The organism is Gordonia sp. NPDC062954 (assembly GCF_044543825.1).
GTDB lineage: Bacteria > Actinomycetota > Actinomycetes > Mycobacteriales > Mycobacteriaceae > Gordonia > Gordonia tangerina.
Genome location: NZ_JBITWL010000031.1, coordinates 1 through 57,671 on the forward strand (window position 1 = coordinate 1; position 57,671 = coordinate 57,671).

Here is a 57,671-nt window from a genome sequence, read left to right on the forward strand (position 1 = left end):
GACCGACCCAACCCCGCAGAGCATCCTCAATAACGCGCCAAGGTGGTCCCATGCTCGTGGCAATCCAGGTGGCCCCATAGCGGTGGCAAATGACATTCATTTGCACGGTCGGCGAGGAACAGGTGGAGACACTGCGTACCGAGGTGGGCAAGATCTTGGACTACGACGAGGATTCGGTGTTCATCGTGCGGCAGTGCAAGACCTGCTGGGGATCTCTCGTGACGCTCGGGCAAGGCGAGCCGCCTCGTGAGGAACTGTTCTGGGAGGCGTGGTGATGGTCGTCCGTAGGAGTCGCCATACCCGGTGCACGAAGCGGCCGAAAGGTCGAGGTGTGTGTAGTGCTCTGACCTGCGACGATGGCAATTAGGGACAGTAGTTGTCCGCAATCTAGGAGGGTGTTTCCGGAGGTGTGTGTAAACCGATCGCATCATCGCTGGTCAGGCGGGTCGTTTGGATGATAGGGTCAGTTTCACCGTCTCGCTGAAGTGCGAATTGAAACATCGTATTCTCGCCGTAGGCGGGGTTAAACTCCGCGTCAGTTTCACCGTCTCGCTGAAGTGCGAATTGAAACTCCATCATGCGACCGTAGAACCCTTCTTGCTTGAGGGTCAGTTTCACCGTCTCGCTGAAGTGCGAATTGAAACCACCACCAGTATGCTGATGGCGAGTGCGATGCCAGTCAGTTTCACCGTCTCGCTGAAGTGCGAATTGAAACGACGCAACGCGCGTCTTGGACTTGCCGTCACGCGGCTTGTCAGTTTCACCGTCTCGCTGAAGTGCGAATTGAAACAACGTCATAGACGTTCACGTTCATGTCCAACAGTCAGTTTCACCGTCTCGCTGAAGTGCGAATTGAAACCGTCGTCCGCGGGGCAAAGCTGAGACAAGACATGTCAGTTTCACCGTCTCGCTGAAGTGCGAATTGAAACACTACGCCTTCCCGGCCTGGAACAGAAGCCAGATCAGGTCAGTTTCACCGTCTCGCTGAAGTGCGAATTGAAACCCCGATGGTAGGTGAGATAGCCCACCAGACCTTCAACGTCAGTTTCACCGTCTCGCTGAAGTGCGAATTGAAACCCTCCAGCTGTCCTCGGTTGAAATCATCCACGCGCAGGTCAGTTTCACCGAGTCGCTGAAGTGCGAATTGAAACGCGGTGGGGCGGAGGGTCGAACTTAGGGGTGATACCGTCAGTTTCACCGTCTCGCTGAAGTGCGAATTGAAACCCGCGGTCGACGAGGGACTGGAAGCCGGTCGGGTTCTCGAGTCAGTTTCACCGTCTCGCTGAAGTGCGAATTGAAACCGCAACGCGCGAAGGGGAGGGCCTACTCAGTTAGAGGCAAAGTCAGTTTCACCGTCTCGCTGAAGTGCGAATTGAAACACGGCGTCTGTCGCCGAGATCTCGCATCATCGTCTGTCAGTTTCACCGTCTCGCTGAAGTGCGAATTGAAACACGTAGATGATGAACAGGCCTGTATCAACCACCAGCTTGTCAGTTTCACCGTCTCGCTGAAGTGCGAATTGAAACCCCTTAGGCACACCGTGTGCCTAGAGCGCGCAAGTGGTCAGTTTCACCGTCTCGCTGAAGTGCGAATTGAAACAGGTCACCCTCGAGGTAGGAGTTGCTGTCCCTCCAGAGTCAGTTTCACCGTCTCGCTGAAGTGCGAATTGAAACTCGACGATTTGTCGTCGGACTGAGTGGATTCGTGTCAGTTTCACCGTCTCGCTGAAGTGCGAATTGAAACATGTGACATGAGGACGGAGAGTGCGAACGCGACGTCGAGTCAGTTTCACCGTCTCGCTGAAGTGCGAATTGAAACTACTTGCGCACATACCTCATGTAGTCCATGACGATAACCGCGTCAGCTTCACCGTCTCGCTGAAGTGCGAATTGAAACCCGAAGCGTCCCTCGACGGTGTCGGTGAGGTCTGGTCAGTTTCACCGTCTCGCTGAAGTGCGAATTGAAACACAATGCCGACTGGGCCTTGCCTGCATAACCGGTTGTCGCCTTCGCGCAGAGTAATTGAAGGTCACACGTTTCGCAGAAGAGCTGACGGATCCTCTTGATCCCATCGCACCCACATCGGCCGGAAAACGGGGATAGCACCCGTGCGACGGACGTACGCGACGGGTACGATCCTCCTCCAAGGCGAGACCGCAGAAGCCATCTCGTCCGGCAGCGGATCGTTTGCTAAGTACCATCCGATACCGAACGAGAATGTCTTCGGCACCGACAGTTGCAAGATAATGACGGTATTGGGGAAGTCGGTCAGCGCACGTCTGATCTGGTAGGCCGCAGCAGCGCAGGCCAGTTGGAGGTCAACACCGCGCTCGATGTTGGGTTGGCCGTCGACCGCAGGACAAAACGCTCGTGATTGCGGCTCAACCATGGCTGCGCCCACAGCGCCCTGCGGGTTTGCGAGACCGACCGTTCGCAAGAAGTCGACTTCGAAGTGTGGCTGATCGGTGGGTTGTCGGTTGGTGAGGTGGATATCCAGGATCCCTATGCCCCCTGGCAAGGAGTTGTCGAAGCGGCGATCCTCGAGCACCAGGGCACCCGCCAGCTGCTGGACACTGAACGGGCTGTCACGTTCGACAGAAAATTCGAAGTCGCCGCTGCCTGGCTTGTCCTCGACGGCCGGGTGGTTCAGATCCAACAACGTGGATTTCGGTGGTGCTAGCCAGTCATACCCCAAGGCCAACGCCGCCGGGGCGACGATGTTGGGCGCAAACTTTGAGCCGGAGTCCGGACGGTCATCGTTTGCGGCTCTTTCGAGTTCGACCGACACACGTTCGACCTGTTTCCTCGCGTCGATCGCACCCTCGCCCCCGAGGTCGTAGCTGGCGGATGCGCTCCGGTAGTCCATCAATGAGTTGGACGCACGGCGCACCGATGCAGTGTGCCAGTCGGTTTGGCCTGCGGGTTGCAGGCGAACGTAGTACAGGGTTCCAGTGCGTCGTTCTCGCAGGGTGCGTCCGATGATCGCCAGCACTAGAACGACAAGAGTTCCTGCCGCGATGGACACGCGCATCCAGTTCGTACTCGCACGAACTTGCCATGTCGACGTATCTGGAGGCGGCGCTGGGAGCCAGTCCTCAACCACAAGACCGACGAGGGCGATCGCGACGGTGCCCAGAACAGAGATCGCCGCTGTCGACACCCACGGCACGTAGTACCGCTCGAGCCATCGATCCCGAGTACCGCCGGCCAAGGCCAGCGAAATTGTGCCGACGAGAACTGTCGCGAAACAAGCAAGCACGATCCACTCCGCCATGCGGTCCCTCCTGCTCGAGTATTGGTGTCTCGACGATGTGGGGCATTAGATCGGGCGGATGAATGTCATCTCGTCGATGACGGCGACCGCATATTTCTGCGTGATGTCAACGGTCATGTTGGCGCGGACGGCCGCCGCAACCCGGCGGTCGTCTCGTGACCAGGGCACGGTCGGCTGACCGTTCGTGGGCCACGAACGAACCGCAACGTAGGCTTTGTCGCCATCCAGTCGGACACGGACCACCTGTCCGTGCGCCTCGGGCCACCACCCCCACAGAATCGACGTCATCGGGGCTGTTTCAGGGGCCTCGGTACAGTGCAGGCCGTCGAGATCTTGCCACAGGCAGGTCGCGTCGGCGAGTTGTCGACGAGCGTCAGGCCAAGGTGTCGTCACGCGTGCGGTCCTCCTGGTCGATGAGGGTGCGCAAGGTTGCCTGCGCTTCGGACAACGGCACGAGCGCATCATCGGCGTTACCGATGTTCACACGCCCGAACCCCCGGGTTCCGCCCCGTCCGAAAGTCACGTGGCCGTCATTGATGTCCTCGACGGTCAAGCGCAGAAGCGCCTTGAACACGTCTCCATGATGCTGGTCGTCGAATCCGAGATCATCAATCCGGATCCGAAATCGTCCCGTCTCCATAACCTCGAGGCTGTGCAGAAGTCCGCTGCGAGACCAGAACCGATGGTCTCCAGCCTGATCGGACCCGCCCGGCCACGTCTGATGAGCGGCTCCGCCGGTGAATCGATCGATTGGAGAGTTGATTCGGACGCTCGGTTCCCCATCGATCGGGGAATCGAAGAAGCGCAGACGCCCACGATACGAATACCGCGCACGCGAGGCCCGCGACTGCCGGTCGGTGAAGCCGAAGGCGTGGCAGATCACGCAGTAATCGTCCTCCGTGCACGAACACCATTCGCCGTCTTTCCGGACACTGCGAAGGATGTAGCTCATCCGCGAACGCAGGACACCCTTGACGGACGAGGCGAGCATGATGGGTTTTCCGTCCACTCGAACGATGCGGGAGGGTTCGCCCCGAGGCGTACGACTTCCATCACCGACGTGGATCGGCCCGACGATCTCGCATACGAGCTCGTACAACTCTGCGGGATCATCTGTCGGGTCACTTCCCTCGTTCTGGGGGTCGAAATCGTAGGCGCCGACGACGTCGTCGACGAGAATCGGCCCACCGCTGTTGAGATAGCTCAGAAGATCGGCAGGGTTGCCCAAATCGAGCCTCCCGTGCGCCACCGCCAGCACCTTCGCTTGTCCGTGTCCAACCGTGGCACCCCGCCCGATGATCGGCCGCCAACTGCGCAGCAGTGATGTCAGGTCATCGATGTCGTCTCGGGTGGCACGATCACATCGAAACGAGATATCCCACGCCGTGCCGGCAGTCGCCAGCTCTGCACGACGAAGCGACCCCGGTGTCGGAGCACCCGTGTGCGCAGAGATCGCTGTCCGCGACCGTTCCTCCTTCTGACCCCCGTCACATGCCCTTGTGCCAAGGACGGCGATCATGCTGGAGACTGCGCGCTCATCGTCCTCCGCGTCGGGTGCGTGCCCGAAGTACCGTCGCGCCTCGCTTGCGTCTCGTTGAGCCGCCACATGCGCCCTCAGCGAACCGGCGACCGTGGTCGGAGGCAGATGCGCGCGCTTGGTGAAGTCCGTTTCCAAACAGAGTTGTAGCGTCGACTCCGGCTCGGCACCGACGGGTATCTGTTCGGCGAGAACACCACCAGACTCGACGAATTCGAGTCGGACCTTGAAGAAGTCGACCTGCCTACCCACGGCTCCATCCTTCCGGGTCGGACTCGCTGCCACCGACGCAACCGAATCCCTCGTGTCGCCGCAGTCCGATCCCACTCGCGAGGCTCTTCAGAGCCGCGGGGTCCGGTTCATCCCCCAGCACGATGCGGTAGGTCGCGCCAGCATCCACCGCGCGATCGACATGCTTTGGCAGGTTGCTCGCCGCGTGCCATCCGCCGACTTCCGTCCACCGAAACCATTTCCTGACGTCGACGATAGGCACTCCCAGCATCGACTCCAGCTCAGCCCTGTCGGGTTCCGATGTGGGAGCGCCGTGGCTGTCGACGAAGATCCCGGGGGACGACAGCCGCAGCACCAGCAGAGGCGAGTGAACTCGGATAACGCGTGGCGGGTCGAATTGTTCGTCGGGTTCGATCGTGGCCACGGCGCGTCCGCTCGTCGTCCGACGTCCCCCGATGCGCAGGGTCGTGAGTGCTGACAGGCGTCGGATGCTGACGGCGTCGCCTTCGAGCCGTCCGACAAACGATGCCACGTTCCGATGGTTGATCTCCTCCCGCATGAACAGTTCCGAGTCCTTGGCGACTCCGTCGTCAGCGATCGTGACGTGACTTCGTGCGACCGTTGATCGCCCTGCGGTGGGCTGTGGACTGGGACCGAAGGGGTTCGATGTCGGCTTTGCCCGCTCGAGCGGACTGTGGCAGGCCGCGCAGCTCGTCGCAGACGCATCCTTCGGCTTCATCGGCTTCGCATCGTCGATGAACAGCTTCGTCTTACACTGGTCGCCGGGAGCATACTTGTGGATACGAAGGGACGCGGGGGTCGGCGGCAGACCCGCGAAGCAGGGGCCGAATATGGTTGGCCCCTCGAATAATTTGATGAATTCGCCGCGATGCGTCGGGTCGACCGCTCCGCCGTGGGCCGCCAGCCACGCGGCGGCGAAGGCGCCTCTGAGAACACTGCCCGGAATGTGCGTCAGGGTTGATTGCCGGAAACCCGCTCGCGGGCCGGACCCTATGTGGGTGCGTTGGGTCAACCTGACAATCACGCGCGCCATCTCACATACCTCCCTGCCATCCGAGTAGCTTCAGGTCGTTTTCGTCGACCGGTGGATCTGGATTGACACTCACCCAGCCGAGGCCTCGACGTCTCCATCCGCCTAGTGCATGAATCGCGGCCGCCGAAGTCCGCAGCAGCGCAACGTGTGTCGGCAGGTCTGTGTCGGCAATTGGTCCGATTTGCTCGATCGTGATGGTCGCCGCCCTTGAATGGATCTCGTGGGCAAAGACGAGGTGATCCGTTTTTGCAGCATGCGTGTCCTCATCGATCGCGGTGCGGTTACGCAGTCGTGGGTCTCCCCAGTCACCCTCCGGCTCGACGGCGAGCCACGACCACGGTGAAGTGGTGCTCGCTGATCCGAAGACCCTGTCAACCAATGTCTGGTCCAGTGACAGCGTGTTCTTCGCCGCGAAGCGCATCAGGCCCTTGATGTGATCGGAAGGAATCGGCTCGTCCACGTCGATCGTCAGGTCGACCCCGTCCTCCCCGTACGCGGCACCAACCCTGAAGGGTGAATGGAATTCAAGGCGGAAAGCTACTTGCTTCACTGCGACCACCACCGTGCGATCTCAAGTTGATCCCGAATGTCGAGTGCTGCCGGCTCCATCGACTCGAGTTCGTCGATGCATGTGTGACCGGCCCATCGGGCCCGCGCCCTGGCCTCGGTGTGGCGATTGCTCCGCACCAAGTCCAAGAGTGTTGCACGCTGCGCCGGCGGGATCGAGGCGACCTCGTCGAGCAGTTCTGACCACTTGTCCAGGTCATCGATGCGGTAGGGCCGTCTCGTGGGTGGAGCTTCCTGTCCGTCGGCAGGAATGTCGAGGTAGGCGACGGACGCCTCCCGCCCTCGGACGTGCTGCTTCGCATGGCGAAGCTGTCCCTCGGCCAGGTCGAGCACGTCGCGCATCGGTGTGGAACGGTGGAAGAAGACCACCCCGGCCGACATCGATATGTCCGGCAATCCACGTCCTTTCGCGAGATCCTTGCCGACCTCTGCGGGTACCCGACTGGAAAACGACTTCAGCAGGTGTCGGGTAAACGCCCAAGCAGCGGAGGCGGGAACGGTGATCTGCACGTCATCCCCGCCGAGAATGTGAGGAACCGCCCTGATCGGCATTGCGGGAATCTCGCGGTGCATCTCGACCAGTGCCTCTGCGACGGCATCGATGGTTCCGTTGTTGATGGCCGGAGCGATCGTGTCGGGCCCGACACCGTGCCCGACAGCAGTGGTGATGAAATCTCCCACTTTGTTTCCGTCACAATAGATCAAGGCGAGATGTTCGCCGCGGGCCAGGCCCTGAAAGTCCCGCGGCAGGGTCACCGAACGCCGCGTCATACCCAAGCGATCGGCTATCGCGGATCGCAGACGCCGCTCGACGCGGGGCTCACGCTCCTTCTTCGAGGACATGTCCGCGTACCTTTTCAAACAGTCGACACACCCCTCGGTAAGTCCATCGACTTTGTCGTTGTGACTCTTGTCGGCGAATCGACCTGTGGCCGGCCATGAACGACACCGATCACATGGTTTGGCGAGGATCAGTTCGGGAACCGCCGGCGGGGCGTCGAGAAGGAGGTCCGAGGCTCCTCGCTTCATCTTCATGACGTTGTATGCGGCGACGTAGTTCTCCGCATCCGCCGATACCGCGGTGAGATATGCGGCCGGAAGCTCGCGCCGAATGATATCGACGACCGTTTGAGCGACTACTCGCTCGTCGCCGCCCGCTTCGACCTCGATCGACACGACCCCGTCGATGACGCCCGCCTCAGCGTTCAATGTTGCTCGGTGTTGCGCGAGTACAACGTCCCAAGCGTGTTCGGACGTGCATGCGGAGACCCGGTCGGAGGCCCCTCGGAAGCCTCGGAGGTCCGCTGTACGTGTCAGATAGCTCTGAATGCGAACGACGGACACATCCACGAATGTGCGCTTGCTAGGTGTGCTCGGGCCACCTCCTGCGGGCGCCGAGGGTGTACGACTGGTCGGTTCGTGTCGGCCGGTTGAGGCTGACCGGGCTTTAGGGCCCCGTGGGGCCTGTGAGTTCTTGGCCTTTTTCTTCCTTGCCATCGGACTCAGACCCCATCCTTTGGAGCGTCGAGTTGGATGCGCTGGTCCCTCACCTGAACCTGCGGGAGATCGACGAGCTTCGTCGCTGGCCGCCCCAGGCCCCGAGAACTCTGCCAGAACTCGAAGGCGGACTCGGACTCGTCGTTGACCCCGGCAGCAGCCGACGAAGACTGTGGGTATCGAACGAGGTTGTCGCCTACTGCGCCCAGCGTCAGCACGCGTTCGAGCATGGGCCACTCCGACTTCCCGGATTCCGGAATGGACGTGGCGAACTCTGTCGCAAATCCGGTCACATCGAGTTCGTCCTCAGAGTGTCCGCCCAGGTATCGATGCCGAGCGCCTTCGACGGTCAGCCCGCTGATGGTCGAGCTTACGGCTCCGAAGCCGAAAGGCTTTCCGCCGCCGATCGATGTGACGATCTCCTTGTCTGGTGATCCCAGGACGATTGCGGGTGCCAGGGCAGCGAGAAGGCCGCCGAGTTGGTCGCGGCGGATTCCGTCGAAGGAGACCGTATACCGGAACGTCGCATCTGGGTCGACCAGGTTGACTGCGTCGTCGGCTTTACCGGCTTCGATTTGAAACCGATGCGCTCCTCCACGCGGATGTTCGCCCTTGATGGGTTCAGAAGTGCGCCAATAGAACTTGCGTCCACTTATGGACCGGGATCGGACTTGATCCAGCTGAGAACCCCACGCTGATCGTGGCACCGCATCTGTTTCACTACCGATGCGGTCTGAGGTGCCGAATGAGGAGTTGTCGAGGTAGAACTGGCCTGCGGTGGGCTTGGGCGAACGTAGGGCCGCTGGTATCCACTCTCGGCGAGTGATATTGCCTTGGGCGATCGCATCGGAGAAGCAAACATGGCCACGGTAGGACTTCTGTTCGCGGACGTCGACACCACTGTCCCGAATCTCTGCCGACCCGAATAGCTGACATGAAGGGCATAGCTCGTCGGAGTCCGAACACGGTGCCAGCGAACTCGGTATGCGCTCACCTACCGTGAGGTCGCCGCGGTGCCTCCAGAGTTGGGCAGACCGGATCTCCGTCGCTTGCCGGCCAGCATTCACCTTCACCCAGACCGGCTGGCCCTCTTCGAGCCGTTGCCGGACGCGGTATCGAAAGCCGCGTAACCGCGGCGCAGCCCCGGATTTCGGCCAGTAGACCGGTGCCATGCGGCCGGCAGCGGCATTTTCCTCGCGGAGGTCGTCGGCCGAGGCGACGGACTCCAGATACTGATCCCACGTTTCAGGCGGTACTTCGACGGTTTCATCGAAGTCTCGGCCGGCCACGAAATACGCCCCTTTCGTTTCGTCACGGGCCGCCGTGTCGGTGACGAGGACGCACCACGAGTCGGGCCCGCGGGCCCCGAAAGTCACAGGAGCACCGCGATACTGCATGCGGTTGTTCTTGCGTTCCACCGTTCCCGAAGTTGGTATCGCAAACCACCTTCCGCTTGAAACCGTTCTCTGTCCAGGAGCTAGGGTATCGATCGGGAACCACGCGACAGGCGGGCGCTGAGCGAGTTTCGCCGGAAGGGTCACATCAATCTCGATTGGCACTCCATTGCGCACCTTCCTCACTACACCCAATCGCAGATCCGCAGTCGACGAACTCTGCGCCAAGTGCCGGTGAGCGGGACGGAAGTTCAGGTCGACCACGCGCATGCATCCGCGGGCGAGTACTTCGTGGATTGAACGAACAGCCCCGTGAAGCGTCGCGCCCGCGATGAAAACCCTGCCGTCACGGGTCGGGGGTTGCGGTCCGCCATCCTGTATCGCTCCGAGTAACACCGGTGTCCGCGCGGTCATTGTCACTTCGATCGTCCCGCAGACCAGGTCGCTGCTGAGGCGCTCGTGACCGGTTGGCGCACCCCTCGACACCTCAGGAGCAAGGGGTATGAATGTGTACGGGTTGACGAACGGATCTGCCATTACCACCTGCTCCAGGATCGCCGACTTGAGTAGTCTTGCCTAGCTCTACCACTACTCGCATCAGCGACACGCCCGTAGCGTGTCCTATTTCCCATAAACAGCCGACAATGATGGCGAACCGAAGGACTCTGCGCGCTGTCGAGGTACTGCGGCACTTCGCTCCGTCCGTGTCCAGCGATGTCACGTATCTATAGCGAGCCAAGAGTCATGTGGGTATGCCGACGTTTGCATACTTTTGAACTACGACAGCGGCGGTACTCAGGCGGTACTCTAGCGCGCATCGTGGAAGACCTGGCGCGTAAGAATCGCTTGGGCGGCTGCAAAACGATGTGGGTCATCATTGAGACACGGCTATCTGAGACATCCCCGTGCGGGCGCGCCCCAGGGCGAGCGGTGGGGCTTGGCTCGATGCGGGCCACGCAGGAACGGAAGGTGCTGAATGGGAGGCGGCGGATGGGCACTCACCAACCTGACTCCGCACAGTTTCGTCCTGTACGAGGGCGACGAAGTCGTGGTCAACCTGCCGCCGAGTGGGCGCCTGTGTCGGATAGGGGAGCAGCGTGCAGACCCGATATCAGTTGAGATCAATGGCAGCGCGGCGCCGTTGATCGACATCGTCTACACCGATGTAGACGACCTTCCCACACCGGAACCTGGTGTACTGCTGCTCGTATCGCGGGTCACCGCTCAAGTGCTCTCCTGGCGCGACGACGTGGTGTTCCCGCTCGATGAGGTACGCAACAATCAGGGTCAGATAGTCGGTTGCCGCGCACTCGGCCGGTTCGCCGACAAAGCATCAGGAGGCAGACGGTGATCACTCATTGGGCAGTACCCGTGGCCGGAATTGACCCGCGACAGGTCAAGCCAGCGTATTTGCATGCTGTGATCTCCGTGTGGATGGACGGGGCCGAACAGCACCACGACACCCGTAAGCCGTGGTCCATCACGCCGATGACGCGGATCGACGGTGTCGATGCCATTCATGTGGTGAGTCTGTCGGAGTCGGCCAACGTGGCAATCGGTTCCCGGGCGCTTGCTAGGACCCAGGTCCGCCTCGGTTCCCAGGTCGGGCAGTTCCTGGGAGACCCGGTTGCGTTGGAGTTCGCCACCGCACGCGATCTGGCGGCCGAACCCGTAGAGGAGGCGCACTGCATTCGCTTCTTCACGCCGACCACGCTCAAGGACGGCAACCGGTCGTCGCCGCTGCTCGAGCCGATCCGGCTCGCGCGTTCCACGGTGAGCCGTTGGAACAGTCTGTTCGCCGACCCGGCCGACCACCTCGACATCACGGATGCGCAGGGCGTTTGGGTGTCTGATCTCGACGGGCGCAACGAGGTTGTCAAGCTGCATTCGACGACCGTTTCCGGGTTCGTCGGCCGCATGCGATTCGTCTGTACCACCGAGGAGTCCGCCCGTCTCTTCAGCCGGCTCTGGGCATTTGCGGAGCATGCAGGTGTGGGGGCCTACACGGCGGCCGGCATGGGTTGCGTCTTGCGAGAACCGACCTGGCAGCCGCGGCGCTCACGCTAGGGCGCGCGTTTCCGGGTGTGCTATCTATCGAGTCGGGAAGGGTGGGAACGTGGACGGTGAGAACGGCGCGGACGAGTCGCCACGGTCTCCTATGCGACACCGATTGACAAGAGGCGGCGTCCGCGTGGTCGCGCAGCATCGTGCTCTCGTGGCCACGGTCGCATCGATACTGCTGGTCGGATCGACCGCGGTCTCAAGCCTGGTGATCGAGGATATCTTGCCAGCAAAGGATCACCACGCCCTCGACCTCTCGCACGGGACGACGTGGATACGTTTGATTGTCGCACTGGGATTTCTGCTTCTCACCGGCTGCACCGTGTACCTCTTGGCGGCTTCTCGCCGGAGTTTCGGGACGCTCTATTACTTCCGTGTGCTTGATGATCATGCTCCCGACACGCACCAGGAAGCAGTTGCAGCGGCAGAGCAGCAGTTCCAAGATGTGCGTGCGATCCCAGAACGGTATCTCTCGCCAACAATCGATGGGTCGATACCGTGGACGAGTTCGATGCGGTCCGTTCGACACTCCAGATTGCCTCGAACGAAGATGTTCCCGATACGTCGTTCACCCTCGCGCCCAATGCATATTGGCCCATTCTCTTCGCTTTGGGCTATGACTGTCCTCTCCCGGACAAGACTGAACTCCTTGAATTGCCGCGCGGCGTCAGATCAGGTTTGGATGTCGTGTCCGTAGCCGACACAGTTCGGCACTGTCTGGAGTACTCGTCGAACCCCTCGGAAAACGACCATGCCGAACTGGTTCTCGTTGATGCGCACTTCACAATCCGGAGACCAGAGCCCCTGGGGACGGCGCGACGCTACGTGCGGTCGGTCTTTGGTGTTGAACCCGACGCCGTCATCGTCGCAGGTGCCGTCGGCGGGAATGCGCACGTTTGGCTCGATCCCGCGGAGGTGCAGAGGGAGTCGGTCGTCGTGTCTGCGGGGGCAACCGCTGCGCGCTTCGGCGAAGTGACTGCACGAGCAATCCTTATCGCGGCTGATCGACATCCACATGCACTCATCGCGGTTAGCGCAATGAACCTCAAGATCGCCAGCGTGCTCGCTGGACGCTACCTGTCGTTGGCGCTGCAATCGAAAGCTCCTCGGCCAGCGAAGAACGAGACGGAAGAACAAACGGCGCGACGAGAGAAGGAAATGCGCTTACGGGAACACTGGCATGACGTGTTCGGGCGGCTGGTCCTTTTGCACACATCGCCGATAAGCGGTGACGAGTTTACTGCGCAGGCGATGCGGGTCCGGTCCACTCAGCCCCACTTTCCGGAATTGAATGTGGCGCCCCCATTCTCGGTAACCGCGCCACATCTTGTCCAGCGGCTTCGAAGCCAGTCCGTGGGCCCTGCTTCACACACATGAGTGCAACGCATGGCCAGTGAACGCGCTCTGCGCGGACACGTTGGCCCACATGCGACTACCTACTACCCGGAGTTTCGAACTTCACACGAAATCGAGTAGCCGATCCGTAACCTCTCTCAGGACGCGCTTTCGTTTGCGTCGGGTGGTCGACGGGTCGAACGATGCCAACAGTTGCCGCACATCACGATCGGCCACTCGCAGGTGCGGGGCAGGACCGTCGAGCGTCCGCGGTCGGTTGGCCACCTGGCCCGCGACATAGTCAATCACCTCGTGATATGCGATGTCATCACGCCCCTTCGCGGTAACGAACACGGGCACTCCATCGTGGCCGAAGAACATGGCCACCACCGGCATCGCTCCTCCAGCGTTCAGCGGCGTGACCAGCGGATTGAGGTTCAGGGCGGCAGCCAGCACGGTCAGCCTCCGATCGAGCTCAGCGGCGTCCTCGGGCGGAAAGATGAAGACCGCCTTGCCGAGCGCGCTCATTGCGCGGACCTTCGCGACCTCCCACAGGAGGCCGGGTGAGCGACCCACGATGAACGCGATGACCGCTGAATTGGCGACTCTCTGCTCCACCGCCGCTTGCCAGGTTGCGTCGGAATGGTACTCGCGCGCGGCACCGAGCGGCTGCAGTTTGGTGCCGGGTTGTCCGATCGCCAGCACCGGTCCGTACCGCCACAGCGTCCACGCGATGAGTTCCTCGAACCGCTCATGCGATTCCGTGGAGACGAATTCCAACGCGCTGTGCCGCGCACTACGATGCATGCGCATCTCCAGGTCGTCGTCTTGGAATGATCTCAGCAGGATCACTTCCCGCCGCTTGTCCCGGCTCAGTGTCTCGGTGACGCTGGGCGTGGATAGTCGCTTGGCAAACCTGATCGGCTTGGCTGTCAACGACATAGCGCGTACAGCGATCAAGATGAAGACGATCGATGGTATCCAGAAGAACAAACCGGAGAACGCGACGAAGCCGGTGGTACCAAGAGCAACCAAGAGCGCGACGAATGCCAGGATCATCGCTGCACCAGTAACACCGACCGATCCGGCGAGGATGGTTATGCGGCCCGGTCCAGTCTGCGACCGCGACTTGATCCACAGGGTGACGACCGCAACCAGAGCCACACCGGCTACGAAGATCCCAATCGTCGGCAACATTCGCAGGCGACCTGTTCCGAAGTAGCACAACGCGACCCAGGCGACCAGTAGCATGAGGGCTACTGCACTTCGGAATGTGCTCGTTCGCCGGGACCGCGAGACCGCGGAGCTGAGGTCGACAACATGCGCTCCGGGCACAGCGAGTCGGCGCCGACGTGTGAACCGCTCGCGCGTGCCACGGTCCCGTAGCCCGATGGCGGTCGCGTAGCCAAGTGCAATCACCAACATGGCTGTGGGGAGGGCCAATCCGAAGAGGATGCGTTCGTCGGAAAGGTCGAACGCACGCTGGTCAGAGAGATCCGCGGTCATCGGCAGAGCTCCAAGTTGTGCTGTCACCACATCCGCTGTGATCTGATCCAACTCCTCGAACAGTACGCCGTCGGCCGTGGGACCGGTGTCGTCCGTCGGTGTCCGAACGTCCACCGATAACAGGATCCGCCCCTTCGCCAGCGAAGCAATTACAGCCGCGCCGGCGGTCCGTCCTTCAAAGTGCCGCACCCGGGTTCCGATGGGAAACGCCGTCAACGTCTCGGACCCAGAGCCCTTGGTGAACCCCGCAGCCCAGTTGTTGTTGATGAGCTCGATAGTGCGAATCGTGACCTGCCGCTGTATTGCGGAACTTTGAAACTCGCGGACGTAGGCCTGGCGGATCGCCCCCTGCACCCCCTCCAACATCCCCTTGGTGACGCTGTTGTTCAGCCTGTCCTCGTCGCTGATGTTGTCGAACAGTTTCCGCGCGTCGTACGGCCCTTCGTACGAGACGGAAAACTCGGCCCCTGCTACATCCAACAGTTCCGGCGCAGTCAGCACAGCCTCAGCGAGGTTGACCGATTCCGACTGGGGCGGATCATCGGCATCCGCCGGAACTGGCCCAAACCAACCGAGCGCCAACACCAGGACGACTCCGGCGCATGCGGTGAGCATGACCCTGGGGAAAGTTCGCATGTCGAGACCTCATCTCACTCGGGTGGTAGGGGAACAGTGATGAGCCGAGAACCTTCCGCGGTCGACGCGTTCGAGAACCTCGTGCCAACAATGGACCCGCCCGGCGAATCGGGCGCCGGTATCGTCAGCCGAAGGCTGAAAGCTAGGGCTGTTGATTCGTCGATCTTTGCTACGGCGCTGAGGTCTGCCGTGCGATACACCGCGGCACCGATCGAATCGGCGGTGACGAGGACCCGATCGCCGACGATGTGCACCACTTTCGCGGGTGCGCCGAACAGCGCAGTCGCCTTGCTTTCCAGCGTCGAATCGAATAGTCGCAGCTGCCCTTCGGGCGTCGTGACGAGGAGGTCGTCGGCCACGGTGAAGGCGACAGTGGTCGTCGCACTTCGCGAAGACACCGCGTCGACGAACTCCGGATGGCTGAGGTCATCGACTTCGAGCACCGCGACACGACCGTTGGTCGTCGCGACGGCAAGTTTCGAGCCATCCGGTGAAATGCTTGCCGAGGCCGCGGACTCGTCGGCAGCTAGCCAAGGCAGTGTGAACGATCTTGCGGGTACGCCTTTGACGTCGAATTCTTCGATCAGGTTCTGGTAGACGAGGAGGAAACGCTCGCCGTCAACATTGGCAGCTATCTCGACCAAGTCTGGAACATTAATGTCCGGCACTGCGCTCACTCTGCCGGAGTCGTCGATTGCTACGACGCCACGATCCACTAGTACCGCTGCACCCGAACTTCCGACTGCCAGCTCGTTGGCCAGGAACCGGTGGCCAGCTGCCGAGGTACTGTGGCCACTGCCGATGTCGACAACGCCGCCGGCGGCCGTCAGACCAAAAGTCGCGTGTTTAGTGGGCACAACGGCGAGCACGCCGTCGACATCTCCGGAGATGGCAGCTGCTGAACTGGTCATCGAGAACAGATGGCCCTCCGGCGACAGTGCATAGAGCCGCACCGAGTCCCGGGCAATAGCGAGGCGGCGGTGCAGACCCGGGATGTAGGGTGCGGGTCCGTCAGCCAACGTCCACCGTGTTCCGTACAGGTCCGCGCCCCAGGCGTCGGCCTCGCCCCAGCAGACCGGCGTTTGTGGATTGTTCCTTGACCGATCCGTAGTGATCTGGTCGTCGGTCGCGATGAACTCCGTACCAGACATCACTCCGGTTTCGTCCTCGAAGATGCCGAAGACTCGTGATCCACAGCGCTTCACCACGCTATGCGCGCCGCTGCCAGCCTCAATTTCGCCGTTCTCGCCGCCGATCACCCTGCTGCGCCGTTCCGCGGCCGAACCGCCGGCAATATCGAATTCGATCAACCGGCTCTCTTCGTCGACCGCATCAATCAGCATCCCGTCGCTGCTGACCGCAATCGAGTCAAGTGGGGTTGTCAGAGACGTTTCAGAACGGTTGGAACCGTCAAAGCCAGACGATACCAGGGTATTCCCCGAGCTCCACCACATTGTGGAACCTCCTGCCGCCACGGTGTCCACGTCGACGGCAACACGTGTGCGGCTGCCGTCGGATACCGATGCACTGACAAGATCTCTGTCTCGGGTGATGAACAGGATTCTGTCCCCGTTCGGTGTAAACACCAAGGAGTTCGGATGTGACCGGATCGACTCATCGATGGTTTGGATACCCGTCCCGGTGTCTCGGTCGAACACATGGATCGATTCCAGCGATGCGGCCGCTGCCCGAGTCCCTGACGGAGCCAGTGCCAGAGAGAAGTAGGGACCAGGTCGAACGAACGTGCGGCGCAGCCGGTTGTCGCGGTCCCTCGCAACGGCTAATCCGTTGGCGCTCGCGTTGTCCTCGTGAAGAGCGACTGCTTCCTCGGCGAGCTCCACCGCACGCATGGTGTCGGATTCCGCTTCTGACTGTGCTATGAGCGCTATCGACTGGGCCTTGGCGGCGTCCTCCTCCGCGGCTTGCTGTGCCACGAACGCGACTCCCCAGGCCCCCGCCCCCGCGAGTGCTAACACAGCCAGAATCGCGACCGTGGCGACACCGGTCCGCTTCAGCCGGCGCCTGGTGTGGTGATCACGTTCCAGCACATCCCGGATGTGGGCATCGATGGGCGGTGTCAGCGGATGCCACGGTAGCTGCGCGGCATGCTCCGTCACCAACTTTGCGTCCGATGCCTCAGATCGTCGAAGTGTCCGTTCGATCAGACCCGGCCGATGGCCGTGGTCGGCTTGCCGTGCGGAGTCGGCTAGACGCGCATGGGCGTTCGCGACTGAGCCGAACCGACCCAGGGCTTCCATTGCGGCCGGAAGCTCGGTGAGAGGCGTGGCAGGCGCATCCCATCCGGAGGCGCCGACAAACACAACCCACTTACCCCATTCGCGTGCAAGTTGGTACTCGCGCCGGCAGTATTCGGAGTTCTCCCAGTTCGGTGTTGCGGCGACGATGATCATTCCCGCGTTCACAAATTCGCGCGAGATCACGTCCCAGTGACTCTGACCGCTGGGGAGGGTGATGCCGGCACCGTAAGTGGAACGCTCGCCCGGGTCGTCCAGCCACACCGTGTGGCCAGCTGCAACAGCGTGGGATTCGATCCACCGGGCGAGGTCAGAATCTCGGTGCGAATATGAGATTGCGATGTCGGCCATAATTGCTCACTTGTTTGCGTTGATCGGACGCGCATAGTCTGAGCGCTCGAATTCCGTCAACTCGCGGGGCGCTGGCATCGCGCAGAGTTCCTGGCCGCAGCCGCCATCGACCGACAATGGCATGATCGCACTCAACGACGTGACCGCAACAACGTTGCGCTCCTCGGTATCGGTGAATGCCACGTCGCTGATGAACGACGTCCCCTGCGCGACATCGCGATCAATCGTGTCGCCAGACTCTGTATCGACGAATACCGTTGCCTTTTGTCCGATCACCACCACGATTTTCCCCGACGGAGAGATGCGTACAGCAATTGTCTCGAGGCCGGGGCCGACGGTACCGATACGATCGCCGGTTTTCCCTGTGATGCGATAGATCTCGCCGTCGGAGGTGACCGCGATGACGGTGCGCTGTCCGTCGGTGAACGTTCCAGCTGCGAAACGGGTATCACCGGCTTCCAGTCGTTGTGTCAACCCGGGGATTGTGAGTTTGTGTTCGTCGCCCTTCTCGTCGCGCAGGTATCCGTCGGCGGTCAGGGCTCGACACCGCGAAGTGCCATCGACCTTCTGTGCGGACAGGGCGACAGGGCCTCGGCCAGCATCGAATGTTCGATTGTACAAGTTGGGCCCCAATTGTGTTGTGGACCAGCAGTACAAGTGCGTCGGATCGGCAGTCACGACGGTGGACGCGTCGTCATCGACGGCTAGCAATCCTTCGCCCATGCCTGCGATAGCCATCTGCAATGACGTCCCGTCGATGCCCGCCTCGCTGATCAATCGACCGTTCTTGTCGGACACGGTTGCAGTGCCCGCACCTTTTGATACGACCCGCGCCGCGGCAGTTCCCGATGGCGACAACGCCGAGTCGGCATCAAGCCCGCCGAAATAGGTCGGACGATCATCGGTCGCCTTGTGCGTGTCAACGTCGACCGTCCAGACGTAGTTCGGTTGAGCGATGACAGTCGCGAAGGTCGACCCTGGTCGCATCCTGATCTGATTCCGCGTCGACTCGAGAAGCGAGCTATTGGACTGTCTGGCGAAAACCGCGTCGGCCATATCGTGGAGGCGGCCGAACATCACCGGCTCGCCCCCACCGTGATTGTTGGGATCTGGCGTCCAGATACGCATGTACCCGTCGTAGCCAATGGACACCAACCGGCCCGAACCGTCGCGTGACGCCTTGGTACCGAGGTCCAGGTGCGCTACCACGCTGCGCAACACCGTCGACGAATTGGTCTGCACGAGACGCCCCTCACGGGTGCCGAACGCGAACACCGAGCCTGCCACGAGGTTGACGTGGGTGGCATTGACAGCGATGGGCGAAGGCTCATCACGTGCTTGGTCAGTCCTCACGATGTAGCTCTCGGGGTAGCCCGCTACGGCAGCGGTTTTGCCATCCGCAGACACCGATACGTCCATCCCACCGCTCACCGGGTGTTTGTTTGTCGCCACGTCGGGACCCGACAGGTACAGAACATCGTGGGCAAGCACTGCCGTGACACTGCCGTCTGGTGTTCGGGCGAACCCCCGAACCGGCAGATCGCCGGCCGCGACGGTCACCACAGGTGTCATGCCCCCATCGGAATGGTCAAGGGAACCTAAGCCGCCGGATGTCGCGACCGCGAGGTTCCGCGAATCCAGCCACCCGAGGAGCTCTCCCTGCGACTTGGGGACGGAAGTGAGCTGGCCCCCAGATACGTCGAACACCTGAATTGAATCGCCCTCGTACTGCAGTGCCACCCGTGCACCATCGGCAGACAGTGCGAACGCCACTCCCTGGTCCTGTTCGGCTGGCGGGAGTTGTCGCTGCGCCACGACCGTGCCATCGGCAGTGTTATAGACATGCACAGTGGGTGGGGTGCTGGTCAGGACAGCGACACGCGAAGCATTCTGCGCCGCACTCACTTCAACGGGAGCAGCGGGCAAACGCAGCGATCTGTGCGGCCACGTCCCGGCCTCCACAGTGTTGACGGCTGCCCGCACCCGATCGGTCACCTTGATGTCGAGTGCCTCGTTGAGGAGGACCAACGGCAGATCGGGATCTGCTGACGCGGTCCGAATCGAGAGGTCTGCGAGGCGATCTGCCTCGGCGGTCGCCTGAGCCTCCCGTGCTTCGACTCGCGAATTGTTCGCGTTGACTGCCTGACAGCTCGCAAGCCCGATCAACGCAACCAGAGCAACGGCCACTGCACTCAGGACCCCAACCGCACGACGCCGCCTCCGGCTGATCGCGGACTCGCTCGCAGCGACGAAGAGTCGAACCGACTCGACGTCGTTGGCCGCGAAGAGCCGAGGAGGATCCGCGACGATCAATTCCGCCGACTGCGTGTCTGCTTCGTCCATCAATGGCGCCGTGGCGGGGTTCTCTCGCCACTCTCGTGCTCGAATCACGATGCGATTCCACTCGGTGATCCGACGGCCGCCCACAGTCGCGATAGCCGCGATCTCGGTTGCCATGTCCGGGACTGAAGAGTTGTCGAAGATCGCGTGCGAGAGATCGCTGAGGTAATTGACAGCGTCCGTACGGCTCCGGGACACCGGAATGATCTCACCGCGGCTGCTGGCAAACTCGCGTAGCTGGTGTTCCGGCACACTACGGGTCAAGGCTTCGTCGACCATGACGATCAGGGCACGACCCGGGCGTGACTCCCCAGTGGCCGGCAGTGCTCGCAGGACGCGCACATCGAGTCCAGCGCGCTGTAGGGCGGTGACGAGACCATTGACGACATCGTCGTCGGTAACGGCCAACAGGTCGACCACTACTGGTGCGGCGGTACCGATCTCCAACGCGTCAGCCTCCCGTGGCACGCGCTCCGAGCACCCACCATCTTCACCCAGTTAAAGGACGAGCTTCGCAATTCTGACTTGCCAGCTGTTTCGTGTCCAACGGAGCGATGTCGCCATTTCAGACGAATCCAGGAGGGCGCGGACGGAGGGTGCTCAGCGGTGCGAGCCGTCTAGCTGTCAGCCGCGACATGTTCCTATCCTCGGTGCTGATCATCCCGAGCTGCTGCTGCCTGATACTGCTCGTATCGTTGCCGAGCCTCGTCGCGTGCCAGCACGTGCGAAGGATGACGACACAGCTTCGGGTTGCGGAGAGATGGCACGATCAGGATCAGCGGCCACACGAACGACATAACGAACACGCTGCTGAAGATTGCGTCGGCGCCGCCATTGACCAGCTTGAAATGAATGCCGTGGCGCTGCTGATACCAGCGCTTGGCGACGAACATTCCGGTGAGGGTGTACGCAATGATAAAGATGAACAGTGCAAAAGTCATGATATCGCCGCTTCCGTTCTGTCACGTGAAATTCGCGCGAGGTGAGTTGTGTTGGTCAATCGTACGGCGACGTACCAGGGCTGGTAATCCTACAAATTGTTTAATGTCAAGCAGTCCTTTTTTCTTTGCTTCGCGCACGTTTTCGATATTTTTGTATGGATTGCTAACTCTTGCCGTCGGGGCACGGGAGGTGTGCCGCAGAATTGCGTGAGTAGCTTGTTCAGATCCGCCGCGTGCTCACTGGGCTTCAGGTGTCGACATCCCGAGACGAGGGGGCGTCCTCTGGAGAAGCGGACACAGGGACAAGCTCTCGTTGAGGCCGGTTTTGGCAGCGCAACTTGGTTGGCCAGCGTTGACGATTACCGCAGAGACGGAAGCATGCACTGCACCCCGTGGACGCGCGGCCACGACGATCATGGACCTCAACGGCCAGATCGAACGTGCAATGAGAAGGTGGCCCGATCGATGGGGCAGGGCCACCTTTTCACAATATTGGATGACATCTAGGCAACGGCGAGTCTGCTTATGATCATCTCCCCGCCTCTCGATAGGAAGGTATCGGAATGTCTCAGTGTGAAAAGTGCTTCAAACGCCTCAACGACTGCCAAAGCTGCAAGGGAAGGGGCGGGGGATACGGTATCGCCGGACATCTCAACTGCAACAACTGCCGGAACACCGGTCTGGTGTGCAGTACCCACGGAGGGTTCTGGAAGAAGTAGGCTCGGCAGCACGAAACCCTCGACACTCGTGCCGAGTCCGGGGTGGCGCGGTTGGTAGACGCCGAGGGCGCTCGCTGCCGCGGGACTCCATGTCGGTGACGATCAAAGGTAGGTCGCTTGGCCGAATCGCGGGCCAGGCATCACGGTGGCATCACGGCCCGCACAGTCGAGGGATTGAACCGTCGACGGTCGCGAGATACTACCCGTATGCGACTCCTCGACCAGATGATCGTGCACCACCCCGACGGTGAACGCCGTATCCAATTGTTCTCCGGTGACCTCGCGCAGATCCCGGACGACGAGGGGGTCGATGCATTGATCGTGTCGGCGTTTCCCGACAGCTACGGGCCGACGCCAGGAACTCTGATCCGCGCCCTCGACCAACGTGGGCTCTCGGTCGGCAAGCTTGCCCGCGACAAGCAAATCGACCTGCGAACGACGTCCAGCTGTTGGTTGTCGCGGCCGGTCATGAGGGACGACCTCGGCTTCCGGTACGTCATCTGCTTCGAGCCGCTCTACCGGGGCATGGATGCACCCGCGCAGGTCGTCGGTGACCTCTTCCGCAGCCTTGTTCCGTTCACCACCGACGAGCCCTGGATCCGCAGTATCGCGATGCCCCTCCTTGCCGCCGGCAGTCAGCGAGAGTCCGAACCGCGGATGCTGCGAGCGATCCTGGATGCAGCGGTGCACTGGCTGGCTGCCGGCGTAAACCTCGATCCGATCAAAATCGTGCTCTACTCCGCGATGCCCGAGGAAACGCAGCACGAACTGCTCGAGCAATTCCGTTCGAAGGCAAAGTCGCTTGCGTCGGAAGTGCCTTCGCCACCGGCGAGCGGCTCTCGCGGGATCAGCGCCTTCCAGCACGACCTCTTCGTCAGCTACTCACGCGTCGACAGCGACGTCACCGATCGCTTCGTAGATCACGTGCGGACGCTTGATCCATCCATCAGGCTCTACCTCGACCGTTCAGAGCTTCAGTCGGGATCAGCCTGGCAACAGTCCATCTACAAAGCAATCGATGACTCGCGGTTCGTGGTTTGCCTCTACTCTCCCGACTACTTGTCGTCGAAGGTGTGCATCGAAGAACTGCACATAGGCTGGATGAGACATCGCGAAGAGGGAGACGTCCTGGTGCCCGCTTTCCTTCGGTCCGCCCAACTGCCCTCGTATATGCGGCTTGTGCAATACGTTGACGTTCGGGAAGCTGACATGCACAGGATTGATGACTTCGCGGCACGGGTGGTCGATCGTGTCCACCGGGCGCGCTCTGAGCCTCGCCGGCGAGACGCCGAGACCGCCGGACCTCAAACACGCGGCCCCTCGTTGTCCGTCGGAACCGCGGAATCGCTCTCCACGCTTGTCGAACGACTCACCGACCGGGGCGAGGTCCACCTCGACGTGACAATCCGGCTTCGTGATTCCTGATTCGATGCCGCTGATGCTTCCGAGAGACGGATCGGTTGGCTGCGCCCGGTCCTGAGTACCCAGGACCGGGCGCTTGCGGCTACCGCACCAACCGAGTCGCAGCGGCGACATCCGCGTCGAATCTGCCTGGCTCGATTTCGGCGATCGATCCGAGAGCCCGCACCAGTTGCGCGAGTTCGGCTTCGGCCGCTCTCCGCGATTCCTTTACGGTCGGGTATGGCCCGTGGTCGGTGGTCGCCCACTCCTTGATCCGCCGGGCGTGGACGTCGGCAGTGACCCGGATGAGATCCTGACTCAATCGTGCAGCCATGCTCGGGCTGAGCGCGGCGCGGCGGCTGATTGGTCGGTGAGCCCCAATGCTGTTCATCAACAGTCCTCTCTGCAGTTGTTCTTCAGACACACCTCACCTGCGAGGCGTCCTAGAGCTGTCCAGAGATGGAGATGAGACCCAAATAGTAGACCTGATTGACCGGGCAAGCAAGGGAACGGTTTGAAAGGCCGAGTCGATGCCGAGCTATCAGGGCTGCGTGAGCGACCGCCCGTGATTCTGATTCGGATGAATGGGTCGCGGGAGCCGAGGTTCGTCCATTTGGGTGACGGAATGCGTGGTGGCAATTGCATTGAATATAGGGATGTCGCACCCCGGGCCGATGGCTCCAGAACCGCGCACAGGCTCCGCGAACCAACCACCGGGTCCGCACGGCTACTCGTCCCTGCCTCCACGACAACAGAAGTCGCGAGCACCATGGATTCTGGGCGGAATCGCAATCGTCCTGGTCGTCGCCCTTGCCGGGATGAGCCTGGTCTGGTGGACGCAGCGATCGTCGAGCGACGAGCAGGCGTTGCTCGACGGCCAGCTCACCGGCTCGTATCCGTCGATGCCGACGTCGGTGTGGACCGTCGACGCGGACGAACTCGGCGGTGAGCAGTTCGTATCGGCGCTGCCGACGGAGGGCCGGTACGGCACGCTTGGTGCGATCAGCGATGGCGAGACGATCGTGACCCTGGTCGGCGACCAGTTCACGAGCGCCGGATCTTCGCATCGTCTCGTCGGTGTCCACGCCGAGACGGGCCAGACCTGGACTCTCGATCGAGATGTTCTTGGTTGCTCGGACAGCATCGTCGACCATGCCATCGTCTGCCGCGGCGAGACAGACATGCTTTTTGTTGACACACGCACCGGAGACGTGAGCGCGACCGTCCCACTGCCGAACTCCCGGATGGGGTACCAGGTCGCCTACAACGGCTCGGCCGCTTATGTCGCCTCTTATACACCTTCCGAGCGAACCACCACGTTCTACAAGGTGACCCCGGAAGGCGTGGAGTGGCAGCGGTCGACGTCACCGCAGCCCGAGGGGTACCCGGGCAGTGGCGACGCCTCTCAGTTCACTGCGACGGACGAACTCGTGGCGAGCGCAAGTATCAACGCCGTGGTCGTATCCGCCGACGACGGCACAGAGATTGTGAACCGCGCCGCCTTATCGAATATCGGACGGCTGCACGATGGTTCGCTGACGCTGAATACGGGAGAGGTATCCGACGGGGTGGTCGCCAATCGTGCCGTGACGGTCGTTCGACCGGACGGTACAACGCTCGATCTACCAGGAGGGACAGCGACCGTCCCCCTCGTCGCCAGCGAGGCTCAGCAGAACATGCTCTTCGTGGACGGCAACTACACGGACAACACGACCGGGCAGACGAGGTGGACCACAGACCACCCCGATGTGAGCCAGTTCGGCACGCAGGCCGTGCTCGCGGACGACCGGGAAGTGATTGTCTACGGTCGCGATTCGCTCATCGCGCTGTCCACATCCACCGGCGCCGAGTTGTGGACGACGCCCGCGCAGACGGGCTACAGATCTTCGGGCAGGGCCGTCACAGACGGTGAACGCGTCATCGTGAGTTCACCCCGCGGCGGACTGTCAGCGGTGGACCTGGCCACAGGCTCGTCGGTGTGGACACAATCAGCTACGGCACTCGGCAATGTGCCGACCGACGGCAACTCCCAGCCCGGTCCCGTGCTCACATTCGCCGCCGGAGACCGCTTGGTTACTGTCACAGATACAACCATCACCGGATTCGCGCCGACCGGCCCGCTGGCGATCGTGCCAGGTGCCGTGCGTTCGGCGTCAGGAGGCGGTGGACCAGGCAACGGTGGGGACGAGTACGTGACCCCATGTGGCTCGCCGCCGATCTTCACGCCACAGTCCTTCGGCACTTCCACCGCAGGTCTGGAGGTGACGATGAAGGTCACCGCGAAATGTCCGGGTGGAGATGTGCTCTTCGGCCCGCAGACCAGGATCACCATCACCGACGGGGGCGACGTCGTCGCGTCGGGAACGTTCGACTTCAGCGCGTCGCCGGTGGCCATTCCGCCCGGGGACGGGGGCGATGCTGGGATGACGATGCAGCTGACATACCCATCGGGCACCTTTTTCCGTCTCCCGGACACGTTGTCGGAGCAGATGAACGCGGGCGGCAACCGCATTCTGGTGGAATGCGAGAAGGGAATGTCGTCGGGCGCGCCACCACGATTGCCCGTGCCCGGCGACGATGCGACGGCGCCCGCGGTGGCCGCGGCAGGTCCAGCGCTCCCGGCCGGCACCGATGTGGCGGCGACCAGCGCCGACGCTCTCCGAATGCAGGCTGACTCTGATCGATCGTTCATCCTGGCGAACCTCAACAACCACTGGGTGGCCCAGCTCAGCTCGAAACGACCCGGGCTGGTCGCTGACGGACGGACTTGGGACAACCAGGCGATCCTCGACGAGTTTCTCGCGCTGCGGCTGCGGTTCAAAGACGTTCGGCTCCTCTACAGCAACGAGTGGAGCGTGTTCAGCTACAAGGGCTGGTGGGTGACCGTAGCGGCGGCCACGTTCCCAGGACCCGATGCGGCGAACAATTGGTGCCGCGCGCAGGGGTTCGACCGAGATCACTGTTTCGCCAAATTGGTAAGCACCACTGCCGGCCCGGACGGGTCGACCAAATACTGGGGATAGCCGGGAAGGGTGGCGCTCGGCTAAGAGGTTGTTGGCCTAGCCGAAAACCGGACGCCGCTGACCTCCACCCCCGGCTATCCTCCCACCGTGGCCAACCTCGATCTCCCCAAGCACTTTATCAGCGTCGCCCGGGGTCGTACTCGACGACGCCGGGCGGGTCCTGGCGATCAAGCGCCGCGACGACCGGTCGTGGCAGATCCCTGGTGGTGTCCTCGAATTGGACGAATCCATCGAGGCCGGCGTGGTTCGGGAGGTAGAGGAGGAGTCCGGAATCGTTGTGCGCGTTCACCGCCTGAGCGCTGTGCACAAGAACTTGACGCGCGGGGTGGTATCGCTGGTCTACCGGTGCGTGCCGGTCGGCGGTCGGGAGCAGGTCTCCGACGAGTCGACCGCGGTTGAGTGGCTGACCCTCGAGGAGGCACGCAACCGGCTGAACGAGATGTTCTGGCTGAGAGTCGAAGATGCGTTGTCGGGCGAGGTGCGTACGCGCACCCACGACGGATGCCGCCTCATCGACGACCCGATCGGGCCGGTCGACCGCGGGTGATCGACCTCAGTCCGACGCCGCCGGCGACCCCGCCAGCGGCCGCGTGGCCGGCCCTTCCAACACATTGCCGCGATGATCGAACCGCGAGCCGTGCAACGGGCAGTCCCAACTGTTTTCGGCATCGTTCCACCGCAGCACGCCGTACAGGTGGGTGCACAAGGGCGCCACCGAGGTCGTGGTGCCGTCCACGGTGCAGACGCCGCGGGGAACCACGCCGTCGTGTCCCACCTTGCCCGCACCTTCTGCGGGCGCAGGGTCGGCGGAGCGCGCTAGCGTGAGGTAGCCGCTCAGCATGTACTTGGCCACCTGCAGGTTCGTCGACACTGCAGTCGGAGCCGACGTCAGTTCCGAAGTGCGCCAAGGCTGTAAGCTCGTCGACCATCCTTGGGCGGAACCGAGGAGCCGCCCGGTGATGGCCAAAGCGGCGGCCACACCGTTGGTGAGCCCCCACTTCGCGAAGCCTGTCGCGATCTGGACGCCGTCGATCCCGGGCAAGATCGCTCCCACGTAGGGCAATTCGTCGATCGAGGTGTAGTCCTGCGCCGACCACCGAGCCACCAGCCGGGCAGTGGGGAAGGTGCGTTCGGCCCAGCGCAGCATGTCGTTGACGTGGGCCTGCTCGGACTCCACCCGGCCAACCTCGTGGCCGAATCCGCCCACCAGCAGCAACTGTTCGCCGTCGTGTCCGGGTCGGGGAGCGGTGCGCAGCGACACCGACGGGTCGTCGGCGCCGAGATACATGTCCTGAGGGATGGTCCCGTCCACGGTGAACGCGGCCGCATACGACCGTTGCGCGTGGACACGGGCGAAGTATCCGCCGCGGTCGAGGAACGGAGTGCCGGTGGCAATCACCACGGAATCCGCGTGCACCTTCCCGGCGTCGGTGTCGACGACCTGCGGCGAGCGACGATGACCGACCCCGCGCACACGGACACCTTCAAAGATCTGCCCGCCGTGCTCACGCACATCGTCGGCCAACGCGCGCGCCACCACCATCGGGTCGATCTGGGCCTGGCCGTCGAGCCGGACACCGGCCTGCACCGGGAACGGGAGTTCGGCGCAGTCGGCGGCCTCGACCGGTAGCCCTGCGGCACGGCAGGCCGCGTCCTCCTCGAGGACTTTGGCTGCGCCGGACTCGGTGGTCGCGAACGTCACCGCGGCGCGTTCCTCGAATGCGATTCCGCGCTTGCTGCAGTACTGGGTGAGCCACGCTTGGCCCTCCCGGTTGGCCTCCACGTAGTTGTCGACGGCCACCTGTCCGTGCTTGCGGGAGATCGACGACAGTCGGGTGCCCTGCAGCAGCGACAGTTTCCCGGTGGTGTTGCCGGTGGCTGCGGCCCCGAGGTGTCGGGCTTCGAGCACCGCGACCTTCCGGCCGGCGCGGGCCAGCAAGAGCGCTGTGGTGAGGCCGGTGATGCCGCCGCCCACAACGACGTGGTCGTAACTGCTGTCGGCGAGGTCGGTCGGTGGGGCAGCGCGATCAGGCGATGCCGCATCGGGGGTCTGGAACCACAGGGAGCTCATGCAGCGAACATTGCCCGACGACCCCGGTGTCAAACCTGGGACTGAGGTTTGGCGAGCATCCCCGATGGTCACCCCGCAGGTGTGATCACCAGCCTCCTGGCCAAGCCGTTCGAGTGGCTGTCGCATGCGCGCTCCGCCCGCGTCTTCCATCCCGACGGTCTCGTCTGCCAAGGTCAGGCTGAGTTGGTCGGCGACACCCCGCTGCCGCTGTGCGCAGGCCCGGTCACCGCGCGGGTGTCGAAGGGGATCGGCACGCCCGGTGCATTGCCCGACATCGTGGGGATCGCCGTGCGACTGCCCGTCACCGCCGACGCCGCGGACCGCGACCGCCGTGTATGGGATCTTCTGCTCGCCGGTCCGGCACCGCTCGGTGGCCGTGTCCCGCTGCCGCTGCTCACCACGCACTGGCCGGGCGCGACCGTGTCGAGCCTGACACCCTTCCGGCATGACGGCGCGTTGTACTGGGTGCGGGCACACATCGTCGAACCCGGCGATCTGTCGGGTTTGTCGATCGACGATCTGCGCAAAGCGGTGTATTCGGGTCGGCCGATCATCGTCGCGGTGGAAGTCGCTCGCGGCGGTGATCGCTTCGTGCCGGTGCTGCGGCTGGATCTCGATCTCCCGGCCGACCCGGCCTTCGATCTCGACCCTGTGGGCAACGTTCCGCGGAACGTCGAACTCGCACCGTCGTGGCTGGCGAGCCTTCGCAAGGACGCCTATCGCTACAGCCGGATCGGGCGTGGTGGTCGGTAGCGGGGCGGCTGCCGGATCGAGCGTTCCGCGGAACGTCATGCGGCCGCGAGATCGGCATCGGATTGGCGTGCTTTCCACGCCCACGCGGCGTACAGGACCTCGGTCGCGTAGCCGGCGTCGAGGTGACGTCCGGGACTGATCGGTAGGACTGCGTCGTCGTCGATGGCCGTATCCGGTTGCCAACCGTCGGGCTTGTGGATTGCGGGTGCACGCTCGATCGTGGACCCGTCGGGTCTGTGGAAGCTGAATTGTTGTCTGCCGCGGGCGGTGATCGCGAACTCGCCGCGGTGCAGGGCGCGATGATGGGCCGAGCACAGCAGGATCAGATTGTCGGGATTGGTGGGGCCGTCCTGCGACCAGAACTGCACGTGATGCGCGTGTAGGTGACGGGTGCGGCCGCAGCCGGGATGCTGGCAGCAACGGTCCCGTTCGAACAGCACGCGCATCACCTTTCGCGTCGGCATGCGACGTTTGCGGCCGTAGTTGAGCACAATTCCGCGTGCGCCTTTGCGCTTCTTGCCGTGCTTGACCTTCCGAACAGCTCCGCCGCAGGCGGCTTCGTCGACCTCTTTGTCTTCGAGCGCCGGTCCGTCGTCGAGGTGGGGGTCGGCATCGTCGTGGGTGTGGACCACGAGTTCGGCACCGGGCACGAACTCCGGCACGGAGATCGTGCTCTGCATGGTGTCGCCCATCGCGACGACCGCCGGTGCGATGTCGGAGGGCACGTTGCGCCACAGGTCTGCCGATCCCGGATGGCCAGGCGACTTCTTGGTGACGTCGGGAGCGTCCTCGTCGGGGGCGGGCTCGGTCGGTAGGTCGGGGTCGCCGGCGGTGCGGGTGCGTTCATATTCGGCGCGGACGACGCCGGCCAGGAATCGGGCGCCGTCGAGCGGTGAGAGCCGTAGCTTCACCGACAACGATCCGTCGAAGTTCCAACTCCACGAGCTGCTGGAATCGATGGTGCCGCGCTCGGATTCGTCTTTATGGCGATCGACGTTGCGGATAGATTGCACCAACCGTTCGACCTGCGAGGCAGTGGCCGACAATGCAACGTTCAGGAGCTCTTCCTCCCGCTCCGGTGTCGCAACGCGGGTCAGAGCCCGCACCTTCGAGTACGAGAGTCGTCCTTCGGTGAAAGCTTGGCGCAGGAGCGGAAGTTCCGGCAGCGCATGGGCGATGCGCAGATGTTCCTGCGCGGTACGGATGGACAGGCCGGTGCGCCAGGTCAGCCAGTGCGCGCACGACATGATGCCCTCGCCGCTCCAGCCGCCGCGGCGGTCGAACTCCGCGAGCAACTCGAGGAACCGCGCGGTCAATGCCGCCATCTGGCTGGCGTATCCGACAAGCCGAGTTCCGATCTCCTCGGTGGTCAGGTCATCGGTGGCCACATGGTCGAAGATGCTGGGCGGCTTACTCGTTGGCGATGGCTCGTTCGTGGACGACGGCACTGCGGTAACCGACATCATGACCCCCTGACAGACGTGAACCGGTTACTGCTCAATCTATCGACAGACTCTGACAAGTTGAGCGTTCCGCGGAACGCTGACGGTGGATGTGGAGGGTTGGCGTCTTCACGCCGAAGATGGTCTTCGAGGTCGCGCGGAAGTTCGCTGCTACGTGTCACCACGGCCAGCCGTGCCGCGCAACGTCGTAGAGCAGCCTCAACGCTTGGAGCACGGTCGGGGCCCAGCGCCAGGCATTCGGTCGCTTGTCGTGTATCGGAGTCATGTGGCTTCGCTCTCTCTGCGTGGTCGAGTTATGCGAGCTCTACCTTAAACAGACTTGGACGCAGCAACTTTCGTGCTCATTGGTGCACGATGCGGTCGTTGACGACGGATATGCCCCGGCCGCGCAGGCGGTTCCAGCGGGCGGGGCGACGGGCCAGGTCCTCACGAAAACCTCGGGCGGCACGGCCTGGCAAGCTCCGCCTGCCGGCGGAGGTGGGGCTTCCCGGTCCCCGCACTGACACCGGCCGCCACGCCCGCGGAAGGCCTCGGCCGGTTCGTCGACTTCTGGGCTGGCTTCCTCCGTCTCGCCGTCGCTGCGGACTCCACTTGGAACGACGGCAACGACCCGGTGCGCAAGCTGCTGCTGTGGCTCAAGCGGGAGACCGACGGTCTCGGGTTGAGTGAGAAGATGTGGCCGAGCCAGGCGAGCACGGACTACGGGACGCCGGTCGTCGTCGAGCCGTTCGGGGGGTAATGGATGCTCAAGTCTGCGGCACCTATGGTCGGAGGTGAAATCAACGACGCCGAAGAGAGGTCAGCCACATGTCTCGTCGCCGACCCCCATCGGGTGACCGAAAGGCAGACAGATGACCACCGATCCGAAGGTGAATCCGCATGGCGCGGGTATCGGTCTGGGCATCGCGTTGGGGGCGTCTTTCGGCCTGATCTTGGACAACCTGGCTGTCGGTGTCGCCTTGGGACTTGTGCTAGGGATCGTCTACGGGCAGTGGTACGAACAGAAGAACCGAGGTGACGGGGACGACCCCGGAAAGCCGGATGGTGAGGACAGGCCAAGAGTATGAAACTGGCCGTAACGCCGGACCTCCGGCCTACCGACAGACACAAAGGCGCCCCGCGTCGGACCAACCCCCGACTGGTCCGACGCGAGGCGCCTTGTGTTGTTGGTGAGACCGAGTGTCGTTTCAGGACCCGCTGATCGTGCAGTCCTGAACTGCAGCGCCGTACTCGTCGCCAGCGTTAACATTCAGCACGTCGCGGCCACCTGCCCCGACCGCTTCAATCAGCCCGTCTACGCGCTCCCGCCCCCGCCACCGCTGGAGTTGAACGGAAAGATCGGGCCGCGAGTGCCGTCGGGTTTGCGCGGGGAGATCGACGAGTATCCGCTCGGCTGCGAACCAAACACTCGGTGTCGCCAGTCCCGCAGTCGTGCACGCCATCCACGTGGGGGCGGCACCGGTTCTGGTTCAGGAATCGGTTCCTGGCGGACATAGTGATCCATGTGCAAACGGTAGCCACGGAGTGTGGCGGCGAGTCACAGTATGTGGTGGAACGTGCGCGAATCGTGACCGGCGTCGCGCGAAGGTCCCCTATTGGCCGTACGTGTAGCGCAGGTTGGCGTTGATCAAGGTGCCGATGCGTTGGCACAGATGGCGGAACTGGCGGTCATCGGGGCCAGGCGGGTCGACGAGCAGCGTCCACCGCAGATCGGTACCCCCGCGGCCAGGGCTCAGGTCGAACATGACCTGGGCGTCTGGCCGCTTGATCCACAGTGATGACCAGACCACCCGTGTAGGACGGGCGGATTCGACGACGACTGGTGCGATCTCATCGTCGAGCAGATGAAGCCACGGTCGGCCCGGTTGCCGATTCGGCGTCACGAGATCGTCGAAGACGACCGTCGGCGGCGCCGGCTGGTTGCGCTGGCGGGTGGCGATGGCGTCCATAGACGTACTCACCACCCCGTGGTGCAGTCAGTGCACAGCGCACCCACGCGTGCGATCGGTGTGCCATCACGCGTTCGACACCACATCGCGGTCCCATCGACTACCCTTGGGTCGAGAACGTCCCACCCGGCCGACGGCCAGTCGATCCGGTGGTAGCCCGTCAGATTGCCTTGTACTTCGTCGGCGAGGAACACGATGCAATTTGCGGCCGGTCGGTCTGTCTCCAGCGGATTGTCCGTCATGAAGTATCCGGCCCAGCCGGTCGAATCACGTTGCCGTAGCTGAAACAACACGTTGTCGGAGTCGATCACCAAGACGTCCCACTCATGGTCGGTGAAGTCCGGCAATGGCTTCTTACGGGTCCAGCAGCTCAGATCATTTTCGACGGCAGTAACCGCGCTCGCCCATCGTGAAGGGATTTCGGAAGCTCCGTCCCAGTGTTGGGTCCGCCAGGTACGGGTCCATCGGTCGGTGACGTCGAACGGATAATCAGTCATGACAGCCACCGCCGATGGAGATCTGGACTCGTCCCAGTTGTGGCAGTCTTCGTGCCAGCCCTTTTCGACGCGCCGTCGTGTGGACACGGCTGCGGTCTGTGTGGCCGAGCGCATTTGTTGCCGCGCGGCCAGTACCGTTGCGTCATGGCCGACAGCGACCAGGCGGATGTCGCGCGCCTCCACCGCTGGTGGATAGTGCGTCATATCGTGATCGTCGTCTTGCAGGCCATGGTGTTCGTTGGCGGCTGTGTCCTTGCGTTCTACTCGGCCGTGTGGGCGCTGCGTACGACGCCCGACCTACCTGTCGCCTATGCGGTGCCCGCACGCGAACGTGCCGGGGAGCTGCCCGGCCCGCCCATCATGTACTGGCTGATCTGGGCGCTTCCTCCCACTCTGATCTACGGGATCGGCGGCATCATGTTCTGGCGGTGGAAGGCGAGTCGGTGGATCGTGGGGTTCCTGTGGGCCGGCTTCACCGTGGTGTTCCCGATCATCGCGCTGCTGTGGATCGGGATGGATGTCGGTGGGTTCTCACCGAGCTGAGCGGTGTATCGCATTGCCGCTGACAATCCAGTTGCGCTGTGCCATACCGTGAAGTGGTGTTGATGTCCATCGAGGTTGCCGGAACTGCGCAGGTCCCGGCCACCGATGTCGGGTTCCTGCTGTACAAACACCCCGATCGCGTGCAGCAGTTCGCGACGTCGCAGGGTGGCGCAACGGTGTTCTTTCCGGTCGCGTCACCCGAGTTGTGCCGGGTGGTGCTGCATGTCGATGGAGTCGGCGCCAAGGTAGATCGGGCCGAGGGGATGGGACGCTATGTGAATGTGGTGCCATTCGCCGCGTCGTCGCGTCTGGTGGTGGCGCTGGGCAAGGTGTTCGGCGACGCGCTCGCGGGTCGCTGCGCCACCCGGCCGGAACTGGTGGAACATCGCTGGCCGATGACGCTGACCGTGCCGTCGGTCCCCACCGGCGGCCGTAGCAGCCCAGCGGAATTGTTCGAGCCGCTCGGCTGGACTGTTCAGACCTCGGCCCAACCCTTGGAGCCGCCGCAGTGGGGCGATTCCGGATTTGTGACGATCTCGCTGTCCGGTGCGCACACCGTCCGAGATGCGTTGCGACACCTATCGATATGCCTGCCGGTTCTGGCAGGTGCCAAGCACTACTTCGTCGATGACGCCGAGGTCGACAAGCTGCAGCGCCTCGGCGACGGCTGGCTGAACACCCACCCACGGCGCGACGACATCGCAGCCGGCTACGTCAAGCATGTTCGTTCGTTGACCGATGAGGCGGTGATGCGTCTGGCCGGGGATGCCGCAGCTGCGCAGCCTGCCGACTACGCGAACGCGATGCCCGAGCGTCGCGTGTCACTGGCGCGGCACCGACGGGAATGGGTGGTCGACACCCTCGCTCGTGCCGGTGCCAGATCGGTTCTCGACGCCGGCTGCGGGGAAGGCCGATTCCTGGCCGAACTTGTCACGGCACTGCCCGGTGCGCAGATCGCGGGCGTCGATGTCGCACCGGTGATGGTGGACCGCGCTCGTGAGCGACTGCAGCGATGGCGTGGGACTTCGGTGTGGCAATCGTCGCTGATGTACACCGACCCGCGCTGCCGCGGATTCGACGCCGTTGTGCTGATGGAGGTGATCGAACACATCGAGCTCGATCGGCTGCCGATCGCGATGTCGTCGGTCCTCGACGAGATGGCACCCCGAACGGTCGTGATCACCACTCCCAACCACGACCACAATGAGGCGTACGGGTTGGCCGGGCAGTGGCGTCACCCCGACCACCGGTTCGAGTTCACGCGCGCCGACTTCGCGCAGTGGTGCGCCGCGGTGGCCAAGGAGTACCGCTATCGCGTAACGATCGACGGGATTGGCGAGTCGGTCGAAGGGCTCGGCGCGCCCACACAGTGTGCGGTCTTCACTCGCGACGACTCCTCGCCTCAACTCAATTGGAGTGAAGGAGGCCGCCGATGACCGACATCGAGGTCCCGGATCTGTGCCTGGTGGTGCTGATCGGCGTATCCGGCGCGGGCAAAACAACATTCGCGCGCAACCATTTCCGCGACACAGAGGTGCTCTCGTCGGATACCTTCCGCGGCATGGTCGCCGACGACCCGGCTGACCAGTCGGCCACCGGCGATGCCTTCGCTGCCTTGTTCGACGTGGCCGGACGGCGTCTGCGGCGAGGACTGCTGACGGTGGTCGATGCGACATCGGTCCGCGCCGAGGACCGTCGTGCACTCGTCGAGCTGGCCAAAGAGCACGACGTATTCGCCGTCGCGATCGTGCTGGACGTGCCGGTCACCGAACTGGTGCGGCGTGTTGCCGGCCGCGCCGACGTCGACGAAGGGGTCGTGCGCCGGCAACACACACTGCTCAAACAGGCACGCAACCTGCGTAAGGAGGGCTTCCGCTTCGTCCACACGCTGACGGGAGTCGATGACATCGACGCTGCGGCGCTCGTTCGGACCCGAGTGTTCAACGACCGCACCGACGACCACGGTCCCTTCGACATCATCGGTGACGTCCACGGCTGCTGCGACGAGCTGTACGATCTGCTCGTCGATCTCGGCTGGTCGCCGCGCCGCGACGAGGACGGCACCGTGTATGGCATGGACGATCACCCGGACGGTCGGCGGGTGGCGTTCGTCGGGGACCTGGTCGATCGCGGCCCCGACACCGCCGGAGTGCTGCGCCTGGTGATGGCGATGGTCGAAGCAGGCCAAGCGATCTGCGTGCGCGGCAATCACGAGGAGAAGCTGCTGCGGGCACTGCGACAGCGACGCGGATCGGGCCGGTCCCGGGACTCCGTCAGCTTGTCCAACGGTCTGGCTGAATCGCTCGCGCAACTGGACCAGCAGCCGGCGGAGTTCATCGACGAGGTGATCGTCTTCCTGGATTCGCTGGTCTCGCACTATGTGTTCGACGACGGGCAACTCGTGGTGGCCCATGCCGGGTTGGCCGAGCGCTATCACGGCCGAACATCGGGGCGAGTCCGATCGTTGGCGATGTACGGCGAGACCACCGGGGACACCGACCGCTGGGGCTTCCCAGTACGGGTCGACTGGGCCCGCGACTACCGCGGTCGCGCCCGCGTGGTCTACGGCCACACGCCGGTGGCGGCGGCCGGCTGGGTCAACAACACGTTGTGCCTCGACACCGGCTGCGTATTCGGCGGACGGCTCACCGCGCTGCGGTATCCGGAGATGGATCTGGTCGATGTAGCTGCCCGTCAAACGTATTGGGCTCCCGAGCGACCGATGGGCTACGGCGAGTCCGACGCCGATGCGCGGGTGCGCGCGGCAGTGCGCCTCGACGACGTCGCAGGCAAGCGGCGCATCCTCACCCGCTATGGGCCGTCGGTGCTCGTCACCGAAGAACACTCGGCCACGGCGCTGGAAGTGATGTCGCGGTTCGCCATCGACCCGCGCTGGCTGCGGTACCTGCCGCCCACCATGAGCCCGGTCGGCAGCACCGACCCGGCGTTGCTGGAGGACCCGCAGGCCGCGTTCGACTTCTACACCGAACGCGGCGTGACCGAGGTGGTGTGCGAAGAGAAGCACATGGGCTCGCGAGCCGTACTCGTGGTGACGCGCGACGACGACGCGGCGCGACGCGCGTTCGGCGTCACCGACGGCACAGGTGCGCTGTACACGCGCACCGGCCGATCGTTCTTCGACGCGTCGACGACGGCCGCCACGCTGAAACGAGCCAAGGAGGCATCTCGGACGCTGTTCGACCAACTCGACTGTGACTGGCTGATTCTGGATGCCGAGTCGCTGCCATGGAACATCAAGGGTGAGGGCCTGATCTGTGACGAGTTCGCCTCTGTCTCGGCAGCAGCCGTGCCGGAGTTGGCGCAGCTGTCGGCGGAGTTGGACCGCGCGGCCGAACGCGACCTGGACGTCGATGCGCTGCGTAGTGGTGCTGCGCAGCAACGCAACGACATCGACGAATTCACCGACGCCTACCGCCGGCATGTCCAGGTGGGCGCCACGATCGACGACGTGCGGATCGCGCCGTTCGAGATCCTGGCCTGCGGTAACTCCGATCAGTCGATGACGCTCGAAACCCGTTCACACCAGTGGCATCTGGAGCGGGTGAATCGGCTCGCCGAGGCTGACGAGTCGTTGTTTGTTCCCGCCGCGCACCTCGTCGTGAACACCACCGACGAGATGTCGCGTTCCGAGGGGGCGGACTGGTGGCGTGACATCGTGGCACGCGGGGGAGAGGGCATGGTGGTGAAGCCGTCCGACAACCTCGTCCGCGACAACAAGGGTCGGATAGTGGCGCCCGGACTCAAGGTGCGCGGACCCGAGTACCTTCGCATCATCTACGGTCCGGGCTACAAGCACGATCTCAGGCGCTTGCGCTCGCGCGACCTGACCCACAAACGGTCGCTGGCACTCCGCGAGTACCAGCTGGGCCGTGAAGCCCTGGCGCGTCACACCGATCGAGACCCGCTGTGGCGCATCCACGAATGTGTGTTCGGTGTGTTGGCGTTGGAATCCGAACCGACCGACACTCGGCTGTGACGTGTCAGCTGTCGGTGGCCCGGCGCAGACCGACCGCGCGGCCTGCCGCGAACGTCGCGGACAAGACGATGAGGACGATGGCGATCACGACGATCCATGTCGAGGTGACCGTCGCAAAGCCCAGCGCCCACGCACCGGCAACGCCGCAGATCGTCGCCAGCAGTGCCCCGACGGGTAGCACCACAGCCACAGCCTGAACAGTCTGGCTCGTCGCGGGATCATCGACGGCCCGCAGGGCCAGGAATACCGCGGCAATCGCGAGCCCATACGCCACAGCGCCACTGATCGCGTACGGCACCAGCGGCGACAGCCAGTCAGACAGGTCGACCATCAATGCGACCGCGCGCAATACGGGTGCTACGCCCACCGCGGACCCGAGCAGTCCGGCCACCACGGTCAGTCCGATCCGCCGCTGCGGTTCCACACGCGCACCGGCCGCATACAGCACCCCAGCGGTCACGACCCCTGCTGCCGCACCAGCCGCGGCGACGGCGAGGTAGCGCATCGGTTCCGACAGGGCGACCCTGCCGCCGCCGAACGACGAAATCGCCATGTACGATCCGTCGCCCGGAGTCATTATTCCCTGAAACAAGGCTGCCGCCAGCAGCGCGATCACACTTCCCGCGAACATCAACGTCACGCAGAGTCGACCCATGTGTGCATACTGCCGTACGCCCGGCCGCGTGAGTCAGCGTGGTGGGCGGGCGTGTTGCGTCGGTGTTGCCACGGCCGTATGGCACAGCGCAATGACAAGCGCGACGATGGTCATGGGTACGCAGGCCAGCAGCACCCAGAAGCCACTCCAGTGGCCGAGCCCGAATCCGGACAGGACCGCCAGCACGGCGACCGCCAACCACGACACGCTGCACCGCATGATCGCAGCTGCCAGCGCTGGTGGGGCTGCCAGTAGCGCGCCCACTTGCACCAAGGGCCAGATTCCCAGCACCGAGTACATGGGGTCATCACAGGTGGCGCCGGTGGGCATGTTCGGCAGGTACAGCTCGCCCGATTTGGAACACGACATCGATATTGATCCCACCGGCCCGAAGGCGGCCCATACAGCGAGGCTGACACCGAGCAGCGCCAAGACGGTCCACGCCGCGCGTACCTTCGCCATAGGCGCACCCTATGCGACCTGCCAACGCATGCCGCTCACCGAGCCGCATGTAGCCGCCGCGATGTCCTCACATCTGGTACGCGCTGATGTATAGCGCGCGTGGCGCATGCTTCGGGTCCCACACCGCAACGAGAAGGTCGGCGCCGGGAACCGTGACTTTGGAGCGGACCAGTGTCGGCGCCCAGACGGGGCCGTGGTCGGCTGGGCCTCGCACCTGGTCGGGCGATCGGACCGGCCGAGGCGGCGGAAAGTGTGATGCGCGAAGTAGTTCGGTTACCCGATCCGGCGACGACGTAGTGACGACGATGTAGGCGCTCGGATCCATGAACGAGCTCTGCACTTCGCCATAGTCGATGTGGTCCTGGGACGTCAGCTTCGCGCCGAAACCTTCGACGAAGTCGCGAGCGTCGTCGGCCGACTCGTGCGTGCGGACCTGCGTCATGCCGTTGTCGATCCATGCCAACGCCATCTTGCCGAGGACCGAGACACCTGCAACCGCGACCACCACGACCAACACACTCACCGCGACAATCCGCCAGCGATAGGCGTGACTCGCAGAGTCGCGGTCAGGTGGTTGCGAATTCATGTATCGATCTCGGATGTTGCCCGCGCTACCACTGATAGTCGCCGATTACGAAGGACCGGTCCTCACCCTCTACTGACATGTCCATGCCCATCTTTCGCTTCCAGGCGTCCGGAACATGGATGGCAATGATCTCTACCTCTCGTTTCGCTCCGCGGTTGGGTCCGACGACGTTGACCTGGGTCCAGCGAGTGGGCAACGAGAAGTGGGCATCAATGAACAACTCTGCCGTCGCTGACGATTCGCTGCGATCAAAGTGCACAAGAAGGCCGTGCTGGGTGGACTCGGCGCCCGTCATTCGCCAGTCGTCTCCGGGCCGCCCCCATATCGCGAACCTGGTTGGTCTCATCAGCTTGATGAGGAGCGGCCAGTGGTTAAACTCAGAAGGCGGTTTCGGGGGGATCAATTGCCCATTGTCGTCGACCAGCTCTTGTCCCGTTTCCCTGGAATAGCGCCTACGGTCGCGAGACTTGACGTCACGCTCCGACCAAGTACCGAGCTCGTGGTCTACGACGAAATCCACAAGATTCGTACGTTTCGGCGGACCCGCGAGGTCCTCCTTCCCCCAGGACCTGTATTCGGCGGTTCCGGACACTCGTGAACACGACTCGGCGTTGAGGAGAAGGCTCACGGCGGCCAACGTGTCTTCCAAGGTGATAGCGATGGCGGTGGCCCTCTCACTTCCGCTGGTGAACGAAGCGGTCATGACTTTCGTACCAGTACCGTTATCAGGAACTTGAAACTATAGCAGGTTCCGGTTTCACTTCGGTATGTGCAGCAACCGTTTACGCCGGGATAGGCTTCCGAAATGAGTTGCACCAGGACTGATCGAGACAGTGGGTTCGCCGATGAACTCGAAACCCAGGACCTGTGCTTCCCCGGCCGACTTTCGATGCACCGCGCATGAGCAAATCTGAGCGGCAGGCTTTCTCGGCGTGGTTTGTCCTGACCGCAATCCTGCCGGTCGCAGTCGCCGCCGCAAGTGAGTCTTTCTGGACGGTATTCCTCAAATCGCTGTCGGCATGCGTTGTCTGTGGCGCGGCAGCGTTCGCCCTGGTACACCTCCTGCACCGCGACAGGTACGAGAAGTAGAGAGACCCGCCCATTTCGCGAAGGACCACACGCAATACGGCGATGGCGGTGCCGCTCCGGTCTGGGGTAGTCCGGGCAGCAGAGATGACGACGGCGATGCTATGTGCCGTCTATGAACGATCGCCGTCCTGTGCGATTCTCCATCCGCGCCGTAGCTCATTGTCGAGTCGTCCACCAGTGTTGTTCTCGACGCCAAGTTGTTGCCCTGCGCATCGTTCCGAGGGACTGGGGCAGTGTGTCAAAATGTTCGGCGAACCGGCCCTTTCTGGGAATTTTCGAGGACCGCTCTCTGCCGGTTCAATTCACGTTCGTCGCGGGTCCACGGAGCGGGTTCTTGAGTGGTCGTGTCCCAGAGTATCTGGACTCTTTCGGCAGCATCAACGATATCGCTTGCGTCGAACTCTACTTGGCGATCGGCGAGGTCGAAGTACGGCCAAGCAGCTATGACGTGAAACGGACCAGGCGGCGGTAAATGTTCAAGGAACAGCGCGAACCGCACGCTGTGGACTACCACCTCCACTGAGCTAGTGGGTGCACTGGGCGATTGTCGCACCGTTGCAATTGACCGGGAGCGACCTCGCGATCAGAGCAGTTCCCTGTACTCTGTGGACGCACGGGATAGCCATGAACTCGTTGTCGTAGATGGGGGTCCACCGCATCCGATTAGACATGACGGCCAAAATTCGCCGATTTCGGAACCTGAACGGTTCCGGCCGTGAATCGAGTACGGGGCGGACGGGGTGGCGTATCCGTCCGCCCGGTTTGGTCGCTGCAATACTCGCGTTGACCGCGTCGCTCGTTCTGCTCTGTGTGCGTTACAACTGGTGGCCCCTCGGCACCAACATGACTAACGAGCACAAGTTTGTACTCCTGGTTGTTTCAGGATTTTTTCTTCTCGTTGCCGGGATGATATGGCTGACGCGGACAGCGTTGTGTCTATGGACGACGCGCGCATGGTCATGGTGGATCACCTTTGCTCCCGTTGTGGTGATCGCTGCCGTGATACTGGCCTTCGTTCCAGGCCCGTCGCGATTCTTCGATAATCGCGCCACATTTGATCGGCTAGCGCAGCAGATAGAGGACAATCCGGGTTCATCACTTGGGCCGGTTCGGATCGGAAACCTGGATATTCGCTCGGCCCTTCAAAGATCAGATGAAGCCATCTATTTCTACAATGCCGACTCTACAACCCGGGTGGCCGGTTGGCTCTACTCTCCACAGAACGTGCCAGACTACTACAGTTTCTTCGTACTTTCTGACCTGGGCGGGGGCTGGTACCGATTCGTCGGCGACGCTACTCGTTAGGCGGGTAGTCGCAGTGCCGAGTATGAGGCTCCGTCCGACCGCGGTTAAGACTCCTCGCGCACGATACCGCCCCGACTACCGCGGGCGACAGCGCCGCGCAGGCTATCGAACATCTCGTTTCCAGCTGTTAGGTGATCATGATCCGCCTCTGGGTTCTCTTGGCCGATGAGCCGCCGATGACCGAGGTAGATCCTGGTCGGACGGTGTCGTTGACGTGTCGGCGGGCACCGTTGACTGGGTCGGTGATTCCAGACGAGTTCGGTACACGGCTTCCGTCCGTTGCTGTCGTTACCAGCCAACGAGCTACCCGCATGCACCGGAAAGTCGGTGGGATCGCTGATCCGTTCGGTGAGTGCGTCGATGGCCGCCGACAGCTCCGCCCACCTGGCCTCAATCGTCTCGGTGTCGGCCATGGGCGGTACCTGCCCAGGATGCGGGTCTTCGTTCATACATCGACAAGGATCAGCATGATCGGTTCAGCTCGACCGGGGTCTATGGGTCGGGGTGCGAGGTGACCGGCCGATCTGACTGATCCGCCTGCCTGGATCATATTTCCCTAACTCCTTTCGCTGATTCCCGGTCGAATGCTCGTCTCGTCACGAGCGGATCATGCGGCGGATCGATTCGAGGATGATCCTGACGATCGCCGCGCAGAACGCTCCTACCAGGGGGAAGTACACAAGCTCCGGCGACATGTCCAAATATGGTGGTGCGCCACGTACTGCAGAGAGACTCCCGATATCCGTGTCGGTCGGAACGAATGACGGGTCTTTGACCGGTTGAATCAGCAGAGCGGGCTGCACCTGGCGGGCATAGAGCGCGACGACGAGTCCCATGCCGGCTCCGATGAGCAGGGCACTCACCACCTGAACGGCGGTGGTGCGCCACCCCGACACCGGGGCCGGTACCACCAACGCCGCCAGGCCCATCACGGCGCCGATCAGCACGCCGACCAGTGGAAGAACCAGCAGCTCGGGAAACCAACGCGGACCCGCCACCGACTGCAGATAGTCGAACGTGAAAAAGTACCCACTGTCATGCCCACTGATCTCACGTGCGGAGTAGCCAAAATCGATGAACTGGCGCGGACTGGCGTACCGCCAGCCGATCACTGCGGCCAGGCCTACAACAGCTCCGGTCAGCGCTGACGCCGCAATCTGCCCTCGCGCGCGCGTGTTCGATTGAGAGATGATCGATCCCCTCGTCTGTTGTTCGCCATTACCACCAGCGTTCATGTCCGATAATGACGGTGACCGTGGCACCAGCTACACACCCACCGGTCTCACCCGCGACCTCTACCACAACAAGTGGGGCTTCTAATGGCCAATCATCCTCGCCGGACAGCCATCACTGTCGCTGTCGCGGTGACCGCCCTCGGCGTGGCCGGGTGCGGGCACACCCAGGTCAACCAAGGCATCCCGCCCACCGAATCGGCGACCGCTACCTCCACCGTGGAAGCCGACTCGGTCACCGATACCAGCGAGCTGCGTAACCTGATGGCGATCTCCACCCACGTTTTCACCGGCCGCGTGGAATCCGGAGCCGGCACCAGAGCACTCGGCCCGATCCCCGAAACCCAATACAGCGTGCTCACAGCCACCTCGCTGAAAGGCGAGGTGGCCCAAAGCGTGACGGTCAATCAGCAGGGCGGCACCCAAGACGGCGTCTACATCTCCGTCGACGGCGACCACCCACTGACCGTCGGGCAGTGGTACTTGTTCGCGACCCGCTACCTCGAGTCCGAGAAGTGGTACACCATCGTGCCCGTCGACGGCCACACACCCATCACCGAACAACAGGCCCGCGACACGTCATCGCCACCGCTGGCCGCTGCACTCGCCGCGCAGCGCGCCAATCCACACAACCAGCTCACCTCCGACGATCCGCCCAGCCCATCACTGACCTTCCCCATCCCCCAACCTGGCGATCAGAACCCACCACCACCCTCGACACCGCAACCCCGCTGACATCGTGATCACATGGATGGGTGGGAAGCCCGACGGCGGGACCAGGCGATCTGTGGCTATGGAAGAGAAAGGGCAACTCGACTACGTGAAGAACTCGGACCTACCTGAGTCGTCCGCGCGGAGCGCCGACGGTAGCCGCCGCGCAGGACAGATCCCGTTGTATGCCAAGGACGGCAACACAGTCATCGGGAGCTTCTCGGTCGGGTGAGCACAAGCGACTGGGCGACAGTCCTCGAACGACGCGCCCGGCGGATCGACGCACTGAACAAACCGCTGTCGCCGATCCGCCGGGCGAGTCTGCGCGCGGCCGACGCCCGACTGACCAAACGTCTCCTCGCTGACAGCGCCCTGTCCCGCGCCGAGGTCGGCTCGCTGCTGCGCAGCTACCACGATCGAGCCCCAGGAGTTGGGCAGGCCGACCGGGCGGGCGGTCCCGCAGTACGTGTCCAGTGGTACCGGGATCATCGTCGCCCCTACCACATCCGCGAGCATCTGATTCGTGTCCTCGGCTGGGCTGTGTCGCCGATCGACGGAGTGTGGCGCGACCGCCGCTGATCCCCAGCGGCAGATCATCACGTCGCGACTCATACGTTGACTGCCGCAGACGCAGACCCAGGTTCTCCCTCAATCCCCAGTGGCGGGCCGAGGTCAGTGCACAGGCAGGACGGCGTGGGTGGAGTGACGGCCGGGGTGTGCGTACAGTGCGCGCACCGCGATGCGCGCGCGACCGCCGTGGACCGTCGCCGGGTGGTCATTGAGACACGCGGCGGGTGCGGCGCGGCCGAGGACACCGGGCATGTGTTCGTGGCCAGCCGACCACCAGTCGTCACCGGGGGGCCTCGACGGTCCAGGCGCTGACGCGGCCTTTCCCCGCTGGTGCGGTACTTACCGATCTCGCTCACCTCGCCCAGCAACTCACGAATGGCATCGGGGTCACCGACGGCCCGCCACGTCGCGGTCGCGGTGACGGTGGCCACCGCGGGGATCAGACGTTTGCGGTAGTGCCCACGCGCACCCGACACCATGCGAGGACACCGCCGGTGCGGGGCGTTGCAGGTCGGCATGATCGGTGCGGCTCGACCGAGTCCGGGGCCGGTCTGCGAGGTGGTCGAGGTGGTGTGGGCGAAGGTGCACATCCAGTGCCACGGCTGCCCCAGCGTGCAGCGCGCCAACGGCAGCTCCAGGCCCTCCGGTGTGCCCAGCGGGGTCGTAGGTGAGCAGCTGGTCGCAGGCCGCGGTGTCGGTTTTGCGACGGTGCCAGAGCACCGAGGCGAGTACGAGTAGCCCGTCGGAGCTGATGTCCCACGGGGTGCCGAAACACGGCGTGGGGCACCTCGGCACATACCCGCAGCGGAACCATCTGCATCACAAGATGGAATCACTCATCTAGGCATTCGGCACGCTCCGGGCCGCGCCGTTCTGGCGACACTGCTCGTCGCGGTACTCTCGGCTGAGTTTTACCTCGGAGTTGAGCAGTGCGACGGTAATGCTGGTCACGTACCGGCCATCCTCGTCGTAGCAGATCCACTGGTCGTTGCGTCCCTCGACTTCACGCTGCATCCGCTTGAGCATCTCCCCGGCCGGCCGGCTTCCGACAGGAGGCCTGGATTGCTCGGTAGGCCCTGGCTGACGATTCCTTTTCTCTGGGATTTTGTCTTTCGGTGTCCCCTGGAAGGGGCCCGACGGTTCCTTGGGGGCCGTTGGCGGCGGCGGTGTATTTTTTGCGGTGTCCGGGGGCGGCCATGACGGATCGTCAGGGTCAGCTGCCGACAGTCCCACACCCACCACTGTGGCAGTGAGGGCGACTGCGGCCAATGCGCCCGCACCACCGAGCCACCTCTTGCGACGCCCACTCGATGCTTGGTCGGGCATGATTCGCCACCTCCCGTTGAGAAATACAAATTTTCTCTACCCAAAGGCAATCTTAGCTTGCCCGACGCGCCTGAAGATCAGGCTTTCACGAATCCTCGAATCGAAAGGTGCTTGCACCGTAACCCATGTACATGCGTCTGATCGTGGCTGCTTGAAGCACGCCGCAGCGCCAAGTGCAAGCCGCCAGGATTTAACGGATACAGCACAGGCAGGTATTTAACGGTTTAGGACGAAGAAGCCAACTTCCAGCCGACCGAAAATTTCCCTACCATAGACAACGGCCACTTATAAAACAAACGTACGTTGCATTTCCCTTGTATGCGATGGGCGTTGTTCATCATCCATTCCTCGACGACGGCGGCGCAAAGCCCTGGCGTTGCGCACGAAGACAAGTACCTGGAGCCGTTCCTCCGGCGAAGCGTCCCTGAGTTCGCCGGAGTGGTCGAGGAGGTGCGCTACCTCTGGTCACCGACCTGGCCGACGGGTCATGTCGCTCAGGTGACGGCGGATTCGGCCAATCCGGCACCCGGTAGCTTGTACGCGGTCGGAAAGCTCATCTCCGTGGCTGTTGAGTAGGCGGGGCCGCTGCAGCGGGTGTGGTTCACGGTCGCAGAGAATCGGGAGACCCTAATCCATCTCAGCCACGTTATTTCTCGATTCTCCTAGAGTCCGGCGGGACGGCCCGAATCGCCATGCGGCAGCACCAACGATCGGAATGATCCATACGACGCCGAGCCACATCACGCTGCGCCGAAAGCCGATGTGTCGGCTGATGACGTCGACGGTCGCAAACATCGACAGGGTGAACCAGACGGAGAACAGGACGAGCATCGCAAAGGCGATGTAGAACGGTCGATTGAAATCCGCGCTACACGCCGCGTCTCTGGCGCATTCGGACAGTCCAGCCTCGGCGAGTAGCACGTTCATGATTCAGCGGCCGTAGATCGCGTGACTGAGCCAGCGGGGTCATGCACCAGCTCAAATTCGCCCACAATGCCTACCAGCTGCACGATCGTGGCATGAATGTCCGGGTACCGTTGCGTGGCTTCCGCGAGTTCGACCCAGGGGGCGTTCGGCTCAAACGAGATCTGCTCGTGGCCGTCGCGCCACCACGTTAAGCGTGTTTGTCCGTCGATGTCTGAGAAGTGGGAAATGACTTTGTGTCCGGCGATGATGGGTGCCATGAGGTCGGGGTTGCTTCCGACGCAGCTGCTGGTCAGGAGTGTCCATCCGTCGCCCACGCCGGCGACCTCGACTGCTTCCTGCGTGGTGAAGTCGACACCCTGCCGATAGAAGTATGGCCTCTCTCCCCCGGATTTCTTGAGTCCGTTAACGGCCCCTTGGCGTTGGGCGGCATCGAGCAAGTCCAGCGCATCTGACGGGGTGATGTCGCGAATCAGTGTCGCGTAGTACCCGTTGGCGGCCCAGAACGCATACTGGTCATCGAGCCACATGTAGTCGCGGTAGGTCGTCACAGCCTCCACGCTCGCATAGTAGGGTCAGGCCGTGGTAGCTAATGTCATGCAGGTGGTGATGTGAAGAGCAAGTGGATGCCTTGGCTATTTCTCGCGTTCGCTGTGATCGTTGTCTTTGTTGCCAGCGGGGATTTGTCCACTACCCAGATCGGGACTCGTCTTGTCGCGATAGCCCTTGTCGCCGCCGTCGTTTCCGCTCTTCAGGCGCGCACCGTCTGACCTGCCGGATCGGAATCCAGCGTGCGGGTGCGTCGTCACGTCTGGATCGCGCTCATGCACAGTGTGCGTGGCGCATGCTTCGGGTCTCACATAGCAACGAGAAGGTCGGAGTGTCGACGGTCATGTAATTCCTCAGGGGTTTCCGTCAAGTAATTCCCCATGTTCGAGTGTGCTGGGATCAGCGTAGCTGAGCAGGCCGGGTGGGGTCAGGCGGTCTTCTTCGCTGGCTGGCCGGGTCGTTTGCGGGGTCGGTAGGACGGGCCGTCCATGAGGATCTGGTGGCTGGTGTTGATGAGCCGGTCCAGCAGCGATTCGGCGACGACGGGGTTGGGAAAGAGGGGGTACCAGTCTTTGGGTGCCCGGTTGCTGGTCAAGATCAGTGGCTTGCCGGCGATCGCGCGATCGGAGACCAGATCGTAGAGGTCGTCGGATCCGGTGGTGGTGTGCTCACGCATGGCAAAGTCGTCGATGATCAGCACGGCAGGGCGAGTGTATTCGCGCATGCGTTGGCCAATGGTCCGGTCAGCGTGCCCACCGGCGAGGTCGGCGAGCATGCGAGCGCATTTGACGAAACGTACGTCCGCGCCTCGTCGTGCTACATGATGGCCGAGTGCCTGTGCCACGTGGGTTTTGCCGACTCCGACCGGCCCGTAGAGGATCACCGATTCACCGGCATCGAGCCACCGCAGCGCTGCGAGGTCGCGAAGCATCGCGGCGGGCAGTTTCGGGTTGGCCGTGAAGTCGAAGTCTTCGAAGGTTGTCTGTTGTTCGAAGCGGGCTCGGCGTACGCGTCGGGCCAGGGCGGCATGCTCGCGGCGGGAGATTTCGTCTTCGCAGAGCACCTGCAAGAACTCCAGATGCCCGAGCCCGCCGTCGCGGGTTTGGGCCAAGCGGGCGTCGAGGGTGTCGAGCATGCCGCCGAGTTTCAAGGTCTTGAGTGCAGCTCGCAGGCTGGGATCATGAATGGTCATCGGGTGATTCTTTCTGTCGCGATACAGATGGAAGGTGTTGCAAGGCAATGTCGGTACGCAGAGGAACTATTGGCCGGAGGCTGTGTCGAAAGCCTCCGGGCCGCGCAGCAGAGCCGGCACTGCAACAACAGCTGGGGCCGATGTGCCCTCATCTTCGGTGCCGGCGGCCAGGATTCCTTTGATCGTGCGGTACTGCACACATCGCCGACTTGGCGGGCGCGGTGGCAGGCGGCGTTGATCCGGGCGTCGGGATAGGTCTTGCGTAGCCCGACGATGCCCTGGATCGCTCGCAGCCGGTGCAGAGCGTTGACTTGCGAGAGCTCGGCGACCACAGCGACCGCGGCCGGGCCGATCTCGTCGGCTTGGTGGCGGCACCAGGTGACGGTCTGCAATGTGTAGGCAACCTTGTGGGGCGGGTAGTGCTCGAAGTTCGGCGACCGCCCCGCCAGATGCAGAACATGGGTGGCAGCGACCTCATCGCCGTCGAAAACCTGGACGATGTCGCCGGCGGTACGGATCGTGACGCGGTGCCCGAGCAGCCGCCACGGCACCGAATACAACGCCTTGCCGGCCTTGACATGACAGTCCGGCGCGACCTTCCCCACGTGGTAGACGACATGTTCAAAAGGTTTTGGAGGCAACGGCTTCAGAGCGTCGTCCTCGACCTGAACGAACAGCTCGGCTGGCGTCATCCCGTCGATGCCGCGGTGGGCATGCTGGCCGTACACGTCGGTGCACCACACCACGGCGGCCTCTTGCATCTGCGGCAACGAGCCGAAGGTTCGGCCCCTCCAGAACGAGTCCCGGATGTAGGGCATCGGGCGTTCGATCCGCGGTTTGTCCTTCGGTTTGCGCGCGCGGGCGGGGTCGATCAGGACATCGTAGAAGGTGGCGAGCTCGGCGTAGGCCCGATTGATCTTCGGGTCGTAGAGATCAGGGCGGTCGACCCCGGTCTTGAGGTTGTCGCACACGATCCGGGCGGGAGTGCCGCCGAAGTAGTCGAATGCCGCCACATGCGACGCGCACCAGGAAGATTGATCCATCCGCAGCACCGGCTGGACGAACAACAACCGCGAGCACGCCAGGATCATGGCGAACGCCCAGACCGTCACCCGCCGGTCGGTGACCGGGTCATGCCACATGCCGAGCTTGCCGTAATCGACTTGCGCTTCCTCACCGGGCGGAACTGCACCACGCGGTACCGTGGCCTTGCCTTCGGCGACCTGTTCGGCGAATGCTGCTGTGACGTAACGCCGCACTGACGACTCCGACACTCCCACTGCGTGGTCATCACGCAACCGCTGGGCGATGGTCGCAACCGTCACCGACTGGTCCAACTGGTCCTTGATCCAGTCGTGGTGGGCTGCGATCGCCGGCCGGGTCACCGCCCGCACCGACCGATCAGCCGCCTCAGGGAACCAGCCGGCGATCAGCTCCCTCCACACCTGTTCGTCGAACCGCTCGTCGCTGTTAGGGGTCATGCCGGCTGCGATCGCCGGCGCCAGATATTTGCGGATCGTCTTGCGGTCGATCCCCAACGCCGCCGCGATCTGCACCTGAGACCGGCCGCCATGCCAATGCCGGAACAACTCCATCAAATCGGTCATCGTCCACGTTCTCCTTGCCACCACGGGCCCCTTCCAGGGCCGGTAGGAGACCCTGCAAGAAGCGAACCTGTAGCCGCACCCGAACCCCGGCCGACACACCCCAGGGTGGGGAATTACGTGACGGCCAGGTGGGGAATTACGTGACGGACAACCCCATCAACCTGAGGAATTACGTGACCGCTGACAGTCGGAGCCGGGAACCGTGACTTTGGAGCGGACGAGTGTCGGTGTCCACACTGGGCTGTGGTCGGCCGGGCTTCGCACCTGGTCGGGCGATCGGACCGACCGAGGCGGCGGAAAGTGTGATGCGCGAAGTATTTCGGTCACTCGATCCGGCGAAGGCGTGGTGACGACGATGTAGGCGCTCGGATCCATGAACGAGCTCTGCACTTCGCCATAGTCGATGTGGTCCTGGGACGTCAGCTCCACGCCGAAACCTTCGACGAAGTCGCGAGCGTCGTCGGCCGATTCGTGTGTGCGGACTTCGAACATGCTGTTGGCGACCCACTTCAGTGTCGCCTTGGAGGTCGAGCTGGTGGACCGGAGGCGACCTCCTAAGTCAGACTGAGAGGTCGCCGATCACTGTGTACTGGTCGGCACGACCGTCGCTCCAGGTGCCTACCCCTTCGACGAGAACTGCCCCCATGAAGCCTCCGGCGCGCCCGCGAGGCCACACGATTCCTGCCCGGGCGATCTGGTCTTGCACAAGGTCTGCGCAGCTCACGGCGACGGTTTCCTCGTCGGCATCAGCAAGGACACCCTGGCCGGAATGCGCCAATCCGTGGGCCGTGCCTCCTACGGGGGTGACATCGCTCGACAACCAGATGTAGTCGTCCTCGTCGACGTCACGAAATTGTCTGTGCTCGGCCTCAAATCGAATGTGGGCGATGGCGCCGTTGAAGTGCCGAACCCTGAGGTCACGGCCGATACGCTCGAGTGCGCCCATCCACGCCACAGGCAAGACACTCGACGTCACCACGATGCCGGCATTGGGGGTCCACGTGCCGGACAGCAGCGTTTCGTAGCGGAACAAGTAGTCGTGGTAGCGGCCCATCGGAGCAGCCTAGACAATCCCCGGCCCATGAACACAGACGATTCGGCAAGAGCCTCGAGAATCTCGCTCAAGTCATTTCGCGATGGTAATGCGGCGCGGCGCGACGACTCAAATGCCACACGACCACACCCACGATCGGAATGACCCACACGACGCCAAGCCACATCACGCTACGCCGAAAGCCGATGTGTCGGCTGATGACGTCGACTGTCGCAAACATCGACAGCGTGAACCACACTGGAAGCAGGATGAGCAACGCAATGCCGATGGGGAACGGTCCGCTGAAATCCGCGCTACACGCTGCGTCTCTGGCGCATTCGGATAGTCCAGCCTCGGCGAGTAGCACGTTCATGATTCAGCGGCCATGGATCGCGTGACCGCCGGAGCGTCACAGTGCGTCATCATGTGTCTCCTCCGAAACCGCGTTCCCGTTCACGCGCTTCCTCGGCAGCCATGTCGCCAGTGTCCGTCCCAGCGTGTGGACCAAGTCGTTGCCGAACACACACAGCGTCTTCTCCCACGGGTGCCCGAACGTTCCGGTGCTGAAATCCGGACGGGCGAAGATGTAGTAGTCGCCGTTCGGGTACACCGTCGCCGGCCACTCGGTGTCGAACGTGTCGGCATGCTCTCTGGCATTGAGGCGATACCCATCACTCTGCCACTCGAGCACTATCCATTCGGGATCGTCGAACAGGCTGACGAAACAACGCTGCGCTTCGGCGTTGATCGCGTCGAACTGCGCGCTCCACACACCGGGCGTGTTCTCCGGGACAGACAGATCGAAGGTCACCGACGGAGTCGGCTCGACCACGGCAGGCCAGCCTTCCGGTTGAAGGCTCGGCCGGAATGATCTGAATCGTTCGACGAACAACTCCCAGGCCCGATCGTTCTCCGCTCGTGGCAGATGGCTCCACCCCGGTGGCAACGGGTTCCCGTGGTCGAGGGTGTAACGCATCATCAGACCATTCTCGCAAAGTTGGGCAACACAATTCCGTACCTCGCACGAGGCATCACATGTCGGTCATGCGTACAACACCCCGTCGACGGCAAGCGACGCGGACGGATAGGCATGGGTGCCTGCTTGTTCGAGTAGTGCGGTGAGTATCCAGTCGAACGGCTCTTGTCGTTTGCGCCCGAGCGCGTCGTAGATACCGACCCGGGAGCGGATGAAGAGTCCCGGATAAGCGATGTGCCGGTAGGTGAGTTCGACGACTCCGTCGGGCCAGTCTCCGACCAACTCCGCACGTACATCAGACACCTGGTCGGCGAACCGTGTTCCGTCGAAGAAGGTCACGCACCACTGCGCATACGAGTCGTGGTCGACGGGCTTCGGTCGGAGCGGCCAACGGTGTGCAGAAATGTCGATGTCGTCGATCGCTGACACCGTTGAGACCGACTGCGCATCCGCATCCCACACCTCGAGCCGGGTTCGCCCACCTGAACGAGTGGACCCTCGGGTCAACAACCAAGCGCGGTGGTGCTCTGCGGTGCCGAGCATGACCCGCCGATCGCTAATATCATTCGCCCACAACAGCTCGGGGCCAGTTCCCGTGTCTGCGTATGCGCGTACGATCGTGTGCTTGTCGCCGCGGGCTCGGCGGCCCCAGTGCCACCGCACGCCATGTCCGACAGCCCGCTTGCGCAAGTGCGCCTCGTTATAGGTCTCGTCGGCATAGTCCTGGGCGTAGCTCGTGTCCTTGGACCAGGTGGTCGCGATGTGCTCTGGGCGCATCAGAGCATTTGGGTGCGGGGTGTCCAGTCGCACCGACAACCCCGAATTCGCCCACACCACCCGATAGCGATCACCACCGGAGGGCGGTGGTGTGTCGCCGTAGTCGACGAGCACGCGTGCCCATGGCTCGTGGTGTACGGACACGAACAATGTGCCTTCTTCGGCCTGGGTGTGCCAAACGATGCCGTCGACGGGGATAGTCGTCATCGTGCCGTTCCGGTCAACATGCAGCAGCGTCGATTTCGGTTCTTGCTGTGGTGGGCGGTCCGGCATTCTGGAAATGTCGCGTGGGCTTGGGTTCCGGGTTCGCAGCCAGGCGCCGTCGACACCGCAGCAGATGAGTTCTGCGCCGTGGGTGTAGGTCGCGAACTTCAGTCCGTCTGGGCCGATGCGTCCCAAGGGTTCTTCGGGCGCGTACTGAATCCAGAACCCCTGCTCGTCTACTTCGATCTGACGACGAGAGCGTGGCCGCAGATCCGAGGCCATCTCCGGCCACGACACCAGCCGGACGAACTCCCGGGGAGCGGGATCGAAGAGCGCGGCGACGGGCTGGATGGCATCAAGCACCCAAACATAGCCGGCACTGAAGAACATTTTGGAGGGGCGAAACGTCGTCCGCCCAGAACACGCGGCGCTCATGCGCCTTTCGGTCGAGTCACCACATCACGGTAGCAGTGCTGTCAACGCGTTACGCGTCTGCAGCAACGCTCACGCATACCACGGCGGCTCTCGAGGGAATTCGTCCTCCACGACATCGATGCGCAAATCATCAAGTAGATCAGCGATTCCCGCCGACGATGCCCCGATGCTGGCGAAGTGCGGATCGACGTCGCGGACCATGCACCAGGCCCGGTCGGCCGGCCACACGAAGGCCGGCATGGGGAGCCGTGGTCCGAGTCCTTCGCCGTCGTCGTCGTCCCATCCGATGAGATCGGTGTCCCCGCGGTACAGGTAGTAGGAGCGGACAACAGAGCCGCGGTCGTCCGCGAGGTCGATCTTGGCGGCTCCCAGCCCGGTGCTCAGCGCGGCGACCTTGGGCCAGCCCTCCCAGATCAGGTAGAAGCAGTCGTCAGGAGTGGTTGTGTGACGCGCGAGGACCTGTGCCGCGGCACCCATCTGCCAGATTTCCGACGGATCGGGACCGCCGCGATCGGGAACGGTGACGTCACTTTCGCGTTGGCCGAGGAACTCGGGGTCGGGGACGAAACGCAGACGCGCATACCGCTCGTAGCCGAGCGGAGCGAGGGTGGCCAGATCGGCCCAGTCCTCATCCTGACTGAAAAGCCAGTCGGCTGGGGATCGTTCACGGTATGCATTTACGGTCATCGTCACTCCTTTGCTACTGACCCGTCCTCACTCGGCTTGGTACGTACGTTGAACGCCTCAAAGTCGTATCCCTCCGCCCCGCGGTTCTCGTAGTCGAATTCGACGGCTTCGCCCGGCGTCAGGGTTCGGAAACCGCTGCCGACGACCTCAGAGAAGTGCACCCAGGCGCCGCCGGGCGTGGCGTCGGAACTGAGCACGCCCCAGCCCTCCTCGCTGTGCCAGGTGTGCACGGTGCCCGTGGTTGTCGGCAGGGTCGGCGGCTCGGTTCGGGGTACGTCGAAGTCATCGATCACGGACTCACGCATGGTCGCCAAACCGTCCGGTCCGGGATCGCCGACGCTGCGCCACAGCCGCGTCATGAACGGTCCTGACGGTCGACGCTTTGGCGTCGTTCCGGCCGGCCACACCGCACCCGCGACATAGTCGCAGCCGTTGTCCGGTGGGGCGGTGGCCGACCACTCGAACTCCACGGCGGTGCCGGGGCGCAAGCCCATCAGCCCGGGGTCAGACGGGTCGGCGACGGCCTCCACCAGCAACGACCACGAATCCGCGGACGTCCCGCCCGGCGTATCCGCCGAAACGATGACACCCCAACCCAACTCCTGATGCCAGGTCTCGACGGTTCCTGTTGACGACATCAGTCCAGCGTAGGGCGCGAAGTGCGATCGGAGAATTGAATATTCATCGAGGCCGGTTCACGTGGGAACTCACACCACCGATCTACCCTGACCTGATGGGGACACCGTCGTGGATCGAGTTGGCCGGCCGCAACGCTGCCGCAGAAGCGATATGCCTCAGCGGAACACTGACCGTCACAGAGAAGAACGAGGCCTCACGTGTCGACTTCCAGCACGCTCCCGGCGGCAGGTGGCGCGTGGAACACGAGGGCCAACCGGTGTACATTGCGTCCGGCGCCACCGCGGTGGTGCGGGTCGATGGCCGGATGCGCCGACTCGGCGGTGACATCCGCCTGCCGATGCTCGGTGCCCGGTTCAGCCCGCTCGATCTCCTCGGCCGCGAATCTTTGCTCCACAAGATGAGCACGTCGATGGCCGTGGACGGCGACGCCGAACAGCGCGCCATCGACGGACGTGCCGCCTGGTCGATCCGGCTGCGGGCCCCGAAGCGCGATCCGATCGAGATGACCTTCGACGACGCCACGGGCGTACTGATCCGGTTGGCGACACCCGACGGAACGGTGGCCCTCACCGTCGACGGACTGAGCGCGCCCGAGACGCTGCCCGACTCGCTGTTCGAATGGGACGGGCCGGTGCACGATGAGCGTCCGGCCCGAAGGAACCGTCGCAGCGACGAAGACGACGAGACCGAGCGCATCGAGGCACTGCGGGCGGTGGTCGCCGCGCACTCCCATCCGCGCCAGGTGATGGCAGTCATCGCCGACGCCGACAGCGAACGCGAGGCACGCGCGTCGCTGGTCGACCTCCTCGGGGTGACCGAATCCGGCGCGGACCACATCCTCGCGGCGCCGATCGGCATATTCCGCAGCGATCACGCGGCCGCCAACCGGCGAACACTCGAAATCATGGAAGGCAGACGCCGGCAGTGACGCAACGGACGCCGATCGGGCGTGAAAAGCGCGAGACATAAGAGGGCCCCACCGGACCAGTCGGGGGTCGGTCCGGTGGGGCGCCCAGGAGGCTTTCGTCCGGTCCCGGTCGGGAGAGAAGGGGCCGGTTGCGAAAGCCTGAACCTCAACGATAGTTGATTATCGATTCGCCCATGCAAGAGACGCCGAGACTCGGGAAAAACAATGCTGTGACCAGCTGGAATGGGCGAGCTCAGTCAGACGAATTCTGGCTGCGGACCGCGACCCGACGATCCTGCCAGTTCGTCGCCTTGAGTCCGTAGCGGGTGCGCACCAGCATCCACCCGACAGTCCCCGCGACCAGCGCGACACCCAACCCGACCAGCGTGAACAGATTGCTGACACCCAGCATCTTCAGTCCCGCGGTCAGCAGCACCAACGCCAGGGCGCGGCGGACGAGACCGGCCGATGCCCGCGACGACAGGCGGGCCCCGAAATAGGCGCCGGGGATGCTGCCGACCAGCAGTGGCAGCACCACACTCCAGTCGACGTCGCCGAACAGTAGATGCCCGGCGGCGGCCGCGATGACCAGGGGGACAGCTTGGGCGAGGTCGGTACCCACCAGCCAGTTGGCCGACAGCAGCGGGTACATGGTCATCAGCGCGATGATCACCAGGGAGCCCGAGCCTACCGAGGTCAGGCCCACCACCAGCCCGCCGATCACTCCGACCAGCACGGTGGGCACTACTCGTACGGCGATGTCTCTGCCGGACGGGCCGGCGGCCGCCGCGTGGCCGGTCATGTTCTGTCGCAGGGTGAGGTAGGCGCGGCCGACGAGCCCGGCCGCCGCGATCAGCAGGACGACGCCGAGCGCGGTCTTCACGAATTCGCTGACCCCGGCCAGCGGGCCCACCCAGGCGATCACCAGCGCTCCGCAGAACGCGGCCGGCACCGACCCGACCACCAGCCAGAGCACGATCTTCCAGTGGATGGTGCCGTTGCGCATGTGCACCACGGTTCCGACGGGTTTGGTGGCGGCGCTGACAACGAGGTCGCTCGAGACAGCGGTCAGCGGGGGAACGTTGAACAACAGCACCAGCGTCGGGGTCATCAGTGCGCCGCCGCCCATACCGGTCAAGCCGATGACGATGCCGATCCCGAAGGCGGCAATGGCCATCTCGTAGTTCATCCGGGTGGTACCTCACTGTCCGATCCGTCGGACCGAGGATAGGCCAGTGCCCGGGACGTTTCGTGAGCGGCTCGCGACGCCGATGCCGTCGAGCCGAGTCAACCGACCCACTTGATACGGTCGAATCCGACCTGCACGGGGGTGCGGGGTGACGATCGGGGGGTCGGGACGGTTGGGGGAAGTACTGAAGGCTGATCCGGAGTGGATCAGCGGGTTGGGGAATCATGTCCTGGGTTTGAACAGGAACGTTCTGCGGACGGTCAACATGGTCAGTGGCCATGCAGGGTCGACAGGTGAGTTCAAAGGGTTGATGGGCAACCTCAAATCGCCCATCGACGGCCTCCTGGACGCAACGGTCTCACGACAGAAATCGTTGAGTCCGGCGTTGCACGGGACGGCAGTGAACCTCAAACAGGCAGCTTGGGACTACGCGAGCACGGACCGAGAGGCTGCCCTCGGGATCGCCCACACTCGCGAACAGGAATACAACACCAATCCGTTCATCCCGCCGGCCGAGGTCGTGCTCGGGACGGCTCCCGATCCGGTGGTTCGTGTTCCGGTCGTCGACGACGTTCCCGGAGCCGTCGTACTCACGGCGCCGCGCGAGATCGACGTCGAGCCACCGCCGACCGAGAGTGTGGATTGGAACGCACTCATCGAAGAGTCCGCGGGTTGGCTGGCAGACGCGGATTCGGCCATCGCGACCTTGACCCAGGGCTGGAGTCCCATCCAACAAGCGCTCGAACCGGTCGCCGGCAACTGGATGGAGCTGAAGCGGATCGGCAAGACCTACGGCAAGTCGGGGACTGCGTTCGACACCATCGCCGGAGACCTCACGAGTGGTCACGCCGAAATCGATGCGCATTGGAATGGCAGCGCTGCAGTTGCCTACACCGGCTACAGCATCAACATGGTGAAAGGCCTCAACTGGGAAGGTTCCGTTGGACGACTGTTGGAGCGTGGGTTGTCGCTCGCCGCGGACCAGCTGGAGGAAACTGCCAAGGCCATCATTGAACTGGTCAAGAAGGGGCTCGGCCGGATCGTCAAGGTCGACAGCTTCACCGGAGCGTTGAAGATGGCGGCGAGGTTCGTACCGGGAGCGGGAACTGCCACGGCCGTTGCCGAGGTGTCGCGCATGCTGTACGAGGTCGCCACAGCGGCCGACGCCATGATCGAGCAGCTGATGGCGGGTATCGACGCCGTGAAAACCTTCATCGCATT

Annotated in this window: 51 protein-coding genes, 1 pseudogene and 1 CRISPR repeat array (1 of these 53 running past the window's edge); of the genes and pseudogenes, 19 read left to right on the plus strand and 33 right to left on the minus strand. The window is 63.2% G+C overall.

What is annotated here, in order from left to right; all coding sequences use genetic code 11:
* Positions 1–89: 89 nt before the first annotated feature.
* On the plus strand, positions 90–275 hold the full coding sequence (locus ACIGKQ_RS22240) for a hypothetical protein (protein WP_396574958.1): 186 nt from the start codon (positions 90–92) through the stop codon (positions 273–275).
* A 187-nt stretch (positions 276–462) separates the two neighbouring features.
* Positions 463–1,967: direct repeats of the CRISPR family, unit length 37 nt; unit sequence GTCAGTTTCACCGTCTCGCTGAAGTGCGAATTGAAAC.
* A 62-nt stretch (positions 1,968–2,029) separates the two neighbouring features.
* On the opposite strand, the gene ACIGKQ_RS22245 is transcribed toward ACIGKQ_RS22240, so the two are convergent.
* The 7 genes from ACIGKQ_RS22245 to ACIGKQ_RS22275 form a co-directional block, all read right to left on the minus strand.
* Positions 2,030–3,274 carry a hypothetical protein gene (locus ACIGKQ_RS22245; RefSeq protein WP_396574959.1) on the minus strand — a complete coding sequence of 415 codons (1,245 nt, stop codon included), beginning with the start codon at positions 3,272–3,274 and terminating at the stop codon, positions 2,030–2,032.
* Positions 3,275–3,319: 45 nt separating this feature from the next.
* The gene (locus ACIGKQ_RS22250; protein WP_396574960.1) at positions 3,320–3,667 is read right to left on the minus strand and encodes a hypothetical protein; all 348 of its coding nucleotides are present in this window, start codon (positions 3,665–3,667) and stop codon (positions 3,320–3,322) included.
* Positions 3,648–5,063 (minus strand): RAMP superfamily CRISPR-associated protein, encoded by a 1,416-nt coding sequence (locus ACIGKQ_RS22255; protein ID WP_396574961.1) that lies wholly within the window; start codon positions 5,061–5,063, stop codon positions 3,648–3,650. The genes ACIGKQ_RS22250 and ACIGKQ_RS22255 overlap by 20 nt, the downstream gene beginning before the upstream one ends.
* The gene (locus ACIGKQ_RS22260) at positions 5,056–6,096 is read right to left on the minus strand and encodes a type III-B CRISPR module-associated Cmr3 family protein (RefSeq protein WP_396574962.1); all 1,041 of its coding nucleotides are present in this window, start codon (positions 6,094–6,096) and stop codon (positions 5,056–5,058) included. Before ACIGKQ_RS22260 ends, ACIGKQ_RS22255 begins: the two co-directional genes overlap by 8 nt.
* A gap of 1 nt (position 6,097) precedes the next feature.
* Positions 6,098–6,658 carry an RAMP superfamily CRISPR-associated protein gene (locus ACIGKQ_RS22265; RefSeq protein WP_396574963.1) on the minus strand — a complete coding sequence of 187 codons (561 nt, stop codon included), beginning with the start codon at positions 6,656–6,658 and terminating at the stop codon, positions 6,098–6,100.
* Positions 6,643–7,506: a Cas10/Cmr2 second palm domain-containing protein gene (locus ACIGKQ_RS22270; RefSeq protein WP_396574964.1), complete on the minus strand. Its 864-nt coding sequence runs from the start codon at positions 7,504–7,506 to the stop codon at positions 6,643–6,645. The genes ACIGKQ_RS22265 and ACIGKQ_RS22270 overlap by 16 nt, the downstream gene beginning before the upstream one ends.
* A gap of 659 nt (positions 7,507–8,165) precedes the next feature.
* Positions 8,166–9,719 carry a hypothetical protein gene (locus ACIGKQ_RS22275; RefSeq protein ID WP_396574965.1) on the minus strand — a complete coding sequence of 518 codons (1,554 nt, stop codon included), beginning with the start codon at positions 9,717–9,719 and terminating at the stop codon, positions 8,166–8,168.
* An 811-nt stretch (positions 9,720–10,530) separates the two neighbouring features.
* Between ACIGKQ_RS22275 and ACIGKQ_RS22280 the strand changes: the two genes are divergently transcribed.
* From ACIGKQ_RS22280 to ACIGKQ_RS22290, 3 genes are all read left to right on the plus strand, one after another.
* Positions 10,531–10,905 carry a hypothetical protein gene (locus ACIGKQ_RS22280; RefSeq protein WP_396574966.1) on the plus strand — a complete coding sequence of 125 codons (375 nt, stop codon included), beginning with the start codon at positions 10,531–10,533 and terminating at the stop codon, positions 10,903–10,905.
* 68 nt (positions 10,906–10,973) lie between these two features.
* Positions 10,974–11,621, plus strand: a complete 648-nt coding sequence (gene cas6, locus ACIGKQ_RS22285; protein WP_396574967.1) for a CRISPR system precrRNA processing endoribonuclease RAMP protein Cas6 — start codon at positions 10,974–10,976, stop codon at positions 11,619–11,621.
* 492 nt (positions 11,622–12,113) lie between these two features.
* Positions 12,114–12,992, plus strand: coding sequence for a hypothetical protein (locus ACIGKQ_RS22290; RefSeq protein ID WP_396574968.1), 879 nt, complete (start codon positions 12,114–12,116; stop codon positions 12,990–12,992).
* Between the two features lie 81 nt (positions 12,993–13,073).
* On the opposite strand, the gene ACIGKQ_RS22295 is transcribed toward ACIGKQ_RS22290, so the two are convergent.
* The 4 genes from ACIGKQ_RS22295 to ACIGKQ_RS22310 form a co-directional block, all read right to left on the minus strand.
* Positions 13,074–15,092: a hypothetical protein gene (locus ACIGKQ_RS22295; RefSeq protein ID WP_396574969.1), complete on the minus strand. Its 2,019-nt coding sequence runs from the start codon at positions 15,090–15,092 to the stop codon at positions 13,074–13,076.
* A 14-nt stretch (positions 15,093–15,106) separates the two neighbouring features.
* Positions 15,107–17,698, minus strand: coding sequence for a TIR domain-containing protein (locus tag ACIGKQ_RS22300; protein ID WP_396574970.1), 2,592 nt, complete (start codon positions 17,696–17,698; stop codon positions 15,107–15,109).
* A 6-nt stretch (positions 17,699–17,704) separates the two neighbouring features.
* Positions 17,705–20,317 (minus strand): WD40 repeat domain-containing protein, encoded by a 2,613-nt coding sequence (locus ACIGKQ_RS22305; protein ID WP_396574971.1) that lies wholly within the window; start codon positions 20,315–20,317, stop codon positions 17,705–17,707.
* 362 nt (positions 20,318–20,679) lie between these two features.
* Positions 20,680–20,979, minus strand: a complete 300-nt coding sequence (locus ACIGKQ_RS22310; RefSeq protein WP_396574972.1) for a hypothetical protein — start codon at positions 20,977–20,979, stop codon at positions 20,680–20,682.
* Between the two features lie 1,040 nt (positions 20,980–22,019).
* Here ACIGKQ_RS22310 and ACIGKQ_RS22315 point away from each other — a divergent pair.
* A complete protein-coding gene (locus ACIGKQ_RS22315; RefSeq protein WP_396574973.1) occupies positions 22,020–23,123 on the plus strand; it encodes a TIR domain-containing protein in 1,104 nt (367 codons plus the stop codon).
* A gap of 79 nt (positions 23,124–23,202) precedes the next feature.
* Here ACIGKQ_RS22315 and ACIGKQ_RS22320 read toward each other — a convergent pair whose 3' ends face one another.
* Complete coding sequence (locus ACIGKQ_RS22320; RefSeq protein WP_396574974.1) at positions 23,203–23,490, minus strand: hypothetical protein; 288 nt, start codon at positions 23,488–23,490, stop codon at positions 23,203–23,205.
* Positions 23,491–23,917: 427 nt separating this feature from the next.
* Between ACIGKQ_RS22320 and ACIGKQ_RS22325 the strand changes: the two genes are divergently transcribed.
* Positions 23,918–26,122: a PQQ-binding-like beta-propeller repeat protein gene (locus ACIGKQ_RS22325; RefSeq protein ID WP_396574975.1), complete on the plus strand. Its 2,205-nt coding sequence runs from the start codon at positions 23,918–23,920 to the stop codon at positions 26,120–26,122.
* A 166-nt stretch (positions 26,123–26,288) separates the two neighbouring features.
* Positions 26,289–26,669: an NUDIX domain-containing protein gene (locus ACIGKQ_RS22330; protein ID WP_396575008.1), complete on the plus strand. Its 381-nt coding sequence runs from the start codon at positions 26,289–26,291 to the stop codon at positions 26,667–26,669.
* Between the two features lie 6 nt (positions 26,670–26,675).
* On the opposite strand, the gene ACIGKQ_RS22335 is transcribed toward ACIGKQ_RS22330, so the two are convergent.
* Positions 26,676–28,193 carry an FAD-dependent oxidoreductase gene (locus tag ACIGKQ_RS22335; RefSeq protein WP_396574976.1) on the minus strand — a complete coding sequence of 506 codons (1,518 nt, stop codon included), beginning with the start codon at positions 28,191–28,193 and terminating at the stop codon, positions 26,676–26,678.
* A gap of 81 nt (positions 28,194–28,274) precedes the next feature.
* Here ACIGKQ_RS22335 and ACIGKQ_RS22340 point away from each other — a divergent pair, with 81 nt between their 5' ends.
* Positions 28,275–28,946 (plus strand): hypothetical protein, encoded by a 672-nt coding sequence (locus ACIGKQ_RS22340; RefSeq protein ID WP_396574977.1) that lies wholly within the window; start codon positions 28,275–28,277, stop codon positions 28,944–28,946.
* A gap of 35 nt (positions 28,947–28,981) precedes the next feature.
* Here ACIGKQ_RS22340 and ACIGKQ_RS22345 read toward each other — a convergent pair whose 3' ends face one another.
* The gene (locus ACIGKQ_RS22345) at positions 28,982–30,334 is read right to left on the minus strand and encodes a DUF222 domain-containing protein (protein ID WP_396574978.1); all 1,353 of its coding nucleotides are present in this window, start codon (positions 30,332–30,334) and stop codon (positions 28,982–28,984) included.
* Between the two features lie 688 nt (positions 30,335–31,022).
* Between ACIGKQ_RS22345 and ACIGKQ_RS22350 the strand changes: the two genes are divergently transcribed.
* Together ACIGKQ_RS22350 and ACIGKQ_RS22355 are read left to right on the plus strand one after the other, a co-directional pair.
* A complete protein-coding gene (locus tag ACIGKQ_RS22350) occupies positions 31,023–31,148 on the plus strand; it encodes a hypothetical protein (RefSeq protein WP_396574979.1) in 126 nt (41 codons plus the stop codon).
* Between the two features lie 112 nt (positions 31,149–31,260).
* The gene (locus ACIGKQ_RS22355) at positions 31,261–31,476 is read left to right on the plus strand and encodes a hypothetical protein (RefSeq protein ID WP_396574980.1); all 216 of its coding nucleotides are present in this window, start codon (positions 31,261–31,263) and stop codon (positions 31,474–31,476) included.
* Positions 31,477–32,001: 525 nt separating this feature from the next.
* Here the strand turns inward: ACIGKQ_RS22355 and ACIGKQ_RS22360 are convergent.
* Together ACIGKQ_RS22360 and ACIGKQ_RS22365 are read right to left on the minus strand one after the other, a co-directional pair.
* Complete coding sequence (locus tag ACIGKQ_RS22360) at positions 32,002–32,358, minus strand: hypothetical protein (RefSeq protein WP_396575009.1); 357 nt, start codon at positions 32,356–32,358, stop codon at positions 32,002–32,004.
* A gap of 8 nt (positions 32,359–32,366) precedes the next feature.
* Positions 32,367–33,038, minus strand: a complete 672-nt coding sequence (locus ACIGKQ_RS22365) for a hypothetical protein (protein WP_396574981.1) — start codon at positions 33,036–33,038, stop codon at positions 32,367–32,369.
* Between ACIGKQ_RS22365 and ACIGKQ_RS22370 the strand changes: the two genes are divergently transcribed.
* From ACIGKQ_RS22370 to ACIGKQ_RS22380, 3 genes are all read left to right on the plus strand, one after another.
* On the plus strand, positions 33,000–33,398 hold the full coding sequence (locus ACIGKQ_RS22370; RefSeq protein WP_396574982.1) for a hypothetical protein: 399 nt from the start codon (positions 33,000–33,002) through the stop codon (positions 33,396–33,398). The genes ACIGKQ_RS22365 and ACIGKQ_RS22370 overlap by 39 nt on opposite strands.
* A gap of 62 nt (positions 33,399–33,460) precedes the next feature.
* Positions 33,461–34,834 (plus strand): 3' terminal RNA ribose 2'-O-methyltransferase Hen1, encoded by a 1,374-nt coding sequence (locus ACIGKQ_RS22375; protein WP_396575010.1) that lies wholly within the window; start codon positions 33,461–33,463, stop codon positions 34,832–34,834.
* On the plus strand, positions 34,831–37,395 hold the full coding sequence (locus ACIGKQ_RS22380; RefSeq protein WP_396574983.1) for a polynucleotide kinase-phosphatase: 2,565 nt from the start codon (positions 34,831–34,833) through the stop codon (positions 37,393–37,395). Before ACIGKQ_RS22375 ends, ACIGKQ_RS22380 begins: the two co-directional genes overlap by 4 nt.
* A 4-nt stretch (positions 37,396–37,399) precedes the next feature.
* Here ACIGKQ_RS22380 and ACIGKQ_RS22385 read toward each other — a convergent pair whose 3' ends face one another.
* From ACIGKQ_RS22385 to ACIGKQ_RS22400, 4 genes are all read right to left on the minus strand, one after another.
* Positions 37,400–38,050: a hypothetical protein gene (locus tag ACIGKQ_RS22385; RefSeq protein WP_396574984.1), complete on the minus strand. Its 651-nt coding sequence runs from the start codon at positions 38,048–38,050 to the stop codon at positions 37,400–37,402.
* A 33-nt stretch (positions 38,051–38,083) separates the two neighbouring features.
* Complete coding sequence (locus ACIGKQ_RS22390; protein ID WP_396574985.1) at positions 38,084–38,512, minus strand: hypothetical protein; 429 nt, start codon at positions 38,510–38,512, stop codon at positions 38,084–38,086.
* Positions 38,513–38,579: 67 nt separating this feature from the next.
* A complete protein-coding gene (locus ACIGKQ_RS22395) occupies positions 38,580–39,035 on the minus strand; it encodes a hypothetical protein (protein WP_396574986.1) in 456 nt (151 codons plus the stop codon).
* A gap of 88 nt (positions 39,036–39,123) precedes the next feature.
* The gene (locus tag ACIGKQ_RS22400) at positions 39,124–39,801 is read right to left on the minus strand and encodes a hypothetical protein (RefSeq protein ID WP_396574987.1); all 678 of its coding nucleotides are present in this window, start codon (positions 39,799–39,801) and stop codon (positions 39,124–39,126) included.
* A 197-nt stretch (positions 39,802–39,998) separates the two neighbouring features.
* Here ACIGKQ_RS22400 and ACIGKQ_RS22405 point away from each other — a divergent pair, with 197 nt between their 5' ends.
* Both ACIGKQ_RS22405 and ACIGKQ_RS22410 read left to right on the plus strand, forming a co-directional pair.
* Positions 39,999–40,187 (plus strand): hypothetical protein, encoded by a 189-nt coding sequence (locus ACIGKQ_RS22405; protein WP_396574988.1) that lies wholly within the window; start codon positions 39,999–40,001, stop codon positions 40,185–40,187.
* A gap of 669 nt (positions 40,188–40,856) precedes the next feature.
* Entirely contained in the window at positions 40,857–41,492 is a 636-nt protein-coding gene (locus tag ACIGKQ_RS22410; RefSeq protein ID WP_396574989.1) for a hypothetical protein, read from the plus strand.
* Positions 41,493–42,088: 596 nt separating this feature from the next.
* On the opposite strand, the gene ACIGKQ_RS22415 is transcribed toward ACIGKQ_RS22410, so the two are convergent.
* Positions 42,089–42,727 (minus strand): hypothetical protein, encoded by a 639-nt coding sequence (locus tag ACIGKQ_RS22415; protein ID WP_396574990.1) that lies wholly within the window; start codon positions 42,725–42,727, stop codon positions 42,089–42,091.
* An 84-nt stretch (positions 42,728–42,811) separates the two neighbouring features.
* Here ACIGKQ_RS22415 and ACIGKQ_RS22420 point away from each other — a divergent pair, with 84 nt between their 5' ends.
* The gene (locus ACIGKQ_RS22420; protein WP_396574991.1) at positions 42,812–43,459 is read left to right on the plus strand and encodes a hypothetical protein; all 648 of its coding nucleotides are present in this window, start codon (positions 42,812–42,814) and stop codon (positions 43,457–43,459) included.
* A 204-nt stretch (positions 43,460–43,663) separates the two neighbouring features.
* Positions 43,664–44,014, plus strand: a complete 351-nt coding sequence (locus ACIGKQ_RS22425) for a hypothetical protein (RefSeq protein ID WP_396574992.1) — start codon at positions 43,664–43,666, stop codon at positions 44,012–44,014.
* Positions 44,015–44,845: 831 nt separating this feature from the next.
* Here the strand turns inward: ACIGKQ_RS22425 and ACIGKQ_RS22430 are convergent.
* The 11 genes and pseudogenes from ACIGKQ_RS22430 to ACIGKQ_RS22480 all read right to left on the minus strand — a co-directional run bounded on the left by ACIGKQ_RS22430 (position 44,846) and on the right by ACIGKQ_RS22480 (position 54,353).
* On the minus strand, positions 44,846–45,019 hold the full coding sequence (locus ACIGKQ_RS22430; RefSeq protein WP_396574993.1) for a hypothetical protein: 174 nt from the start codon (positions 45,017–45,019) through the stop codon (positions 44,846–44,848).
* A 939-nt stretch (positions 45,020–45,958) separates the two neighbouring features.
* On the minus strand, positions 45,959–46,258 hold the full coding sequence (locus ACIGKQ_RS22435) for a hypothetical protein (RefSeq protein ID WP_396574994.1): 300 nt from the start codon (positions 46,256–46,258) through the stop codon (positions 45,959–45,961).
* Positions 46,255–46,815, minus strand: a complete 561-nt coding sequence (locus ACIGKQ_RS22440; RefSeq protein ID WP_396574995.1) for a DUF6461 domain-containing protein — start codon at positions 46,813–46,815, stop codon at positions 46,255–46,257. Before ACIGKQ_RS22440 ends, ACIGKQ_RS22435 begins: the two co-directional genes overlap by 4 nt.
* Before the next feature lie 416 nt (positions 46,816–47,231).
* Positions 47,232–47,996 carry an IS21-like element helper ATPase IstB gene (gene istB / locus ACIGKQ_RS22445; RefSeq protein WP_396574996.1) on the minus strand — a complete coding sequence of 255 codons (765 nt, stop codon included), beginning with the start codon at positions 47,994–47,996 and terminating at the stop codon, positions 47,232–47,234.
* 66 nt (positions 47,997–48,062) lie between these two features.
* Positions 48,063–49,603: pseudogene (gene istA / locus ACIGKQ_RS22450) on the minus strand (IS21 family transposase).
* 559 nt (positions 49,604–50,162) lie between these two features.
* Positions 50,163–50,657, minus strand: a complete 495-nt coding sequence (locus ACIGKQ_RS22455; RefSeq protein WP_396574997.1) for a hypothetical protein — start codon at positions 50,655–50,657, stop codon at positions 50,163–50,165.
* Between the two features lie 67 nt (positions 50,658–50,724).
* Complete coding sequence (locus ACIGKQ_RS22460; RefSeq protein ID WP_396574998.1) at positions 50,725–51,009, minus strand: PLDc N-terminal domain-containing protein; 285 nt, start codon at positions 51,007–51,009, stop codon at positions 50,725–50,727.
* 36 nt (positions 51,010–51,045) lie between these two features.
* Complete coding sequence (locus ACIGKQ_RS22465; protein ID WP_396574999.1) at positions 51,046–51,615, minus strand: DUF2716 domain-containing protein; 570 nt, start codon at positions 51,613–51,615, stop codon at positions 51,046–51,048.
* A 63-nt stretch (positions 51,616–51,678) separates the two neighbouring features.
* Complete coding sequence (locus ACIGKQ_RS22470; protein ID WP_396575000.1) at positions 51,679–52,956, minus strand: hypothetical protein; 1,278 nt, start codon at positions 52,954–52,956, stop codon at positions 51,679–51,681.
* 141 nt (positions 52,957–53,097) lie between these two features.
* Entirely contained in the window at positions 53,098–53,715 is a 618-nt protein-coding gene (locus ACIGKQ_RS22475) for a hypothetical protein (RefSeq protein ID WP_396575001.1), read from the minus strand.
* Between the two features lie 2 nt (positions 53,716–53,717).
* On the minus strand, positions 53,718–54,353 hold the full coding sequence (locus ACIGKQ_RS22480; protein ID WP_396575002.1) for a cold-shock protein: 636 nt from the start codon (positions 54,351–54,353) through the stop codon (positions 53,718–53,720).
* A gap of 95 nt (positions 54,354–54,448) precedes the next feature.
* Here ACIGKQ_RS22480 and ACIGKQ_RS22485 point away from each other — a divergent pair, with 95 nt between their 5' ends.
* A complete protein-coding gene (locus tag ACIGKQ_RS22485) occupies positions 54,449–55,282 on the plus strand; it encodes a hypothetical protein (protein WP_396575003.1) in 834 nt (277 codons plus the stop codon).
* A 232-nt stretch (positions 55,283–55,514) separates the two neighbouring features.
* Here ACIGKQ_RS22485 and ACIGKQ_RS22490 read toward each other — a convergent pair whose 3' ends face one another.
* Positions 55,515–56,450 (minus strand): sulfite exporter TauE/SafE family protein, encoded by a 936-nt coding sequence (locus ACIGKQ_RS22490; protein WP_396575004.1) that lies wholly within the window; start codon positions 56,448–56,450, stop codon positions 55,515–55,517.
* 310 nt (positions 56,451–56,760) lie between these two features.
* On the opposite strand from ACIGKQ_RS22490, the gene ACIGKQ_RS22495 reads away from it, so the two are divergent.
* On the plus strand, positions 56,761–57,671 hold the 5' portion of the coding sequence (locus ACIGKQ_RS22495; RefSeq protein WP_396575005.1) for a hypothetical protein. It continues 214 nt past the right edge of the window; the window shows 911 of its 1,125 coding nt (coding positions 1–911); its start codon is at positions 56,761–56,763; the stop codon falls past the right edge of the window.

Coding starts and splice junctions, on each gene's coding strand:
- ACIGKQ_RS22375 (WP_396575010.1), top strand. CDS start 33,461: ATGTCCATCGAGGTTGCCGGAACTGCGCAGGTCCCGGCCACCGATGTC.
- ACIGKQ_RS22305 (WP_396574971.1), bottom strand. CDS start 20,317: ATGGTCGACGAAGCCTTGACCCGTAGTGTGCCGGAACACCAGCTACGC.
- ACIGKQ_RS22270 (WP_396574964.1), bottom strand. CDS start 7,506: ATGTCCTCGAAGAAGGAGCGTGAGCCCCGCGTCGAGCGGCGTCTGCGA.
- ACIGKQ_RS22260 (WP_396574962.1), bottom strand. CDS start 6,096: ATGGCGCGCGTGATTGTCAGGTTGACCCAACGCACCCACATAGGGTCC.
- ACIGKQ_RS22460 (WP_396574998.1), bottom strand. CDS start 51,009: ATGAACGTGCTACTCGCCGAGGCTGGACTATCCGAATGCGCCAGAGAC.
- ACIGKQ_RS22480 (WP_396575002.1), bottom strand. CDS start 54,353: ATGTCGTCAACAGGAACCGTCGAGACCTGGCATCAGGAGTTGGGTTGG.
- ACIGKQ_RS22280 (WP_396574966.1), top strand. CDS start 10,531: ATGGGAGGCGGCGGATGGGCACTCACCAACCTGACTCCGCACAGTTTC.
- ACIGKQ_RS22300 (WP_396574970.1), bottom strand. CDS start 17,698: ATGGCCGACATCGCAATCTCATATTCGCACCGAGATTCTGACCTCGCC.
- ACIGKQ_RS22325 (WP_396574975.1), top strand. CDS start 23,918: ATGAGCCTGGTCTGGTGGACGCAGCGATCGTCGAGCGACGAGCAGGCG.
- ACIGKQ_RS22370 (WP_396574982.1), top strand. CDS start 33,000: ATGGCCGACAGCGACCAGGCGGATGTCGCGCGCCTCCACCGCTGGTGG.
- ACIGKQ_RS22430 (WP_396574993.1), bottom strand. CDS start 45,019: ATGCAGCGTGAAGTCGAGGGACGCAACGACCAGTGGATCTGCTACGAC.
- ACIGKQ_RS22465 (WP_396574999.1), bottom strand. CDS start 51,615: ATGATGCGTTACACCCTCGACCACGGGAACCCGTTGCCACCGGGGTGG.
- ACIGKQ_RS22400 (WP_396574987.1), bottom strand. CDS start 39,801: ATGACCGCTTCGTTCACCAGCGGAAGTGAGAGGGCCACCGCCATCGCT.
- ACIGKQ_RS22410 (WP_396574989.1), top strand. CDS start 40,857: ATGACGGCCAAAATTCGCCGATTTCGGAACCTGAACGGTTCCGGCCGT.
- ACIGKQ_RS22415 (WP_396574990.1), bottom strand. CDS start 42,727: ATGAACGCTGGTGGTAATGGCGAACAACAGACGAGGGGATCGATCATC.
- ACIGKQ_RS22390 (WP_396574985.1), bottom strand. CDS start 38,512: ATGGCGAAGGTACGCGCGGCGTGGACCGTCTTGGCGCTGCTCGGTGTC.
- ACIGKQ_RS22335 (WP_396574976.1), bottom strand. CDS start 28,193: ATGAGCTCCCTGTGGTTCCAGACCCCCGATGCGGCATCGCCTGATCGC.
- ACIGKQ_RS22380 (WP_396574983.1), top strand. CDS start 34,831: ATGACCGACATCGAGGTCCCGGATCTGTGCCTGGTGGTGCTGATCGGC.
- ACIGKQ_RS22435 (WP_396574994.1), bottom strand. CDS start 46,258: ATGAACGTGCTACTCGCCGAGGCTGGACTGTCCGAATGCGCCAGAGAC.
- ACIGKQ_RS22295 (WP_396574969.1), bottom strand. CDS start 15,092: ATGCGAACTTTCCCCAGGGTCATGCTCACCGCATGCGCCGGAGTCGTC.
- ACIGKQ_RS22455 (WP_396574997.1), bottom strand. CDS start 50,657: ATGGGCCGCTACCACGACTACTTGTTCCGCTACGAAACGCTGCTGTCC.
- ACIGKQ_RS22310 (WP_396574972.1), bottom strand. CDS start 20,979: ATGACTTTTGCACTGTTCATCTTTATCATTGCGTACACCCTCACCGGA.
- ACIGKQ_RS22320 (WP_396574974.1), bottom strand. CDS start 23,490: ATGAACAGCATTGGGGCTCACCGACCAATCAGCCGCCGCGCCGCGCTC.
- ACIGKQ_RS22490 (WP_396575004.1), bottom strand. CDS start 56,450: ATGAACTACGAGATGGCCATTGCCGCCTTCGGGATCGGCATCGTCATC.
- ACIGKQ_RS22360 (WP_396575009.1), bottom strand. CDS start 32,358: ATGGACGCCATCGCCACCCGCCAGCGCAACCAGCCGGCGCCGCCGACG.
- ACIGKQ_RS22405 (WP_396574988.1), top strand. CDS start 39,999: ATGAGCAAATCTGAGCGGCAGGCTTTCTCGGCGTGGTTTGTCCTGACC.
- ACIGKQ_RS22385 (WP_396574984.1), bottom strand. CDS start 38,050: ATGGGTCGACTCTGCGTGACGTTGATGTTCGCGGGAAGTGTGATCGCG.
- ACIGKQ_RS22240 (WP_396574958.1), top strand. CDS start 90: ATGACATTCATTTGCACGGTCGGCGAGGAACAGGTGGAGACACTGCGT.
- ACIGKQ_RS22475 (WP_396575001.1), bottom strand. CDS start 53,715: ATGACCGTAAATGCATACCGTGAACGATCCCCAGCCGACTGGCTTTTC.
- ACIGKQ_RS22245 (WP_396574959.1), bottom strand. CDS start 3,274: ATGGCGGAGTGGATCGTGCTTGCTTGTTTCGCGACAGTTCTCGTCGGC.
- ACIGKQ_RS22355 (WP_396574980.1), top strand. CDS start 31,261: ATGACCACCGATCCGAAGGTGAATCCGCATGGCGCGGGTATCGGTCTG.
- ACIGKQ_RS22420 (WP_396574991.1), top strand. CDS start 42,812: ATGGCCAATCATCCTCGCCGGACAGCCATCACTGTCGCTGTCGCGGTG.
- istB (WP_396574996.1), bottom strand. CDS start 47,996: ATGACCATTCATGATCCCAGCCTGCGAGCTGCACTCAAGACCTTGAAA.
- ACIGKQ_RS22485 (WP_396575003.1), top strand. CDS start 54,449: ATGGGGACACCGTCGTGGATCGAGTTGGCCGGCCGCAACGCTGCCGCA.